We start from the raw sequence: 57,671 nt of genomic DNA on the forward strand, positions 1-57,671 counted from the left end.
CCGCCATGATTTCGGCCCTTCCGCCCAGGAGCAGGCGGACTTGCGCGAGCACGCCGCTTTTACCGCCACACAAGACCCGGTAGCGCTGTCGGCGGCCACCTGGTTCAGCCGGCGCCATGACCTCGATGCGCAAAGCCAGGCCGAATTTGCCGCCTGGCTGGCGGCCGATGCGCTGCACACGCACACGTATGCTCAGTTGCAAGACAGCTATCGCGCGGCGCGCCGGATTCCCGTACAGGTCGCCGCCCGCTGGACAGTGCCAGCGCCATCCCCCCGCCGCCCGCTTCTGCGCTCCCTGCGCGTGCTGCCGTATGCGGCCGCCGCCATGCTGTTGCTCGGCGTGGGGGCGGGCGGCTACCAGTGGTGGCAGCAGCAAGCCGTGTTCAGCCAGTCGTACGCCACCTTGCGCGGCCAGCGCCTGGCCGTCACCCTGCCCGATGGCAGCACGCTGCAGCTTGATACGGCCACGCAATTGCACGTCACCCTGTATCGCCAGCGGCGCGAAGTGCGCCTGGCGCACGGCGAAGCGCTGTTCCGGGTGCAAGCGAAGCAAGGACAAGCTTTCGACGTGCTCAGCGGTCCTGTGACGGTGAAGGTAGTGGGCACGCAGTTTGCCGTGCGCAACACTCTGCTCCAGGACGGCCAGCTGCGCGTGGCGGTGCAGCATGGCCATGTGCGCGTGGCGGGCGCGCGGCAAGACAGCGTCGAGCTGACGGCCGGCCAGGGCGTGACGGCCGACGCCGGCGGCCGCCTGTCGGTCGTCGCCAGCCTGGCCCCCGGCAGCGTGGCGCCGTGGCGCGACGGCAGGATCACCTTCGACAACGTGCCGCTGGGCGCGGCGCTGGCCGAGTTCGAGCGCTATGGCGACACGGGCCTGCTCGTGCGCGATGCCGCCGTGGCGCGGCTGCGCATCGGCGGCAGCTTCAGCCTGGCCCAGCTCGACCGCTTCGCTGCCGCCCTGCCCCAGCTGCTACCCGTGCAGCTCGTGCGCACGGGCGCCGCCAGCGAGATCCGCATGGCGGCAAACATGCCTGCGCAGGCGCCCGCCATGCACGTGCCTATAAAATAAATAAAAATCAGTCGCATTCGCAGGTGAGGATTTTCTCTGCTGCCGCGTCTACCAGGTTAATCGATAACAAGTAACCTGGAGAATGCTGCATGTGGTCCCCCCGTCTCAATCTGCAACCCGCCCCCTTCGCCTTGGCCGCCATGCTGGCTTTGGGCAACGTTCCCCTGGCACAGGCGCAAACCTTGTCACCCTTCAAATTGGCCATCACCGCCCAGCCGCTGGGCCAGGCCCTGAATGAACTGGCGCGGCAAGCCAATTTGCAACTGCTGTTCGCGCCGGAACTGGTAGCGGGCAAGACGACGCCCGCCGTCAGCGGCATCCTCAGCGTGCGCGATGGCCTTGATCGCCTGCTGGCGGGCAGCGGCTTGCAGGCGGCTATCGACGGCAATGCCGTCATCATCAAGGCGGCGCCCAAGGCCGCGCATGAGACGGCAACCCTGTCGGAAATCACCGTCAGTGCCAGCGGCGAGCGCACGGCCACCAGCGAAGGCACGGGCGCCTATACGACACGCGCCGTGACCCTGGCGGGCGCGGAACGCGCGCTGCGCGAGACGCCGCAATCGGTGTCCGTCGTCACGCGCCAGCAGATGGACGACAAAAATCTGTTCACTTTGGACCAGGTGCTGGAGCAAAGCACGGGCCTGACGCGCATGAACCGCAGCTTCGGCTCGCATGAATTCCTGTCGCGCGGCAATGCCCTGTCTTACCTGATCGATGGCATGCCCGGCATTTCCGACAATGCCACGGGCTGGCTGATCCCCGACATGGCCGTGTATGACCGCGTCGAAATCCTGCGCGGTTCGGCCGGCCTGATCGTCGGCGCCGGCACGCCGGGCGGCGTGGCCAACCTGGTGCGCAAGCGCCCGCGCGCCGAAGCGCACGCGGATGTGACGGCCACCGTGGGCAGCTGGAAGCAGCGCCGCATCGAACTCGATGCGGGCGCGCCCCTGAACGCGGCCGGCACGCTGCGCGGCCGCGCGCTGGTGGCCTATGAAGAGCGCGATTACTTCTATGACGCGGCGCACAGCCGCATGCCCCTGTTCTACGGCATCGTCGAGGCGGACCTGGACGCCGCCGCCACCGTGCGCGTCGGCGCGCGTCGCCAGCACACGGTGACGGACGGCTACTGGCTGTTCGGCCTGCCCCGCTACAGCGATGGCGCCACCTTGCCGATCCGCCGCTCGACCTCGCTGGCGCAGGACTGGAATCGCCATGACGCCACCATCGGCGAACTGTTCGCCGACCTCGAACACCGTTTTGGCGGCGACTGGAAGGCCAAGCTTGCCCTCAACCGCACGTATGGGGCCTTCGACCAGCAGGCGGCCATCGTGCGCGGCAGCATCAATCCCGCCACGCAGCGAGGGGCGCGCCTGTACACGGTCAATTACCGCAAGCAGGATATCGTCACCACGGGCCTGGACGCCAACGTCGGCGGCAGCTTCCAGGCCTGGGGCGGCAGGCATGAGGTACTGCTGGGCATGAACGCCTCGCGCGCCCTCACCGACGATCATGCGGCCTCGACCTCGCCGGGCCTGCCCTTCGACGTCTTCCATCCGAACAATACGCTGCTTGCCCGTCCCCCGCATCCGGCCTGGGACTCGCTGCCGCACCTGAACGAGCAGCACTACGGCGCCTACGCCAGCACGCGCTGGGAACTGCGCCCGGACCTGCATCTGCTGCTGGGCGGCCGCCTGAGCTGGTTCGACAAGCAGACCACGGGCAAGCTGGAGACCGACCGCGTCAGCCGCTACAAGGAAAGCCGCGAATTTACGCCCTACGCGGGCCTGGTGCTCGACCTCGACAAGCGCTGGTCCGTGTACGGCAGCTATGCCAGCATCTTCCAGCCGCAAAGCCTGTACTACACCCTCGGCGGACAGCCTTTGAAACCCGTCGTCGGCGATACCTATGAGGCTGGCGTGAAGGGAGAGCTGTACGACGGCCGCCTGAACGTGGCGCTGGCCGCCTTCCGCATCGACAAGCGCGATACGGCCGTGTACGACGAGGCCAGCAATGACGATTGCCTGAAGTGGGACGTGACGGGCAGCTGCTACCGCAATGGCCGCCCCATCCGCAGCACGGGCATCGACGCGGACGCCAGCGGCGAAGTGCTGCCGGGCTGGCAGCTGTCGTCCGGCTACACCTACAATATCGCGCGCGGCGAAGGCGACGAAACGCCGCCCACCGTCACGCCCAAGCACATGCTGCGCGTGTCGACCAGCTACCGCCTGCCCGGCGCTTGGAATCACTGGACGGTGGGCGGCGGCGTCTCGGCACAAAGCGGTTATGTCTACCGGGCCGATGACAATCCCGACGTGCGTTTCCGCAACGGCGGGCGCACGGTCTGGGATGCGCGCGCCGCGTATATTTTCAACCGCCACTGGAGCGCCAGCCTCAGCATCGCCAATGTAACGGACAAGACCTACTGGGCCGCCACAGGCGAATTGCGCCGTGGTAATTACTTCGGCGAGCCGCGCAACATCATCCTCACCGTGCGCTACACGCCGGCGCTGTAAGCCCCCGCGCAGCCAGCATCGCGCGCCACGGCCGCCCCAGTACAGGGGCGGCCGTGCGCGTTTACAACATCTCACTCTTGCATGTCTCACAACCCCGCACTATAATAAGAATAGTTCTCATTCACATTTAGACTCGCCAGAGTCTGCACGCAGTCGCCTGACTGCCGTACGGCTGGATGACACGCTGCGCCAGCCAGGCTACACCGCCAAGCAAGCCTCCCATACCAAAAACGCCCACCGTCCGACGGCAGGCACACGAGAAGAAGGATGTTTCATGGCGCGAGCAGTTTCGCTGGCCGGCATGGTGGCCAGCCCGTTTTCCCCAACCGTTGGCAATACCGTCCTGCGTCCGCTGGCCGCCGCCGCACAGGCGGCATTGCTAGCGGCGACGCTGGGCGCAGGCACGGCGCTGGCCGCCGATACGAGCGCCAAGCCGGAGGAAGCCACCCTGAGCGAAATCAAGGTGCTGGGCCAGCAAGACAAGGCGTCGACCGAGAACACCGGTTCCTACACCACCAGACAGATGGCCACGGCCACGCGCATGGGCCTGTCGATCCGCGAAACGCCGCAATCGATTTCCGTGGTGACGCGCCAGCGCATGGACGACATGGGGCTGAACAGCCTGGCCGAGGTGCTGGTGCAATCGACGGGTGTGACGGTGCAGGAAAACGACAGCGAACGCACGAGTTTTTCAGCGCGCGGCTTTTCCATCGGCAACTATCAGATCGACGGCGTGGCCGTCAATTCGGGTAGCAATGCGCTGTTCGACACGGCCATCTATGACCGCATCGAAATCGTGCGCGGCGCCACGGGCCTGGTCAGCGGCAATGGCGACCCGTCGGCCACCATCAACATGCTGCACAAGCGTCCTGGCAAGGAATTTTCCGCCTCGGCCGGCCTGACCGTCGGTTCCTGGCGCAAGGTGCGGCTCGAAGGCGACATCAGCGCACCGTTGAATGCGGACGGCAGCATCCGCGGAAGAGTCGTCGTGGCCGGCCAGAACCGCCATTCCTACATGGACCTGTACCGGGAACGCAAGCTGGCGGGCGCCGTCATCGTCGAGGCGGACCTGACGCCGGACACTCTGCTGACGGCCGGCATCGATTACCAGAAAAATACGCCGAAGGGCACCAGCTGGGGCACCACGCCCCTGTTCTTCTCGGACGGCACGCCGGCCAACATGCCCCGCTCGTTCAACATGGCGGCCAAGTGGAGCAGCTGGGAGCGCGCATTCGAAAACAAATACGTCTACCTCGAGCACCGCTTCGCCAACGACTGGAAGGTCAAGGCTGCGTATGGCCGCCTGGACAGCTCCTCGAACGGCAAGCTGTTCTACGGCGGCAGCGGCTATCCGAAACGCGACGGCAGCGGCCTGGAAGTCTGGAGCGGCGCCTTCCCCTACGATGAAAAGCAGGACAACTACGACCTGTCGGCCAATGGCACCTTCCCCCTGTTCGGCCGCCCGCACGACCTGGTGCTGGGCGTGAACGGCTGGAAGCGCACCGGCACGACGAATGAAACACTGCTGCCCGATCCGCTGCCTTACGCCACCACCATCCCCGACTTCCGCCACTGGACCGGCGACGTGCCTGAGCCGGTACTCACGCACACAGGCGCGCGCGACGTCGCCACCACCAAGCAGTCGGGCGCCTTCATCGCCACGCGCATCAATGTCACGGACAGTTTCAAGGTACTGGCCGGCGCGCGCGTCTCCCGCTGGGAAACGTATAACGACCGCATCGATGCCCAGGGCCGTTTCGTGAAACGCAGTTCCGCCTACAAGACGGACGATGTCGTCACGCCCTATGCGGGCATGGTGCTCGACGTCAGCAAGAGCACCTCGCTGTACGCCAGTTACACGGACCTGTTCAAGCCGCAAAACCTGAAGGACAAGAACAACGCCTTCCTCGACCCGATCACGGGCAGCAACGTGGAAGCGGGCGTGAAGAGCGAATTCTTCGACGGCGCCGTGAATGCCTCGTTCGCCGTGTATGAAGCCAAGCAGGACAACCTGGGCGAGGAAGACAGATCGGTGCCGCTGACCTTCGTGCTGCCGGACGGTAGCCTCCCCTATGTCTCTTCGGGCAAGGGCACCAAAAGCCGCGGCTACGAGACGGAAGTGTCGGGCAGCCCCTTGAACGGCTGGCAGCTGTTCGCCGGCTACACGCACAACAAATCGAAGACGGGCAAGGGCGTGGTGACCAACACCATCCAGCCGACCAATATGCTGCGTGTCTCGACCACCTACCGCCTGCCGGGCGAGCTGCAAAACTTCACCGTCGGCGGCGGCTTGAACTGGCAGAACGAGATCTACACGACGGCCACGCTGCCGAACAAAAACAAGGTCCGGGTCAGCCAGGGCAGCTATGTGCTGGCCAACCTGATGGCGCGCTACCAGATCAGCCCGAAAGTGTCGGCCAGCCTGAATGTCAACAACCTGTTCGACAAGACGTATTTCCGCCGCGTGGGTTTCTATAACGGCGGCTATTACGGCGAGCCGCGCAACGTGGCGCTGAACCTGCGCTACCAGTACTGACACAAGACGCGGCCGATTTTCCATTCACATAACAAGATAAGGGATACACCATGCACATCACTTCCATCGCGCGCCTCGGCGCCCTCGCCACCACCCTGCTGGGCGCGGCCCTCGTTTCCGGCAGCGCCAGCGCTCACCAGATCTGGCTGCAGCAGGACGGCAAGGCGGCCAGCGTGTATTTCGGCGAATTCGGCGACAACCTGCGCGAAGCGTCGCCCGGCCTGCTGGACAAGTTCAGCATCAAGAGCGTGACGTGGATTTCACCGTCCGGCAACAAGCCGCTGCAAGCGAGCAAGCAGGCCGGCGCCTTCATCTTGAATGGCAAGGTGGGCGCCGGCGAGAGCATCATCGTCGAGGAAAACAACTACCCGTCGTGGGAAGAGAAAAAGGATGGCAAGGCCGCGCGCACCGTGTGGATCCCGGCCGCGCGCCTGATCGCCGACGGAAAGGCGCAAGCGCCCGCGCTGACCCTGGACCTGGTGCCAACGGGACAACCGGGCCAGTTCCAGGTCAGCTACCAGGGCAAGCCGCTGGCGCAGGCCAAGGTTAACGCCGTGGTGCAATCGGGCTGGGGCAAGGAAGCGTGGAGCGATGCGCAAGGCCTGGTCAGCTTCGCGCTGCCATGGAAAGGCACCTATGTGCTGGAAGTGCAGCACACGGACAAGACAGCCGGCCAGCGCGGCGCGCAATCCTATGACAAGGCCATGTTCGTGACCACCCTGAGCCTGGTGCAGCCGCAAGGCGTGACGCCGCTGCCGGCCGGTCCGGCCGTCCCCCCCGGCAAGGATCACGACTGATCATGCAAGCGCCAGCCTTCACTAAAATGCCGCGCCTGCGGCTGTCCGCCGGCGCCGTGTACCGGCTCGGCGTCGCGTCGCGCAGCGTGGCGGCCATCGTTGGCGGCTACGTGCTGGCCGCGCTGGTTACCATGCTGCTGTCGGTGAGCCTGCCCATGGCCCGTTCCGAAGCCGTCATGACAGCCACCCTGCTGTCGTTTTCCATCTACACCTGCGCCGTGATGTGGGTCTTCGCCACGCGCAGCGCCCTGCGCGCCTGGCTGGGCCTTCTGATTCCGGCCGCCGTCATCGCCGCCATCCTGCAGTGGATGGACGCACTATCCTGGAGTCTCGCATGAAAGAAGGTTTCCGCCAGTCGATGGCATGGCTGCACACCTGGTCCGGCCTGCTCGTCTGTTGGATTTTATTGCTGGTGTTTTGCGCCGGCACGGCCAGCTACTACCGCAACGAAATCACCTTGTGGATGCAGCCCGAACTGCATGGCGCCGCCGCCAGCGAGGTAAGCACCGAGGAAGCGGCCAAGGTCGCGCAGAAGGCGATGGAAGAGCGGGCCGAAGGCGCCACGCGCTGGTTCATCAGCCTGCCCGGCGAGCGCAGCGCCGCCACCCAGCTGGGCTGGAGCAAGCCGTCGAAGCCCGGTGAAAAGAAACGCGGACGGCGCGGCAATTTTCATAGCGAAAAAGCCGACCCGGCCACGGGCGAGGTGCTGTCCAGGCCGCGCGAGACGCGGGGCGGCGAATTCCTCTACCGCCTGCACTTCGACCTGCACTACATGCCGGCCATCTGGGCCCGCTGGATCGTGGGTTTCTGCGCCATGTTCATGTTCGTCTCCATCATCAGCGGCATCGTCACGCACAAGCGCATCTTCAAGGACCTGTTTACCTTCCGGCCGAAAAAGGGCCAGCGCTCGTGGCTCGATGCGCACAACGTGACGGCCGTGCTGGCCCTGCCCTACCACATCATGATCACCTATACGGGCCTGGTCACGTTGATGTTTCTGTACATGCCATCGGGCGCCACGGCCGCCTACAAGGGCGACCAGGACGCCTTCTTCGCCGAAGCGTTTCCCGGCCGCTCGGGCGACAGCAAGCCGGCCGGCGTGGCCGCGCCGCTGACTCCGATCGCGCCCCTCGTGCGCCAGGCGGAACAACACTGGGCCGGCGGCAAGGTCGAGCGCATTTCCGTCAGCCACCCGGGCGACGCCAACGCCACCATTTCACTGACGCGCGCCGGCGGACGCGACATGTCGTCGAAGCAGCCCTCGATGGAGTTCGATGGCGTGTCCGGCAAGCTGTTGTCGACCGACGGCGACGCACAGCCCGGCGCGGCCGCCACGCAAGGCGTGATGGTGGGACTGCACGTCGCGCATTTCGGCGGACCGCTGCTGCGCGCCCTGTTCTTCCTGTCCGGCCTGGCCGGCTGCGCCATGGTCGCCACGGGCGCCCTGCTGTGGGCCGTCAAGACGCGCCAGAAGCAGGCCAAGGCGCTGGCCGCCGGCACGCGGGCCAGCTTCGGCCTGCGCCTCGTCGAGGCGCTCAACATCGGCGCCATCGCCGGCATCCCGATCGCCTTTGGCGCCTACTTCTGGGCCAACCGCCTGCTACCGATTGCGATGGAAGACCGGCCGCAAGAGGAAATCGCCTGCTTCTTCGGCGCCTGGGCTCTGGCCGCCATCATCGCCCAGCTGCGCCCGTCGCGCGCCATGTGGCGCATGCAGCTGGCCGCCGGCGCCTTCCTGCTGGCGTCGCTGCCCGTGCTGAACGTCTTCACCACCGATTCGCATCTGGGCGTGACCCTGTTCCTGGGCCGCGGCCCCGTAGCGGTGGCCGCCTTCGACCTGGTGGTGCTGGTGCTGGGCCTGGGCCTCGCGTATGCGGCGTTCAGACTGAAACCGCTGCCCGTGAAAGCGGCCAAGGCGGCGCCGGTAAAACCGGCGCAAACGATGGAGGCCGCGTGATGGAACTGCTGTCGAACTTCCTCGTCTTCGCCTTGTGCTATGCGGGCCTGTCTTCGCTGTGCCTGGCGATGGACCGCCACTATGCCGACCTGCACGGACGCGGCGCGGAACCGCCCGCGCCGCTGCGCCGCCGCCTGCAGTGGGCCGGCTGGCTGGCGCTGGCGGCCGGCCTGGCCTGGGCCATGCACATCGCGGGCGGCGGCTATGGCCTCGTCTACTGGGTCGGCAGCCTGACGGGCTGCGGCTTGCTGCTCATCTGGCTGCTGCCCTATGCGCCCCACCAGGCCATGCGCCTGGCGCGCATGATCGGCGTGGCGGCCTTGCTGGCCGCCGTCGCGCTGGCAGTGCTGTAACGATCATGTCCATGCAACCCCTGCTGCCCACGCAGCTGGAAAGCCATTACCGCGCACACCACGGCTGGCTGGCGCACTGGCTGCAGCGGCGTCTGGGCAATGCTGCCGAGGCGGCCGACCTGATGCATGATACCTTTGCCCGCCTGTTGGCCGGCGCGCCCATGCAGCCGCACACGCCGGCCATGCGCGCGCCCAAGGCTTACCTGGCGACCGTCGCCAAACACCTGCTGATCAACCACTTGCGCCGCCAGTCGCTGGAACGCGCGTGGCTGGCCGCGCTGGCAGCCCTGCCCGAACAGCATGCGCCATCGACCGAGCAGGGCGCGGAAATCCTGCAGGCGCTGCAAGCGGTCGACGCCATGCTCGACGGCCTGAAACCGAAGGTGCGCGCCGTCTTCATCATGGCGCAGATCAAAGGCCATGCCTATGCGGACATCGCCGCGCAGCTGGGCATCGGCGAGCGCTCCGTGAAACGCTACATGGCCGAGGCGCTGACCGAATGCGTGCTGCTGGCGCAGGACCTGCCGGCATGAGCGCGGCCGCTACGCCATATCCACCGTTGTCGCGCAAGGTGGCGTGCCAGGCCGTCGAATGGTATTTGCTGGAGCAGTCGGGCCAGGCCACGCCGGACGACCTGGCCGCCAGCGCCCGGTGGCGCGAGGGCGACCCGGAACACGCGCGCGCCTGGAACAGAGTGCAGCAGGTGAGCCAGACGGCCGGCCTGCTGCCGCCGGAGCTGGCCGTGCCCGTGCTGCGCCGGCCGCAGCGCCGCGTGGCCGTGCAAGTGCTGCTGGCGCTGATGGCGGCGCCCGCCGCCTGGGTGCTGGTGCGCCACGAAATGCTGGCCGATTACCGCAGCGGCGTGGGCGAACGGCGCGAAGTATCGCTGCCCGATGGCGGCACCCTCGTGCTCAACACGGACAGCGCCGTCGATGTGGCGTATGGCACCGGCGAACGCCGGCTGACCCTGCGCCGCGGCGAAGTGCTGGTGCAGACGCGCCCCGACCATGCGGGCAGCCGCCCTTTCATCGTCGCCACCTGCCATGGCCGCATCCGCGCGCTGGGCACGCGCTTCACCGTGCGCGTCGACGACGACGGCAGCCGCGTGACGGTGCTCGAACACGCGGTGGAAATCACGCCGCGCGCGCCATCGGCCACCGTGCGCACAGTGACAGAGGGCCAGCAAAGCCGTTTCGACGCCAGCCACGCCAGCCTGCCCGCGCCAGCACCGCCGCAGTCCGACGCATGGACGCGCGGCATGCTGGCGGCGCAGGACATGCGCCTCGACGCCTTCGCCCTTGAGCTGTCACGCTACCGCCCCGGCCTGCTGCGCGTGGAGCCGCAAGTGGCGGGCTTGCGCCTGTCGGGCGCCTTCCGGCTCGACGACACGGACGCCGTGCTGGACAGCCTGGCGCGCATGCTGCCCGTCGACGTGCTGTACCGCACCCCGTACTGGGTCACCATCGCGGCCCGCAAAAAATAATTGTTAAAAATCGGCCCTTTTTTCCGCCGTGACCTGTCCTGAGGGTATTACAACGATACCTTACAACGACACTTACCGGAAAGGCCAGACCATGCACCCACCCCGTTTGACTCCCCTCGCGCGCGCCATCGGCAGCGCCGTGATCCTGCTGTCGCTGGCGCAGGCGCCGGCCATGGCGGCCGATGCCAGCGCGCCAGCCGCCGCGCAAACGACCTTCCACGTGCCGGCCGGCGAGCTGTCCGCCGCCATCGCCAGCTTTGCCATCGAAGCAAAAGTGAGCGTGGGCGCGGCGGCCGAACTGCTGCAAGGCGTGCGCACGCCGGGCCTGAGCGGCAGCTACACGGTGCCGCAGGCACTGGCGCGCCTGCTGGCCGGCACGGGCCTCGATGCACTGCCCAGCGGGGAACGCAGCTACGTGCTGCGCAAGGCCGGTACCGCATCGACCGGCGCGCCGATTGCCGCCACCCTGGACGAAGTGGCCGTCAGTTCCAGCGCCCTGCGCGACGGCACCACGGAAGGCAGGCGCGGCTACGCGGGCCTGACCAGCGCCACGCGCCTGAACCTGTCGCTGCGCGAAACGCCGCAGGCCGTCAGCGTCATCACGCGCCAGCAGATCGACGACCAGGGCTTGCGCACCTTGCAGGACGTACTGGTGCAGGCGCCCGGCATCACGGTCGACCATTCGTCGAGCACGCGCGAATACGACCAGGTATTTTCACGCGGCTTCGAAGTGACGTCGTACATGTTCGACGGCATCCCGACCAGCAAGAACCTGGAAGCGCGCACCTACGACATGGCCATCTACGATCGCGTCGAAATCATCCGCGGCGCCACTGGCCTGATCAGCGGTACGGGCAGCCCATCGGCCGCCGTCAACCTGGTGCGCAAGCGCCCGGGCCGAAGCTTTGCCGCCACGGCCGGTGCGCAACTGGGATCATGGGACCGCTATCGCATCGAAGGCGACGTCTCGACGCCCTTGACGGCGGACGGCAAGGTACGCGCGCGCCTCGTCGCCGCGCATGAAGACCAGCGCTCGTTCATCGACCGCTACCGGCAGAAAAAGGACGTGCTGTACGCCATCGTCGAAGCGGACCTGACGCCGTCGACGGTGCTCAGCGCCGGCATCAACTACCAGCAGGAAAAGCTCAGGGGCGCGGGCCGCGAATTCCCCATCTTCTACAGCGACGGCTCGCAGACGCGCTTTCCCCGCTCGATGAACGGCACAACCGCGTGGAGCACGTATGACCGCGAACAGAGCATGCTGTTCGCCACCCTCGACCATTATTTCGACAACGACTGGATCGCCAAGCTGGCCGTCAGCCGCAGCAGCAACCAGTACGATGCCTTGCAGGGTTTTTCCGGCAATGGCTACCCGGACCGCGTGACGGGCGGCGGCATGCGGCTGTGGCTGGCCAACTGGCACAGCAAGCCACAACAGACCTCGCTCGACGCGTACGTCAGCGGACCGTTCCAGGCCTTCGGCCGCCAGCACGAACTGGTGCTGGGCGTGAGCGCCTCGGAACTCGAGACGAATAGCCCCATCTATCCGGGCTGGCGCCTGGCCGGCTATGACCATGCGGTGCCGAATATCCACGCCTGGAACGGCGCCATGCCGGTGCCCGACTACAGCGGCACACGCCTGGGCAGCGCGTACGACAAGGAGCGCGAAAGCGGCTTGTACTCGACCCTGCGCCTGCGCCCGACGGACGCGCTGTCGGTGATTCTGGGCGCGCGCCTGTCATACTGGAAGCGCGACATCCGCAGCGATTACGATACCGACACGGACCTGTACGACGCGATGCGCGAAAACGGCAAGATCACGCCGTATGCGGGCCTCGTCTACGACCTGGGCCGAAACTGGTCGGCCTATGCCAGCTACACCAGCATCTTCACGCCGCAAAGCCAGCGCGACGTCAACAGCCGCTTCCTGGCGCCGCTGGAAGGCAAGAACTACGAAGTGGGCGCCAAGGGCGAATTCTTCGGCGGCAAGCTCACCACGAGCGCCGCCGTCTTCCAGCTGAAGCAGGAAAACCTGGCCGAAGCCGATCCGGGCAATGTCTGGATCATCGGCACGGGCGGCGGTTCGTACGCCTATCACACGGTCAAGGGCGCCACCACGCGTGGCTTCGAGGCGGAAGTATCGGGCCAGTTGCGCCCCGACTGGCAGCTGACGGCCAGTTATGCGCATAGCCGCATCCGCAATGCCGCCGGCGCACGCATCCAGACCAACCAGCCGCAAAACATGATCAAGCTGTGGACCACCTGGCGCCTGGCGCAAGGCATGCCTGGCCTGGTGCTGGGCGGCGGCGTGAACTGGCAGAGCGATATCTACATGGATGACCGCGGGCCGAATGGCGAACGCTTCACGCAAAAGGCGTATGCGGTGGCGGGACTGATGGCGCAGTACCAGGTCAGCAAGCAGCTGGTGGCGACACTGAACGTCAACAACATCTTCGACAAGACGTACTATTCGACGGGCATGGGCGGCTACTACGGCGATCCGCGCAACGCTATGCTGTCGCTGCGCTATCAGTTCTGAATGGCTTCGCTACTTTTGAGCCGCGCCTCGATGTCCTCGGGCGCCACGGCGCGGCCGAGAAAATAGCCAAACGCTTCATCGCAGCCCATCTCGGCCAGCAGTTCCAGCTGCTCGCCGCTTTCCACGCCGCCGGCGATGGTGCGCAGTCCGAGCGTGCGCGCCATCGCCACGATGGCGCGCACCATGGCGCTGTCGCCGCCCGGCTTGCCCAGGTCGTCGACGAAGCACTTTTCGATCTTGACGGCATCCGTGGGAAAGCGTTTCAGGTAAGTAAGCGAGGCGTCGCCCGTGCCGAAATCGCTGATGGCGATCGCCATGCCCAGCTGGCGGAACTGGCGCAGTATCAGCTCGCAATTCTGGCTGCTGTCGATCAGGATGCCGGCGGCGATTTCCAGTTCGATGCAATGGCCAGGCACGCCGGCCGCCTCCAGCGCGGCGGCGAAATTGCGCGCGATATCGCGCTGGTAGAACTGGCGCGCCGACAGGCTGACGGACACGGTCAGCATCTGCCCCTGCGCGATCCAGCTGCGCGCCTGCTCCACGGCAGTGGCCAGCACCCAGGCGCCCACGGGCAGGATCAAGGCGCTTTCCTCCAGCACCGGCAAAAAGTCGAGCGGCATCATCAGGCCCAGTTCCGGGTGCTTCCAGCGCAGCAGCGCCTTCACGCCCGTGATCCTGCGCGTCTTCAAGTCCATGCGCGGCTGGTAGTACAGCACGAATTCATTGCGTTCGAGCGCGTGGCGCAGGGCCGTCTCGAGGATGGTGCGCGAATACGACTGCGTCTGCATGCGCGGCGCATAGCGCTGGCAAGTACCGGGCGCGTGGCGCTTGGCCGCATACATGGCCAGGTCGGCCTTTTCGATCAGCGCATTGACGTCGTCGTCGTCGTCCGGGTACAGGGCCACGCCCACGCTGGCCGCCACCGACAGGCTGTATTCGCCGATGACGAAAGGCGCGGCGATGGCGCGGACGATTTTCTCCGCCACCCGCTCGGCATCGTGCGCCGTGCGCAATTCCGTCAGCAGGATGATGAATTCGTCACCGCCCTGGCGCGCCACCGTGTCGACCTTGCGCACGCACTGCTGCACCCGGCGCGCAAACTCCGTCAGCACCTGGTCGCCAACGTCGTGTCCAAGGCTGTCGTTGATGGATTTGAAGCGGTCGATGTCGACGAACAGCACGGCGAGCAAACCCTGGTGGCGGCGCGCGTAGGCAATGCCATGCTCGAAGCGGATCTGGAAATGCAAACGGTTCGGCAGCCCCGTCAAGCCGTCGTGGTGGGCGATGAATTCCAGCTGCTGCTCGGCGCGCCGGCGCGCCGACACGTCGTGCAGCAGCAGCACCGCGCCGCCCTGCGCCAGTGGCGCACAGCTGTACTGCACGTCGATGCGCTTGCCGTCGAGATGGCGCAGCAGCACGGCGCCGCGCGCCACTTCCAGCACTTCCTGCCGCGCCACGCAGTCGCGCACCTGGCGCGCCGCATCGATGGGCGTGCCGTCCTGGAACAGCGGCAGCAGCTGCGTCACGGCCTGGCCCGGGCCATCGCCGCCCATCAGCCCGCCCATGGCGCTGGCGCGGGGATTCAGGTACCGCACCACGCCATCGCGGTCGGTGCCGATAACGGCCGCCGGAAGCGCATGCAGCAACGCCAGCGCATCGGCCATGCGCTGCGCCTGGGCCGCCTGCAGCACCACGCCCGTCGCATGGCGCATGCGCCACGTGCGCACCGCCCGCCACTGGCAGGCCAGCAGCACGGCGAGCGCCATGGCCAAGGCCAGGCACAACGCCAACAGCAGCGCCGTCATGCGTCACCCGGCAGGCGGAAAGTACGGAACATGGTTTTCCTTTGCAACGTGCGCCATGCGGCCGGGCGCAGATACATGCTGAAAGGAAATAATATAAGAATTTGGGCGCGATATTTGCCTGATCGGGCGCCGCTTGACTGGCATCAAGCGGCGCGTGGCGCGCCCGCTTCAGGCCAGCGACAGCGTCCTGGCCGGGGCGATGCCCGCCGGTACGGCCACGCCGGGCGTGCCGTGCAGCTTGAAGATGCTGACGGCGTCGGCCAGGCTGGCCGCCTGCTGCAGCGCGTCCGCGGCGGCGGCGGCCTGCTCCACCAGGGCCGCGTTCTGCTGCGTCACGCCATCCATCTGGCTGATGGCGATGCTGATCTGCTCGATGCCATCGCGCTGCTCCACGCTGGCCACGGCGATCTCGCCGATGATGGCGTTCACGCGCTGCACGCTGCTCACCACGTCATCCATCGTGCGCCCCGCCTGGCAGGCCAGCACGCTGCCCTCTTCCACCGTGCGTCATGCGGCGCGCCCCGTGAAAAACCAAGCAGCGCTTTCGCTAGAGAAACACTTTCAACACAGAAACAACAAATTATAAAGGAAAGTTGACTATCCAGCCACGCCGTCGGCCGCAGCGCCGGCAAACTCCGCGCACAGCAGCGGATACAAACGCCTGTAGCGCGCCAGCCGTTCGTCCAGCACGGCGGACGCTTGCGGCGCGACCGTTTCCTGCACGGGCGGGCGCGTGCACACCTGCGCGGGCGGCAAGCCCGTCACGGCCATCTGCGCCAGGCGCGCCGCGCCCATGGTGCCGCCAGCCGCGCCGTGGTCGTGGCGCAGCACGTTCAAGCCCGAGGCATTCGCGCACAGCTGCGCCCAGAAGCGGCTGCGCGAACCGCCGCCGACGAACGACGCTTCTTCCAGATGCGTGCCGGCGCTGCGCAAGGCCGCATTGCCGTCGGCCATGGCAAATGCCACGCCTTCCATCACGCTGTAGGCCAGCTCGGCGCGCCCGTGTTCCGTCGACAAACCGAAAAACACGCCGCGCGCGGAAGCGTCGTTGTGCGGCGTGCGCTCGCCGCTCAGGTAAGGCAAAAAGACGGGCGCCGTGCGCGCCTCGGCGTTTTCCGCCAGTGTCACCAGTTCGCCGATGTCGCTCGACTGCGTCAGCCGCGCCACCCAACTGAGGCTGGAGGCGGCGCTGAGGATCACGCTCATCTGGTGCCAGCGCTCGGGCAGGCAATGGCAGAACGCGTGCACGCCTTGGCCCGGATTCGGTGCAAAGCCGTCGCTGCCCGCGAACAGCACGCCGGACGTCCCCAGCGACAGCAGGCCGGCGCCCGGCTCCACCACGCCCAGGCCGACAGCCGCCGCCGCATTGTCGCCCGCGCCGCCGGCCAGCAGCACCGGGTGCGCGATGCCCCATTCCTGGCACAGCGAGGGCCGCACCTGCGCGGCGGCGGCGCTGCCCTCGACCAGGCGAGGCATGTGCTCGCGCGTCAAACCGGTGGCGGCCAGCATGCGCTCGGACCAGTCGCGTCTGGCCACGTCCAGCCACAGGGTGCCGGAAGCGTCGGACATGTCGGACACATACTCGCCCGTCAGGCGCAAGGCCACGTAATCCTTGGGCAGCAAGACCTTGGCCGTGGCGCGGAACAGCGATGGCTCGTATTTTTGCAGCCACAGCAGCTTGGGCGCCGTGAAACCGGGCATGGCCTGGTTGCCCGTGATGGCGCGCGACTCGGGCACCAGCGCCTCGAGTTCCACGCACTCGGCAAACGCGCGCGTGTCGTTCCACAGAATGGCCGCGCGCAGCACGTGCTGCTGCTTGTCGAGCAGGGTCGCGCCATGCATCTGGCCCGACAGGGCGATGCCGCGCAAGCCGGAAAACGCCACCGGCTGGGCCGCGCGGATGGCGGCGATGACGTCCAGGGCGGCGTGCCACCAGTCTTCGGGATTCTGTTCCGACCAGCCGGGATGGGGGCTGGACACGCGCAGGGTCACGCCGGCGCTGGCGAGGATGGTTTGGGCGTCATCGGTGAGGATGGCCTTGACTTCGGAAGTGCCGATATCGATACCGAGATAAGTCATTTGATTCCAGAATAAAGTTAAGAATGGCCGTCGCCGGACGGATCGGGCATGTTCATCAGCAGGCAGGAGCGGAATTTCGACGGCGACATCTGCTTGTGCGCCAAAAACTGGCGGTTGAAATTGGAAAGGTTGTTGAAGCCCGTGCGGTAGCAGATATCGGTGACCTTCATGTCTGTGTTCATCAGCAGTTCGCAGGCCAGCGCGATGCGCTCCTGGTTCACGTATTGAATGAACGAGGTGCCCGTATGCTTGCGGAAGAAACGCGTGAATTTCAAGGTATTCATTTCCGCCACGTCAGCCACGTCCTGCTCGCAAAAATCGAGCGTGATGTTCTGCTTGATATACGCCAGCACCAGGTTGATGGTCGACGACATGTAGCGGCCCGCCTGCGCCAGATAAGTGACGCTGGCCAGGGGCCGCCGTTCGCGGCAGTCGCACAGCTCGCCGAACAGGCGCGTAAACAGTTCGACCCGGCGCAAGCCCTGCGCCGTCGTCAATTCCTTCATCAGCGGCACCAGGCGCAGGCCCAGCGCATCGGGAAATTGCAAGCCCCTGCCAGCCTCGCCCAGCAGGGCTTTCAGGGGCGCCATTTCCGGGAACAGCAGCGCGCACCGTTCGATGAAGTCGCTGGAAAACTGCAGCACCAGGTCGCGCTCGGGCAAGACCACGCCTTCCGGCAGTTCGCTGACCCAGTTGTGCGGCAGATTCGGCCCCGTCAGGATCAGATTACCCGCCCCGTAACTGCCGATATGGTCGCCGATAAAAAATTTGCCGTTTGACGTGATGATGAAGTGCAGTTCGTACTCGGGATGAAAATGCCACTTCGCCACCGTGTGCGGAAAGCCGTGCGCCCACGCGCGAAACGATTCGTGGATCGGTTTGTGGATCAGTTCCAGGTCAGGCGTCACGGCAGTTCCTTGCGCGGTCTCGTTGCCAGCTATTCTAACCACTTACCTGGGCACTGAGCGCCAAAGCCAGACCGCTGTCGGCGTCGAACAGGTGCATGTGCTCTTCATCGAAGGCCAGCGCCAGGGTCTGCCCCACCTGCGCCGCGCTGCTGGCCGCATTCGCCGGCAGCAGGGCCGACAGGCTCAGGGCCCCGCACTGGAAGCTGATCAGCGCTTCGGCGCCCAGCAGCTCGACCAGGTCGATCACGCACGCCAGGCCATGCGTGCCTGGCTGCTCCTGCGGCAGCGCCACGCGCAAATGATTTGGCCGCAGGCCGAACACCACGCGCGCCCCCGCCCGCAGCGCCGCGAAGCGGGAGGAAATCAATGGCCAGCGGTAGCCGGCGCACACGAGCACCGTTTTCCCGCCGTCTTTTTCGACGACGCCATCGATGAAATTCATGGCAGGCGTGCCGATGAACCCCGCCGCGAACAGGGTGCGCGGATGGTTGTACAGCTGCGCCGGCGTGCCGATCTGCTCGATATGTCCGCCCTTCATCAGCACCACCCGGTCGGCCAGGGTCATGGCTTCGAGCTGGTCGTGCGTGACGTACAGTGTGGTGGTACGCAGGCGGCGGTGCAGGCGCTTGATGTCGGCGCGCAGCTGCGCGCGCAGCTTGGCGTCCAGGTTCGACAGCGGTTCGTCGAACAGGAACACCTGTGGCGTCTTGATCATGGCGCGCGCAATGGCCGTGCGCTGCTGCTGGCCGCCCGACATGGCACGCGGCTTGCGTTCCAGCAGGCTGTCCAGGCTGAGGATGGCCGCCACCTCGCGCACGCGGCGCTCGATCTCGTCGTTCGGCACCTTCAGGCGGCGCAGGCCGAAGGCGATATTGTCGTACACCGTCATGTGCGGATACAGCGCGTAGTTCTGGAACACCATCGCCACGTTGCGCGCGCGGGGCGGCAAATCGTTGACGATGGCGCCGCCGATGTGCAGCTCGCCGCCGCTGATGTCTTCCAGGCCCGCGATCATGCGCAGCAGAGTCGACTTGCCGCAGCCCGATGGCCCCAGCAGGACGATGAATTCGCCGTCATCGATTTCCAGGTCGAACGGCTGCAGCACGGCCGTCTTCTGGTCATAAGTCTTGTGCAGCTGCCTGCAAGCGATGTTTGCCATGATCAGTCTCCTGCCAGTTCGATCTGGATCTTGACGTCGCGCGGATGGCCCTTGGCCGCTTCCTCGAACGCCTGCACGCCGTCGGCAAAGCCGAAGGTACGCGAAATGAAGGGCTTCACGTCGATCTTGCCCGAGGCCAGCAAGGCGATGGCGCGCGGGAAGATGTTCGCGTAGCGGAAGACGGATTCGATGCGTACTTCCTTTGCCTGGATGGCGACGATATCGAAAGGGACGTGCTCGGGCGGCATGCCGACCAGCACCAGGCAGCCGTTCGGGCACAGCAGGTCGACGATATTGTCGTAGGCGCGCATGCTGCCGCTGGCCTCGAAAACGATGTCGGCGCCCCAGCCTTCCGTCAGCGTGCGCACCGTGTCAGCCAGGCTGGCCTGGCGCACGTCTACCGTGGTCACGGCGGGATTGTCCGCGAACAGGGCCAGCTTTTCCGGCACCAGGTCGGCCAGGATCACGCGCGAGCAGCCGCCCGCCAGCGCGGCCAGCGCATTCATGGCGCCGATGGTGCCGGCGCCGATCACCACGGCCACGTCGCCCGGCTTGATGGCCGCCTTCTTGGCCGCCTGCAGGCCGATGGCCAGCGGTTCGACGATGGCGCCTTCGCCAAAACTGACGTTGTCGGGCAGCCTGAAGGTAAAGGCGGCCGGATGCACGACGTACGGCGTGAGGCAGCCGTGGATGGGCGGCGTGGCCCAGAAGCGCACGGCGGGGTCCAGGTTGTACAGGCCGCGCATGGTGGCCGGCGAATCGAACTGCGGCACGCCAGGCTCCATGCAGACCCGGTCGCCCACCTTCAGGTGCGTGACTTCCGCGCCCACTTCCGCCACCACGCCGGAAGCCTCGTGACCGAGCACCATCGGCGCTTCGACGGCGAAGGGGCCGATCTTGCCATGTTTGAAGTAATGCACGTCACTGCCGCAGATACCCACGGTATGAATCTTGATTTTCACGTCGCGCGGGCCGACAACGAGCGGCACGTCGATGTCGCGCAGGGTGATGGAATGCGCTTGTTCCAGTACGAGTGCTTGCATGATGGGATTCCTTATTTATGTTTGAGCATGGAGTTGAGCAACCGTCCCAGGATGCCGACGAACAGCAGCGGCGGCAGCGCCAGCAGCACGGTGGAAGCGTTCACCACGCCCCACGGCACTTCCTGGCCCATCGAGGTAAAGGCCGATGCCACCACGGGCAGGGTCATGCTCTTCGACGAGGTGAGCGCCAGCGCGATCATCAGTTCATTCCAGACCAGCACGAAGCTGAAGACGATGCCGCCCATCAGGGTTTTGGAGGCCACCGGCAGGGCCACGTACCAGAACACCTGGTAAGGGCCGTAGCCATCGAGCGCGGCCGCTTCCTCGATCTCCTTCGGAATGCGGGCAAACGCGGGAATCGACAGCCAGATGATGGTCGACAGGGTCACCAGCAGATACGTCACCACCATCGACAGGCGCGAGTCGTACAGGCCCAAGTCGATCCAGATCGAGATCAGCGGAATGGCCACGGCGACGGGTGGCAAAAAGCGCAGCGACAGCAGGAAGAACTGGATATCCTTCTTGGCCGGAATCGGATAGCGGGCGATCGCATACGCGGCCGGCACGCCCAGCACGGCGCCCAGCAGCACGGCCACGCCGACGATGGCCACGCTGTTGCCCAGTCCCGTCAGCACTTCGGGACTGGCCAGCACCTGCTGGTAATTGGCCAGTGTCGGGTTGAAGAAAAAGCGCGGCACGGGCGTGACGATGTCCATCAGCTCCTTGAAGGAATTGAGCACGGCCCACAGGATGGGGAACAGCGCCACCAGGATAATCACGGTGGTGATGGCAGTGGTGGCGGCATGGTCCACGCCGCGCCGGATAGTCAGTTTTCCCATTTGGCGACTCGCTTCCAGAGCAGGGTGAATATTACTGTCGTGGCCAGCATCATCAGCACGGCCATGCTGGACGCGTACGACACCTTGCCCATCAGGCCGATGCCCTGCGCATAGGCGTACATGTCCAGGGTTTCGGTGGAGATGCCGGGGCCGCCCTTGGTCATCACGTAGATCAGGTCGAACGAGCGCAATGACTCGACCATCTTGATGAACACGAGGCTCATGATGGGCACCTTCAGCATGGGCAGCGCGATATACGCATACACCTGGAGCGTGCTGGCGTAATCGAGGCGCGCCGCTTCCAGCGGTTCGCCGGGCAGGGTTTCCAGCAGCTTCAGGATCACGGCGCCGAAGAACAGGCCCCACTGCCAGATGTCGACCAGCGCCACCGCGTACAGGGCCGTGGCGGGATCGGACAGCAGCGCCGTGCCGCCCAGTCCCACGCATTCGAGCATCCAGTTGAGGATGCCCATCAGCGGCGAGTACATGAACTTCCAGATGAAGGCGGCCGACACGCGCGGCAGCAGCACGGGCACGATCAAGAGCAGCGCGATGACGTCACGCGCGCGTCCCTTGACTTTCTCGAACAGGAACACGGCCAGCAGCACGCCGACGAGCAGCGAGCCAGCCACGGTGACGACTTCCCAGACGGCCGACACCTGCACGGCATTGACGAAGCGGCGGTCGCCGAACAGGCGCAGAAAATTGGCAAAGCCGACGTAATCGCTGTCGCTGTAGCGCAGCACGCGGTTTTGCAGGGCCAGGTTGATGGCGGCGATGCTGGGCACCAGGCCCAGGATCAGCAGGACCAGCAGCGGCAGGGTCAGGAAGACGGCCGGCAGCCAGGTGTGGCGTTTTTTACGGATGGTATGTGGCATGGGGGAGACTCTCGCAACGGACTGTCAGGCACAGGGAAGCTGGCCGCCGCCTTGACGGGCGACGGCTACACGGCAGGCGGCTTACTGCGGCTTACTTTCTTTTGCTGGCCCGCTGCATCACTTCCGTCGCGTACTCATTCGCCTCATCGAGCGCGCTTTGCACGTCGCCGCGCGTGCCCGTAAACACTTCCTCCAGCACGACGCCCAGGTTGTCGCCGATGTCCGGCCATTCGGGGCTAGGCCAGATGGTCACGCGCGAGACGGGCGTGGTATCCGTCAGGCCCGCCTGGATCTGCGGCTTGACGTGCTTGCGGAAGTAGTCGCTGTTGATGGTGCTGGTGCGGTTGTAGTCGCTGAAGACGTTATCCTTCAGGCGTGCCTGTTCCTGCTCCTTGCCGGTGGCAAAGGCGATGAACTTGCCGGCCGCCTGGCGCGTGCATTCGTCCTTGGCGCCCGAAGTGGAAATGGCCAGGCCGTGGCCATACGCGGCCGATGCCAGCGGCGCGGGCGGGCGCACATAGCCCACCTTGTCGACCACCGAGGATTTTTTCGGGTCTTCCATCCAGTCGGCGAACGGCGTCGACTCGATCATGAAAGCCACCTTGCCCGACCTGAATGCTTCGAGCGCGTTGCTCCAGTCGTAGGTGACGCCGCCCGGCGGCGAATACTTGAACAGCTCGCGGTACAGGGTGGTGGCCTTGACGGCTTGCGGTGAATTAAAGGCGGGCACGCCGTTGTTTTCCCACTTGCCGCCGGCGGCCAGCATGAACGGCGCCCAGCGCCACACATTCATGCCCGAGCCGCGCTGGCCCCGCGCCGCCCAACCATACACGTTCGGCGGATTATTCATTTTCTTGACGGCGGCGACCAGTTCGTCGAGCGTCTTCGGCACGGCGATGCCAGCCTTTTCCAGCAGGTCGCGGCGGTAGAACAGGAAATCGCTGCCGCCGATCAGGGGCGCGAAATACGCCACGCCCTTGTACGAGGCGACGGCGCGGCGGCCCGGCAGGAAGTCGTCGTAGTCGGCGTCCTTGGGCAGGTATTTGAGCAGGGGGACGACCCAGCCGGCCGTGGCGAATTCGGCCACGTTGGCTTCGTCGATGTAATAGATCTGGTAGGAGCCGGCCTTGGTGGAAGCGTCGAGGCGGGCTTTCGAGCGGCGGTCGTTTTCGCCGAAATAGCTGATTTGTACCTTGGTGCCGCTTTTCTTTTCATACTCGGCGAGGGTCTTTTCCATCACCGTCAGGCCCAGGCTTTTTTGCGCCAGCACCTTGATCACGGGCACCGAGCAGCTTTGCGCCGAGGCGTCTGCAAACCCGGCGGACATGAGGGCGCCCCATGCAACAGCAGTCATGATTTTCATAACACGTCTCCATTTTTATAGTCCGGCGGTTTTCCACCGGTATGCCAACTATAAAAACAAAGCCCATCTGCCACCACTGCAAAAGCGGCGAGTTTTCAAATACTATTTTTCAGCAAAAAGACATCCATGCCGGCCGCGACGGGCTGGTATTTTTTACCACACACAATATATAAAGCCGCTTGATTTATTAATTAGCCGAGCGTATATTTGGCTCGGGCACCGCATTGACGGCCGCCCCCAGGCCGAGGCAATCGCCTCCCGGTAAAAAATAAATAGATTCTGGAGACAACACAATGAACGTCAAACAATGCATCGCACTGGCTATCCTGACGGCAGCCGGCGGCGCCGCCATGGCTGAGGAACCGATCGTCGGCCTGATCACCAAGACCGATACCAACCCCTTCTTCGTGAAGATGAAAGAAGGCGCGCAGCAACGCGCAAAACTGAAGGGCGCCAAGCTGTTGACGGCGGCCGGACGCGCCGACGGCGACAACGCCGGCCAGGTCACGGCGATCGAGAACATGGTGGCCGCCGGCGCCAAGGCGATCATGATCACACCGAGCGATTCGAAAGCCATCGTGCCGGCCATCAAGAAGGCGCGCGCCGCCGGCGTGCTGGTGATCGCCCTCGACAGCCCGACCGAGCCGCAGGACGCCACCGACGCGCTGTTCGCCACCGACAACTACAAGGCCGGCTTGCTGATCGGCCAATACGCCAAGGCCGCCTTCGCCGGCAAGCCCGTCAAGATCGCCATGCTGGACTTGTTCCCCGGCCATCCTGTGGGGATAGCCCGCCACAACGGTTTCCTGGCCGGCTACGGCGCGCCGGGCATCAGCGCCAAGACCGTCGGACCGGCGAAAACCGCCGACGTGGTGTGCATGGCGGACAGCTTCGGCGACCAGGGCAAGGGCCAGACGGCGATGGAAAACTGCCTGCAGAAAAATCCCGACATCAATCTCGTGTACACCATCAACGAGCCGGCCGCCGCCGGCGCCTACAAGGCGCTCAAGGCCGTGGGCAAGGAAAAGAACGTGATGATCGTCTCCGTCGACGGCGGCTGCGCCGGCGTGCGCGACGTCAAGGCCGGCGTCATCGCCGCGACCTCGCAGCAGTATCCGCTGAACATGGCAGGCCTGGGCGTCGAAGCCGGCGTCGAGTACGCCAAGAACGGGAAGAAGGCCAGCGGCTACGTCGACACCGGCGTCACCCTGATCAGCGACAAGCAGCAAGCGGGCGTCGAGAGCCGCGACACGGCGTTCGGCCTGAACTCCTGCTGGGGTAAATAAATCCACGCAGGCGGCCGCGTTCGGCAAGGCTGCGTGCCTTGCCGGCGCGCGGCCGCCTGCGCGCCTCCTTTTTCCCCTCTTGAATATGGATAACAGATGCGTTCCACCGTCCCGACATTTATGCCGCCGCTCTCGAAACTGGGCCCGGTCATTGCCCTGCTCGCCGCCTGCGTGTTCTTTGCGTCGCAGAGCGACCGCTTCCTCAGCAGCCAGAATTTTTCCCTGATCTTGCAGCAAGTCATGGTCGTCGGCATCATCGCCATCGGCCAGACCCTGATCATCCTGACCGCCGGCATCGACCTGTCCTGCGGCATGGCCATGGCGCTGGGCTCGGTCATCATGACCAAATTCGCCGTCGACCTCGGCATGAACCCCTATCTCGCGATAGGGTGCGGCATCGCCGTCACCGTGCTGATCGGCTTCATCAACGGCGCGCTGGTCACTTCGATCAAGCTGCCGGCGTTTATCGTCACGCTGGGCACGATGAACATTGCCTTCGCCGTCACGCAGCTGTACTCGCAGGCCCAAACCGTCACCGGCCTGCCGGAAGCGATGGGATTTTTCGGCAACACCTTCCAGCTCGGCCAGGCCACCTTTACCTACGGCACCGTGCTGATGCTGGGCATGTACGTGTTGACCTGGCTGTACCTGCGCGAAACCGCGCCCGGCCGCCACCTGTACGCCGTCGGCAACAATCCGGAAGCGGCCCGCCTGACCGGCATCGCCACGAATAAAGTTTTGCTGGGCGTCTACATGATCGCCGGGATGTGCTACGGCATCGCCGCGCTGATGTCCGTGGCGCGCATGGGCGTGGGCGACCCGCAAGGCGGCCAGACCGACAACCTCGACAGCATTACCGCCGTCGTGCTGGGAGGCACCAGCCTGTTCGGCGGGCGCGGCTCGATCATGGGCACCCTCGTCGGCGTGCTGATCGTCGGCGTGTTCCGCAACGGCCTGACCTTGATGGGCGTGTCCTCGGTGTACCAGATCCTGGTGACGGGCATCCTGGTCATCCTGGCCGTGACCACCGATCAACTGACACACAAGAAAGGTTGATAAGCATGACAACGCATGTGCAACCCGTATTCCAGGCCCGCGGCCTGGTCAAGCGCTACGGCAGCGTGACCGCCCTCGACGGCACCGATTTTGATTTGTTGCCGGGCGAAATACTCGCCGTGATCGGCGACAACGGCGCCGGCAAGTCCTCGCTGATCAAGGCCCTGTCGGGCGCGCTCGTCCCCGACGAAGGCGAGATGCTGCTCGACGGCAAGCCGATCCATCTCAAGTCCCCGATCGACGCGCGCCGCTACGGCATCGAAACCGTGTACCAGGACCTGGCAGTGGCGCCGGCCATGACGATCGCCGAGAACCTGTTCCTCGGCCGCGAACTGCTGCGCAAGGGCATGTTGTCGCGCTTCCTGCGCTGCATCGACAAGAAGCAGATGCTGGCCGAGGCGGAAGCCCATATGCGCGATTTGAAGATCGGCATCCGCTCGATGAAGCAAGCCGTCGGCACCTTGTCTGGCGGGCAGCGCCAGGGCGTGGCCGTGGCGCGCAGCACGGCGTTTGCCAGGCACGTCGTGATTCTCGATGAACCAACCGCCGCACTCGGCGTAAAGGAGGGCAATATGGTACTGGAACTGATACGCAATGTACGCGACCGCGGCCTGCCGGTGATTTTGATCAGCCACAACATGCCGCACGTGTTCGAGATCGCCGACCGCATCCACGTGCAACGCCTGGGCAAGCGCGTCGCCGTGCTGAACCCGAAGCACATCAGCATGTCCGACACGGTGGCAGTGATGACGGGCGCGAAGAGCGCCGAAGAATTTCCGGAGGAAGCCCATGCTTAAGGGAATCGATCCGCTGCTCAGCCCGGAATTGCTGAAGATCCTGTGCGAAATGGGCCATGGCGAGGAAATCGTGCTGGTCGACGCCAACTTCACCAGCCAGACCCTGGGCCAGGGCAAGCCGCTGGTGCGCCTGCCCGGCATCGACCTGCAGCGCGCCAGCGCGGCGCTGCTGTCGGTGTTTCCGCTCGACGCCATGGTGGACCAGCCGGTCGCCTTCATGAAGGTATGCAACACCGCCGACGGCTACCTGTCGTCACTGCAGCGCACCATGCTCGAGCAGATCGCCGCCACCGGCGCCGCCACGCCCGGGCAATGCGAGGCGGTCGAGCGCTTCGCCTTCTACGAACGCGTCAAGGGCGCCTACGCCATCGTGCAGACCGGCGAAATGCAGCCGTACGCCAATTTCCTGTTCAAGAAAGGTGTGATCAGCGAGCCGCTGGCGGACTGAGAAACGTGCAGCCGGAATAAAACATACCTATAAAGGAGACAGCATGTCAAACCACTTCCCTCTTCTCGCCTCCTGCCTTGCCACCCTGCTGGTGGGCTGCAGCAGCGGCAACGACAGCGACAGCGGACCGCCGCAGTCCAGCTACCTGGAAACCTACCGCCCCCAGCTCTCGTACACCGCCGCCAAAAACTGGCTGAACGATCCCAACGGACTGGTCTACCACGACGGCGAATACCACCTGTTCTACCAGTACAACCCGAACGGCAATACCTGGGGCGACATGTCCTGGGGCCACGCCGTCAGCACCGACCTGCTGCACTGGAACGAGCTGCCCGTCGCCCTGACGGCCGAAAAAGACGCAGGCGGCAAGCTCACGCAAATGTTCTTCTCCGGCAGCGTGGTGGTTGACACCAACAATACCAGCGGCCTTGGCAGCGCCGGCAATCCTGCCATGGTGGCCGTCTACACCAGCGTGTACCCGCAAGGAAAAACGCTGGCCAACGGCCAGGTGCTTGCCCCCAACACCCAGTCCCAGTCCATCGCCTACAGCCTGGACCGGGGACGCACGTGGACGCAGTACGCCGCCAACCCGGTGATTGCCGCGCCACCGGCCCCGTTTGAAACCGAAGGGCAAAATTTCCGCGACCCAAAAGTCTTCTGGTATGCACCGGAGCAAAAATGGGTCATGGTTGCCGTGGCCTCGGAAAAGCACCAGGCGTTGCTGTTCTCGTCCAAAAACCTGCGCGACTGGACCTACATGAGCGCCTTTGGCCCGGCCAACGCGGTCGGTGGCATCTGGGAATGTCCCGACCTGTTCGAGCTGCCCGTCGATGGCGACACCAGCAAACGCAAATGGGTGATGAACATCAACATCAATCCCGGCTCGGTGGCCGGTGGCTCCGGGGCGCATTATTTTGTGGGGAAATTCGACGGCACGCGCTTTGTGGCCGACGCCAGCAGCGTGATCGACAAGAAGCCCCCCACGGGTACCGTCTACCAGGACTTTGAAGCGGCCAGCTTCGATGCCACCGGCTGGACATCGACGGGCGACTTTGCGGCCAAGACGCCCGTGGCCCCCTCGCATGGCGTGGCCGACAAACAGGGCAGCCAGTTGCTCGACACCTACCGGCTGGGCAAAGATGACGGCGCCACGGGCACGCTCACTTCGCCCGCCTTTACCGTCACCAGCAAGTACATCAATCTGATGGTCGGCGGCGGGCGCCATCCGCGCTTGCCCGGTGCGGGCGACGGCACGGTGCCTGCGGGAACCCTGCTGTTCCCGGGCGCCGGTTTTGAAGGCCCGGCCAATGCCACTTACGCCGACCTGGGCTGGACGGCCTCCGGCGACGTGGTGGGGCAAAAAGTTGCCGCAGGAAGCGACGCCGACCGGCAAGCGGCAGCCGGCAAGCTGGGCGCGGGTGTGTTCAATTCCCTCATCGGGGCCGGTGACGTAGCCAAGGGCAGCCTGACGTCGCCCACCTTTACCATTTCCAAGGCCTATATCAACTTCCTTATCGGCGGCGGCAACCATCCCTACAGCAGCCCCAATCCCACGGCGGTGGTGCTCAAGATCAACGGCAAGGTCGTGCGCAGCGCCACCGGGGCGGATTCCGAACTGAACTGGACAAACTGGGACGTGCGCGAGTTCGCCGGACAGCAGGCCCAGATTGTCATCATCGACGACAACGACGGCGCCTGGGGACACATCGTTGCCGACGTGTTCGAGGCATCGGACCAGCCGGCCAAGCCCGTCAGCGATGAAACGACGGTGAACCTGCTGGTCAACGGCCAGGTGGTCAAAAGCGCAACCGGCGCCAATGCCGAAACCCTGAACTGGCGCAGCTGGAACGTGGACGCCTACCGGGGCAAGAGCGCGCAGATCCAGGTGGTGGACAAAAACACGGGCGGCTGGGGCCATATCCTGGTCGACCATATCGTCTTTTCAGACAGCGCCAAGGAAGAAGCCAACTGGCTCGACTACGGGGCCGATTTCTATGCCGCCGTGACCTGGAACGGCATACCCGATGGCAAGCGCATCGGCCTGGGCTGGATGAGCAACTGGGACTACGCTGGCAACACGCCCACCACCCCATGGCGCAGCGCCCAGACCTTCGCCCGGGAATTCACGCTGCGCACCATAGCCGGCCAGGCGCGGCTGGTGCAGCAGCCGGTGGACAACTTCAGCACACTGCGCAGCAAAGCGCTCTACAGCGCCCAGGACCGTTCCGTGGCCACCGGCGTGCAAGCACTCGATATCGCCCCCGCCCCGGGCCAGGCCCTGGACATCGTGGCCAAATTCCAGCCGGGCAGTGCCACCGGTTTTGGCCTGAAGGTGCGCACCGGCGCGAATGGCGAAGAAACCGTCATCGGCTATGACGCGGTGGCCGGCGAGGTCTACATCGACCGCAGCAAATCAGGCGACGCCAGCTTCAACGCCAGCTTTGCCGCCCGCCATACCGCCCCGCTGCCCCTGCGCACCGGCACGGTGGACCTGCGCATCGTGGTCGACACCTCATCGGTAATGGTATTTGCGGGCAACGAGGTGGTGTTGACCGACCAGATCTTTCCGCAACCGTCCAGCAACGGTATCGCGCTGTTCGCCGTGGGCGGCGCGGCAACGCTGAAAGATCTGACCATCTGGCCTTTGAAGTCGATCTGGGCCAAGCGCTAAAGCTGCACGGGAGCTCCAGCATCTGGAGCTCCACTGGCGGGGCGTCGGATATGTAATAAAATGTCCTTCTTTTACGCCTGTAGAAACCGGACTCGCCCCGCCATGTCAGACAGCTTTACCGAAGAGGCGTGCGCGCCGCAAGCAGCCATCGACGATGCTCCATGGCTGCAGCCGCGCGGCTCGAACCAGATGGGCATGAGCCAGTTCAACGAACGGGTGGTGCTGCAGGCCGTGCGCTTGCACGGCAGCATGCCGAAGGCCGACCTGGCCCGGCTGACCAACCTGAGCACGCAAACGATTTCCCTGATCATCAATCGCCTGCTGGAAGACGGCCTGGTCAGCAAGCGCGCGCCCGTGCGCGGCAAGGTCGGCCAGCCGTCGGTGCCCATCATGCTCAATCCGGACGGCGCCTTCTCGATCGGCATCAAGATCGGCCGGCGCAGCCTCGACGTGTTGTTGGTCGATTTCGTCGGCAAGACGCGCGAGCGCTTGTCGTTTCCCTATTCCTTTCCCGTCCCCGACACCGTGTTCGGCCAGATCGAGTCGGCGCTCAAAAGCATGGCCGTGCTGCTGGGACCGAAGTTGCTGCCGCGCCTGTGCGGCGTCGGCATCGCCGCGCCGCTGGGCTTGGGCGGCTGGCAGAATCTGCTTGAGATGGCGCCGGAACAGGCCAACGCGTGGGACAGCATCGACATCGGCCAGCGCGTGCAAACGATGACGGCGTTGCCGGTCGAGTTCGCCAAGGACACGGCTGCCGCCTGCGTCGCCGAACTGGTGCTGGGGCGCGGGCGCAGCATCAAGAACTTCCTGTACGTCTTCGTCGACATCTTCATCGGTGGCGGCCTGGTCATCAACAGCCATTTGCACAGCGGCCTGCACGGCAACGCCGGCGCGGTCGGCTCCTTGCCGCTCGGCATGGCCACGGCCGGCGCCAGGAACCCGCCGGGCCAGCTGCTGGGTGACGCTTCCCTGTTCAACCTCGAGCAGTTGTACAGCCTGGCCGGGCTGGACCCGGCCGCCGCCCACGACGGGCGGGCGCTGCAGGAACCCTTCGTCACGCACACCGTGGCCTGGCTCGACGACGCGGCGCGGGCCATTGCGCTCAGCATCACCAGCGCCACCTGCCTGCTCGACCTGGAGGGGGTGATTATCGACGGCTCCTTCGATCGCGGCCTGCTCGAACAGTTGCTGGCCCAGGTCGAGCGCGCGCTGGAATGCTATAGCTGGGAGGGCATCGCCCGACCGCAGGTGCTCGGCGGCACCGTCGGCTCCGACGCGCGCGCCGTTGGCGGCGCCTTCCTGCCCCTGTACGCGCATTTCGCGCCGGACCGCGACCTGTTCCTCAAGTAAAGCTTCTGTCGCGTTGTTTTCTATAGAGATTAAGAAAAACTCTTGCGATAGATATTGATGTCCTTGCCAACGATAGGCTGGCGCGAAAAGCGTTCGAAGCGCAAACCGAGCTTGTTGATCAAATTGATCGAAGGCTGGTTCTGCGGCGATACGAGGCCATACACAGCCGGCAGGCGCAGCACGTCTCGCGCATGGCGCAGCACACTCGATGCCGCCTCCCAGGCCAGACCCTGGCCGCAATACGCGGGCAGCAGCGCGTAGCCGATGTCGGGACCCGGCATGGTGGCGCGCTTGATCAGGCCGCACATGCCGATCGCCACGCCATCGCCGCGGTGCTCGACGATATAGAAAGAGTAGCCGAGTTCCTGCTGCTGCGCGATAGGGCCCGTTTCCAGCGCCGCGCGCGCCGCGTCCACGGTGTGAATGTTGCGGTCGCCGATGGTCGCCAGCCAGGTCGGCTCGTTCACCAGCCCGAGGAAAAACGCCCCATCATCGACGCTGGCGGTACGCAGGCGCAGGCGCGGCGTTTCAATCACAGTGGCGGCGCCGCTCATGCCGGCCACTGCATCGGATCGGTCAGCAGCTGGTACATCACGTAGGCGTCGACATAACCGAGCTGCGCGTGGCGGTAGGCCAGCGGCAGGGTGGCGACGACCGTGAAGCCCAGTTTTTTCCACAAGGTGACGGCGGCCAGGTTGGTGCTGACGACGAAGTTGAACTGCATCGCCAGGTAGCCCGCGCGGCGCGCTTCTTCCATGCAGTGCACGCCCAGCAGGCGGCCCACGCCGACGCCCTGCGCGGCCGGGTCGACCATGAACGAGGCATTGGCCACGTGCGATCCATGGCCAGGCTGGTTCGGCACCAGCTTGTACATGCCCAGCAGGCGCTCATTGCCCATGGTGGCGACAAAGCTTTGCACGCCGGGGCCGAACCAGTAGGCGTGGCATGCTTCGCGCGTCGTATCGGCGGGGAAGGAATACGTGTCGCCGCTGGCCACCAGGGTCTGGAAGATCGGCCACATGGCGTCGAAGTCGGCTTCGCTGGCCGGGCGGATGTCAATTTCTTTCAAGGCGGTGCTCCCGATAACAAGTGATGGCTGATTGTATCAGCGGCCCAGGCGGAAATTGACCGTTTCGGGCCGCCCCGGCAGGTGCAGGCGCGATTGCGCGCGCGGCGCTTCGCTGACGACTTTCCCGCGCCGCAGCACCAGGCGCCGCGCCGCGCGCAATCGCAGCGCTTCCACGGTACTGCCGCAATCGAGGATCAGCAAATCCGCATGGCAGCCGGGCGCGATGCCGTAGCCGTCGAGGCCCAGGATGCGCGCCGGCGTTTCCGTCACTGCCAGGAAACAGTCGTGCATCGCTTGCTGGCCCGTCATCTGCGCCACGTGCAAACCCATGTGCGCCACTTCCAGCATATCGCCCGAACCGAGGCTGTACCACGGGTCCATCACGCAGTCGTGGCCAAAGGCGACGGGGATGCCGGCGGCCAGCATCTCGGGCACGCGCGTCATGCCGCGCCGCTTCGGATACGTATCGTGGCGCGCCTGCAGGGTGATGTTGATGAGGGGATTGGCAATGGCCGCCACGCCCGCCTCGCGGATCAGGGGCAGCAGTTTGCTCACATAATAATTGTCCATCGAATGCATCGACGTCAGATGCGAGCCCGTCACCCTGCCCTGCATGCCAAGGCGCTGGCTGTGGAAGGCCAGGGTTTCGATGTGGCGCGACAGCGGGTCGTCCGACTCGTCGCAATGCATGTCGACCATCAGTCCCCGTTCGCAGGCGAATTCGCACAGCAGGCGCACGGATTCCGCGCCGTCCGCCATGGTGCGCTCGAAATGCGGGATGCCGCCCACCACGTCGACGCCCATGGCGATCGCGCGCTTCAGATTGTCGAAAGCGCCGGGGCTGCGCAGGATGCCGTCCTGCGGGAACGCCACCAGCTGCAAGTCGAGATACGGCGCCACTTGCCGCTTGACGTCGAGCAGCGCTTCGACGGCCAGCAGGCGCGGGTCGCAGATATCGACGTGCGAGCGGATGGCCAGCAAGCCGCGCGCCACGGCCCAGTCGCAATACTGCAGGGCGCGGTCCACCAGCGCCTGCTGCGTCAACTGCGGTTTCAGCTCGCCCCACAGCGCGATGCCTTCGAGCAGGGTGCCGGACGCGTTCACGCGCGGCAAGCCGTAGCTGAGCGTGGCGTCCATGTGGAAGTGGGCGTCGACGAACGGCGGCGTGACGAGGTCGCCGGCGGCGTCGATCTCTTGCGCGCCCGTCACGGGCAAGGCGGGGCCGACGGCGGCGATGCGGCCGCCCTCGATGGCGATATCGATGGCGCGGCGCCCGTCGGGCAGGCTGGCATTGCGGATGACAAGGTCCATGCGGACACTCCTTCGGTTGACTACGGTACTTGGCGCTTCCAGTGCATTGTCATCGTATCTCTCAAGAATGCTGCAGTGCGAGAATATAGTCACTGGCAAAAGCGTAGCCATAGATTTCATGACAACGCTTTGCGCGGGCGCAAACTTCCGGCAAATGCCGCCAGGCGCATGAATGAAGCCAGCACGCGGCACACGCCCTTGAGAAAATAGCTTTCAACTAACTCGAATCACCGCTAGAATATTCATATTGCGTTGCATCATAAAAAGTCTATGATCAGCTGTTTAGCACGCTACCTACTTTACAAAACGCGGCCAACTCTGGTTTTCGGGATTTTGCAGAGCGTTTTGCCAGCATTTTAATCCGTACAAAGGAGTAAATATGTTTCCGCTTCCTGAACAATTTTCCAGCGCCGCCAAGTCGCAACTGGAAAGCCAGCTGCAAATCTTCAGCACCCTCACCAGCAAAGTCTTTGAAAGCGCCGAGAAAATCATCGCGCTGAACCTGAACGCCGGCAAGGCCGCCATCTCGCAAACGGCGGAGACGGCGCAGCAGCTACTGGTAACGCAGGACCCGCGCGACTTCTTCAGCTACAGCACCAGCCAGGCGCAGCCGAACATCGAGAGCGTACTGGCCTACAGCCGCCAGTTGTTCGGCATCGCATCGAGCACCCAGGCGGAATTGCTGGCCTCGGCCAAGGCCCGCCTCGACGAAGCCGCGCCTGTCGCCGCAACTGCTCCTGCTCCTGCCGCAGCCAAGCCAGCGCTGGCCGCTGTACCTGCTGCGCCTGCGCCGACGCCAGCAGCGGCACCTGCCCCCGTTGCCGCCAAGCCTGCCGAAGTGGCCAAGCCTGCAGCCAAGGCAGCGCCCGTCCCTACTCCCGTTGCCGCGCCGGCAGCCAAACCAGAAGCCGCGCCTGCCAAGGTTGCCGAGAAGGCCGCCGACAAGCCAGCCGTGAAAGCGGTGGAAGCCAAACCGGCAGCCAAGCCGGAAGCGGCCAAACCCGCACCTGCCGCCGCACCGGCACCTGCACCAGCGAAAGCCGCCGCGCCAGCACCGGCCAAGCCAGCCGCAAAGCCATTCCCTTCGAGCAAACCGGGCGCCAAGCCAGCCAGCGCCGCCGGCAAGACCGTGGCCAAGGCCGCCGTAAAGCATACCCCTGCGCCAGCCGCCAAGCCGGCAGCCAAGGCAGCGCCCAAGGGCACGCCATCGAAACAGCTCGACATGCTGGGTGGCGCTAAAGGCAGCGGCCGCAAGTAAGCCTCGCGCAAGCCACTGACGCAGAAAAACAACGGGCTACGGCCCGTTTTTTGCGTGCCCGTCCACAGCGCGCTTTTCCGCCTTGTTGTATCCTACGCGTACTTTCCGTCCGCGTGCCCGCCCTTCCGCCCCGCGACACCCCATTACTACAAAACAAAAGGTAACCATGAGTTTATCGAGGCTCATCGCCGGCTTCGTGCGTCAGCATTGGCCGGCGTATGCCGCCGCTGCCGTCATGCTGACCGGCGTGGCAACACTGACCGTCTGGATCCCGCGCCGCGTGGGCGCCATCATCGACGCGCTGGCCGCGCACCGCATGACGGCGGCCGAACTGTGGCTTGAGCTGCTGACCCTGCTCGCCGTCGGCGTCGTCATCTACTTCCTACGCGTAGGCTGGCGCATCACCCTGTTCAAGGCCGCCTACCAGTTGGGCGTGATGCTGCGCACGCGCTTCTATACGCGCATGTCGCAGCAGGGCGCGTCGTTTTACCAGAACCAGCGCACGGGCGACCTGATGGCGCTGGCGACGAACGACATCGACGCCATCGAAATGGCCGCCGGCGAAGCCATGCTGGCCGGCTTCGACGGCACCTTGACCCTGCTGATGGTGCTGGGCATCATGCTGCTGGGCGTGGACTGGCGCCTGGCCTGCATCGCCCTCCTGCCTTTCCCGCTGATGGGACTGGCCTTCTGGCGCATCTCCAGCCATATCCACACGGCGTCGACGGATTCCTTAAAGCGCTTTTCGGCGCTGAACGATCATGTGCAGGAATCGCTGTCGGGCGTGCGCACCTTGCGCGCACTGGGCCTGGAAGAGCGCAGCAGCAAGCAGTTTTCCACCCTGGCCGGCCATGCGGCCAACGCCAGCCTGACGGCGCAGCGCTGGGAAGCGGCGTACGAACCGGCCGTCGGCCTGACCCTGACGGCCGCCACGGCGCTGACCCTGGGCCTGGGCGGCTACCTCGTGTGGCAAGACCAGCTGACCATCGGCGCGCTGACGAGCTTTTCCATGTACCTGGGCCAGCTGATCTGGCCCATGTTCGCCGCCGGCTGGGTGCTCTCGCTGATCGAACGTGGCCGCGCCGCCTGGCAGCGGCTGCAACCGATGCTGGACGCCCCGCTGGCCATCGACGACCACGGCACGATTGATACGCTGACGCCCGGCCCCCTGCAATTGCAGGACGTCGGCTTCGCCTATGCGGGTCAGACGGCGCCGGCCCTGTCCGGTATTTCGCTGCGTTTGCTGCCGGGCCAGACCCTCGGCCTCGTTGGTCCGACGGGCAGCGGCAAGTCGACCCTGCTGCGCGTTCTGCTGCGCCAGGTGACGCCGCAATCGGGCACGGCCACGTGGAATGGCCAGCCGCTCGACGCCTACACCTTGCACGCGCTGCGCGCTGCCATCAGCTGGGTGCCGCAGGAGTCGTTTTTGTTCTCCGCCACCATCGCCGACAATATCGCCCTGGCCCGACCCGGCGCCACGCGCGAGGAAGTGGAGCGGGCGGCGCAGCTGGCCGATATCCATGCCGATATTTTGCAGTTCCCCGAGGGCTATCAGACCCACGTGGGCGAGAAAGGCATCACCCTGTCCGGCGGCCAGCGCCAGCGCGTGGCGATTGCCCGGGCTCTCCTGGCCGACAACGGCTTGCTGCTCTTGGATGATGCGCTGTCCGCCGTCGATACGGGCACGGAAACGCGCATCCTGCAGCACCTGGAAGAACTGCGCGCGCGCCGCCCCGAGCGCAGCGCCATCATCGCCAGCCACCGCCTGAGCGCCGTCGTCAACGCGGACCTGATCCTGGTGCTGCGCGACGGCCATGTCACGGAAACGGGCAACCACGACGCGCTGATGCAGCGCGACGGCTGGTATGCCAGCCAGTGGCGCTATCAACAACTGGAAGCCAGCCTCGATGTCATCTAAGACCGACCAAGCCACCACCGCCACGCAATCCGTGCGCCGCCAGGCCGCGCAAGCGATCGGCCTGCTGCGCCGCGCCGCCGCGCCCGACCTGCGCCATTTATATTGGGCCACGTTCTGGCTGATCCTCGCCGCCGCCCTCGAAGTGACGGGCCCGATCCTGGGCAAGGCCCTGATCGACCAGCATCTGCTGCCGCGCCACCTCGACTGGACGCGCATGTCCTTGCTGCTGGGCGGCTGCCTGCTGACGGGCTGGGTCGCGTCCGGCCTGCGCTATCTGCAGCTGGTGCGTCTGTCCGGCCTGGCCATGCGTTCCGTCCAGCGCCTGCGCGAAACCGTCTACCAGCACGTGCTGCGCCTGCCGATGGCCTTCTTCGACCGCGCCATCACGGGCCAGCTGGTCAGCCGCGTCACCAACGATACGGAAGCGGTCAAGTCCCTGTACGTGCAGGTGCTGTTCGTCATCCTCGACAGCTCCATCGTCCTGGTCGGCACCATGGCCGCCATGGCTTTTCTCGACTGGCGCTTGATGCTGATCGTGCTGGCCCTGCTGCCGGCCGTGCTGGTCATCGTCTTCCTGTACCAGCGCTGGAGCGCGCCAGCCGTCACGCGCGCGCGCGCCCTGCGCAGCGAGATCAACGGGCAGATCGCCGAATCGATCGGCGGCATGAGCGTGCTGCAGGCAAATAACGCGGAAAAACGCTTCGGCGCGCGCTTCACGGGCATCAACCAGGACCACTACACGGCGCGCATGCAGGAATTGCGCGCCAACGCCTGGCTGCTGCGCCCCGCGCTCGACATGCTCAATATCGTGCTGCTGGCCGTCGTCATCTTCAGCTTTGGCCGGCGCGAGATGGGCGCCGTGGAAGTGGGCGTGCTGTATGCGTTCATCAGCTACATTGCGCGCGTGATCGAGCCGCTGATCCAGATCACCATGCAGTTCAGCCAGCTGCAGCAGTCGGTGGTGGCGACGGCGCGCGTCTCGGCCCTGCTCGACGAAGCACAGGCGCTCGAGCACGCGCAGGGACGGGAAACTCCGGCCCTGCGGCATGCGCAAACGGGCAGCGAGCTGCCCGCCGTCGACATCAGGAAGCTGACCTTTGCCTACGTGGAAAACCAGCCCGTGCTGCACGACCTGTCGCTGACGATACCGCAAGGCGCGTTCTTCGGCATCGTCGGCCACACGGGCAGCGGCAAGTCGACCCTGCTGTCCCTGCTGCTGCGCTTTTACCCCGTCACGCAAGGCAGCATCGCCATCAATGGCGTGCCCCTCGACAGCATCGACAACGAGCACTTCCGCGCCGACGTGGGCCTGGTGCCGCAAGACCCCTTCCTGCTGGCCGCCTCGGCGCGCGAAAACATCGACATGGGCCGCGGCTACACGCAGCAGCAGATCGAGACGGCCGCGCGCGCCGCCCATGCGCACGACTTCATCGCCGCGCTGGAACATGGCTACGACACGCCGCTGGGCGAAGGCGGCTCGCGCCTGTCGTCGGGGCAGAAGCAGCTGATCGCGATTGCCCGCGCGCTGGCAGGCCAGCCGCGCATCTTGCTGCTCGACGAAGCGACGTCGCGCATCGATAGCCAGACGGAGCAGATCGTGCAACTGGCCCTCAACGAGTTGCGCGGCAAGGTGACCATCATCGCCATCGCCCACCGCCTCTCGACCATCCGCGAGGCCGACCGTATCATCGTGCTCAATCACGGCCGCATCACGGAAGCGGGGCCGCACGACGCCCTGATGCAGATCGAAGGCGGCCTGTACCAGCGCCTGTACCTGCTGCAACAGCTGGCGCAGTAATGGCGCCTTGTCAACTCCCGCCGTGTGCACTTTCGCAAATTTCTGCGGTGCGCATGATATTTCTTGATTGCAACAGAATATAATCTGTTACAGACAGGTGGTCATTGCGGGAGCGGGACGTTGGCAGGCAGACAGAGACGGGCATCATGGCGAAAGGCGCATTGGCTGCTGGTATTGGCCTGCATGCTGCCGCCTGCCGCGCACGCCCAGGCCGGCAACCTGGAGCAGTATCTTGCCGCCGTGCGCGACGATGGCCGCTTCGTGCCCGCGCGCGCCCTGCAGCGCCTGCAAGAGGTGGAAACGCAGGCGCGCAGCGCCCCCTTGCCCGTGCGCGCGGAATTCCTTACCCAACTGAGCAACGCCCGCATGCGCCTGGGGCAGAACGATATCGCCATGCAGCTGGCCGAAGAGCTGATCGCCTACGCCCGCATGAACAAGAGCGACGTGGCGCTGGCGAAGGGCATGCTCAACAAGGCCTACATCACGTTTGCCCGGAACGAACGCCGCGCCTCGCACCTGCTGGCCTTTGAAGCGGAACGCATCGCCAATGGCACGGACGACTTGCCCGTGCGCGTGCAGGCCACCATCAGCGCGGGCCAGTCGTGGGCAGAGGAAGGCAATTTCCCGTTTGCGCTGGCCAAGCTGCAGGCGGCCGTCGACCTGGCGCGCCAGAGCAAATCCCCGTCCAGCCTGGCCGCCGCCCTGAATGCCCTCACCCTGCTGTACACGCAGATGCGCGAATACGACAAGGGTTTCGAAGTGCTCGACGAATTGCTGGCCGTGTCCAGCACCCTGGCGTCGCCGGGCCGCATGGCGCAGGCGAAGAATACGGAATACGGCTTGGCGCTCGACGCGCAGCAGCCGCAGCGGGGCCAGCGCGCCCTGCTGGCGGCCCTGGCGCTGGAACGCCAGCTGGGGGCGCGCGGCATGGTCGCCGTCACCCTCGTCAATCTGTCGGACAGCTACCTGAAGGAGGGCGACTACGCGCGCGCCCTGCGCTACGCGAATGAAGCGATCACGGCGGCGCGCCTCGTCAACGATGAACAGGTGGAGGCGACGGCGCGGCTCAATATCGGCCAGGCGCTGATCGGCCAGGGCCGGTTGCAGGAAGGCAAGCAAAGCGTGGCCACGGGCCTGGCCTATTACGAACGCACGGCTAACCAGCCGGAAATGCAGGCCGTGCTGCTGGAATACGGCATGGCGCTGGAAAAGGCGGGCGACCTGCGCGGCGCCGTCACGGCATACCACCGCGAGCGGGGCATTTCCAACCAGCTGTTCGAAAAGCAGCGGCAAAAGGCCGTGTATGAACTGCAAGAAAAGTATGAGGCGGAAAAGAAACAGCGCCAGATCGAGCTGCTGAGCCGCGAAAACCAGCTGAAGAGCACGGAAATCGACAACCGCCGTCTGCAGCAGCGCGTGTGGTGGCTGCTGGCGCTGGTGCTGGCCATGGCGTCCGCCATCGTTGGCTTGCTGTACCGCAAGGTGCGCCATGCGAACGTGCAGCTGAAGGTGAAAAACCAGGAGCTCAAGCGCCAGAGCTCGCGCGACCCGCTGACGGCCCTGTACAACCGCCGCCATTTCCAGGAATTCATGCGCAGCCACGCGGGCAAGCCGCAGCATTCCCATGGCGGCGCCGATGTCGTGGGCGCGCTATTCCTGCTCGACGTCGACCATTTCAAGCACATCAACGACGCTTACGGCCATGCGGCGGGCGACCTGGTGCTGACGACGATCGCCGAAACCTTGCACGACGTGTTGCGCGAAACGGACATGATCGTGCGCTGGGGCGGCGAGGAATTCCTCGCCTTCCTGCCGGCCGTCGCGCGTGACGGGCTCGACGATATCGCGCGGCGCATCCTCAACGGCATGGCGGCGCAAGTCATCCATTACCAGGGGCAGACCATCCAGGTGCACGTGTCCGTGGGCTTTGCGCCGTATCCGCTGGCGCCGCTGGGACGGCCCCTCACGTGGGAACGCAGCGTCAACCTGATCGACATGGCGCTGTACCTGGCCAAGGCGCACGGACGCAACCGGGCGTATGGCTTGCGCGGTTTTCAGAACGTGGAAAAAACGACCCTGGAAGCGGTGGAGCAAGACCTGGAACGCGCGTGGCGCGACGGCTTTGTCGATTTGAGCGTGGTGCTGGGGGGAACGGACGGGGTGGATGCTGCGAGCGCAGGGACGGCGGCGCAGGACAGCCAGGCTGGCGCCAGCGAAGGCGTCGCCGCAGCCGCCATCACCTGACGGCAGCTGCGGGGCGCGCTGATGGCGTGCTTACTTGTGCGCGGCGTCCTGCATCTTTTCGCCGGCTTTTTCCACTTTCTTGCCCACGGCATCGGCCGCTTCGCTCATTTTCTTGTCGGCGTCAGCGGCGACCTGGTCCATCTTGGCGCCCGTATCGGCAGCGGCCTGGCTCACGGCGGCGTCGGCCTTGGTAGCGGCGGCCTTGATGTCGGCTTCAGCCTTGGCAGCGGCCGCATCGATTTTCTGGCCAGCCTGTTCCGCAGGACCGGCAGCGGCGACATCGTCCTTCTTCTGGCAGGCAGCCAGTGCCACAACCATCATGCCGGCGGCGCACACGGTCATCCAATTTTTGCTTGCTTTCATGGTATTCCCTTTCATTGTTATCAAAAGACACAGATCAGTTCGCAATATACACCTGCCTAAAAGTTTCTAGCGTGCGCTAACGCACATAAAAACAGGCTTTTGTGGCGTAGTTGTAAGCAATGGTATCTTGATATCTTTTAGCTATGTTTTCCCTGTGCCGGAGGGGGAGCCTGATAGCCATCCGTCAGGGTGTGCAGGAAGGCGATCACGTCGGCGATCTCCGCGTCGTTCAGGGCCGGCGCCTGGCCCGGCTGGCGGTCGAACGGCGCTTCCACGTTCACGTTCGCCACCAGGCCGGGCGGCAGGTCGTCGTATTTTCGCACCTTGCCGTTCTTATCCGTCGGATACCATTTTTGCGGCGCCGTATCGCGCTGCACGTAAAAGCGCAGCACCTGCTCCAGGGTGTCAAAGCTGCCGTTGTGGAAAAACACCTTGCGCAGGGCGATGTTGCGCAGGGACGGCGTCTTGAAGCTGCCGCAGTACTCTTTATGTTCCGTCAAGTCGGTGCGGTCCGGGCCGCACAAGCCCATGTCGAAGAACGCCGGATCCGCGTTGACGGGCAGCTTGCCATTGCGCGGCACGCCGATATTGATCAAGCCGTAATCGGTAAATTGAGGGAAGGCGCCGCCGGAAGCGACCTGGCTGATGTGGCAGGACGCGCAATTGCCCTTGCGTTCATCATTGAACAGGGCCAGGCCGCGCGCTTCCTGCGGGCTCAAGACGGCCTGCTTGCGCAGCACGGCGTCGTACTTGCTCGTGTATGGATAGAAGTCCAACGGGCTTTCCTGGAACACTTCCAGCGACATCAGCGCCCAGCGCAAGGCCTGGCCCGGCTGCTCGAAGATATCCGCGCCATACGTATGGCGGAACTGCGCCGCCAGGGGGCCGGCCTTCAATTTGGCGATGACGGCGGCCGCATCGCGGTTGCCCATCTCGCGTTTGGAGAGCAAGGGCGCCAGCGCCTGCTCATGGCCCGACTGGGCGCGGCCATCCCAGTTGCGCCCGCCCGTGGGACCGGCGTCGACGCTGTCGTCGCCATCGTCGTCGTGATAATGCTCGGTGAAGGCGGGCGCCGTCTGCAGGTAACGCAGCGAGGGCGCGGCGCGCGTGCCCGCATCCTTCAATTCCGGGCCGCCCAGCTGCACCGCCAGCCCATTCGGCGGGCCGTATGCGTGCTCGGGACTGTGGCAGCTGGCGCACGACATTTTTCCTGAGACAGACAGGCTGGGCTCGAAAAACATGGCGCGGCCCATGGCCGTCATCTGGGCCACGGAAGGCTGGCGTTGCAGGGTGGGCGCGTAGGCGCCCGACAGATAGGCGGGCTTGGCGACGGCTTCTTTTTGCGCCGCAGGATGGCAGGCGGCCAGCAGACAGGCGGCTACAAAGGCAAGCAGCAAGGTGGAGTTCGTTTTCATCATGGGCTGGCAGCGTAGCAACGGCATGTGACAGCTGCGTGACAAAACCCTGCAAAACCTAATGTATCAAGTCCGTACATTACGTCATGTAACAGGCGCTGACATGTCATGGAGCTGACATATTGCCTGCCTAGCATGCGACGTTTCCACCCAAAAGGCATGAACATGAAACCGCAATCCCGCCCTGTCTTACGTCCCCTGCCTATCCTGCTGTCGCTGGGCCTGGCCGCCTGCGGCAGCAACTATGCGATCACGCCCCGCACCACGGGCCAGGTGATCGGCAGCTATTATGAAAACGCCCAGGTGTGCCTGGAAAGCGCCACGGCCAAGCTGACGTGCGACAGCGCTTCCGCCGCCGTGCGCACTTCGGCCGACGGCAGCTACACCTTGGACGGCAAGGGCGCCGTGCTGGTGACCGTCGGCACGGACGCCATCCGCCACGAAGCCATCGGCGACACGGGCAGCAAAGTGACGCAAAAGCTGCTGCTGCGCGCCCCCGCAGGGCACAGCGCCTTCGTCAGCGCCCTGTCGACGGAACTGGCGCAAGTCATGGATGGCAATGGCGGCGACTTCGCGTCCGCCAGCGGCAAGCTGGCCGCGCGCCTGGGCGTGTCCGAAGCGAGCCTGGCATCGGACTTCAACAAGGCCAGCGGCGACGAGCAGGCGAAACTGAAGGCGGAAAACGCCAGCGTGACGGCCTTGATCGCCAGCGCCAGCGCGCAGGCGGCGCCGGCCGATGCGCTGGCCGCCCTGAACGGCGCGCTGGCGCTGAACAATATCCAGACCATCGTCGTCATCTACGCGGAAAACCGCGGCTTCGACAATCTGTACGGCCTGTTCCCGGGCGCCAACGGCGTACCGGGCGTCAATCCCACGTCGACGTCCTCGTATCTGCCGCAGAAGGACATCGACGGCAGCACCCTGCCCGTGCTGCCGCCCACCTGGGGCGGCATGACGGCGGCGGGCCAGAGCACCGTCATCACGCAGGCGCAATCGGCCAACCTGCCCAACAAGCCGTTCCAGATCGACGACGCCGGCAGCCCCCTGTACCTGCCGCAATCGGTGGTCACGCGCGACCTGGTGCACCGCTTCTACAACAACCAGATGCAGATCAACGGCGGCGCCAACGACAAGTTCGCCGCGTATTCCGATGCGGGGGGCCTGTCGATGGGCTATTACGACGGCAGCAAGATGCAGCTGTGGGACATCGCGAAACAATATGCGCTGGCCGACAACCTGTTCATCGGCGCCTTCGGCGGCTCCTTCCTCACGCACCAGTACCTGATCTGCGCCTGTGCGCCCACCTACCCGAACGCCGACACGTCGGTGGCGAAAGGCTCGATCGCGAAGATCGACGTCGACGCCAACGGTAACTTCCTGCGCCTGACGCCATCCGCCACGGCGCCGACCACGGTCTTGAACGGCGCGCCCGCCTATGCCAACGACGGCGCGCTGACGCCGGCCGACAGCACGGGCATGTTCTACGCCGTCAATACCATGCAGCCGCCGTTCCAGCCCAGCAGCAACGCGCCCGCCTCGGGCGACAGCAGCAAGCTGTTTGCGGACACGGGCAAGGCCAACACCCTGCCGCCGCAAACGCAGACGAATATCGGCGACCTGCTCTCTGGCAAGAACATCGACTGGGCCTGGTATGCGGGCGCCTGGAAGGACACGACGGCCCTGGCTACGGCCAGCGCGCGCGCCGGCAGCTTTCCGAATCCGCCCAACTTCCAGTTCCACCACCAGCCGTTCAATTACTTTGCCAACATGGACCCCGTGAAGGCGCCCGCCTACCGCGCCGCCCACCTGCGCGACTTCGACAGCCAATTTCTTAGCGACGCGAGCGCCGGCAAACTGCCGCCCGTGACCTTCTACAAGCCGCAGGGCAATTTGAACCAGCATGCGGGCTATGCCAGCGTGGCCGATGGCGACGCCCACATCGCCAGCGTCATCGCCCAGCTGAAGAAAAGTCCGCAGTGGAAGAACATGCTGGTCATCGTCACCTACGATGAAAACGGCGGCTTTTATGACCACGCGGCGCCGCCGAAGGGCGACCGCTGGGGTCCGGGCACGCGCGTGCCGGCCATCCTCGTCTCGCCGTACGTGAAAAAGGGTCTCGTTGACCACACGCAATACGATTCGGCCTCCATCCTGCGCGCCATCACGCACCGCTTCTCGCTGCCCGTACTCGATGGCTTGAGCACGCGCGACAAGGCCTTGGTGGCCAATGGCGGCAAACCGATGGGCGACTTCAGCGCCGCGCTGGCCTTGGTACCGCAAGAGTAAGGCTGAGTAAGGCTGAGTAAGGCTGAAAAAATTCGCCCGCCCGGCTTGGCTGCGGCGGGCGTTTTACATGTTGTTGGCGCTACTGGCCCGGGGACGCATCGAGCAGCGAACGTTCGAGCAATTGCGACAAGGCCGTACGCAGCGCCTGCGTGCGCGCCGCCAGTTCCGGCCGCTTGTAGCGCTCGGCGGCGATCAGGCTGTTTTCCAGGCAAACCCGGTCCAAACGCGCCAGGCAGGCGTCGGCCGCATCGAGCTGGGCGCTCGCTTGCGCCACTTTGACCTTGGCGTCGAGTTCCAGGGTGTCGGGATCGTCACCCCAGCGCTTTACGTAAATGGCCAGGCGCGTGGCGGCCAGATCCGGCTTGCCCGCGTCGAGCGCCTGGTTGACGCTGTCTTGCAGCGCCGTCCACGCATGCGCCCGCTGCTGTTGCTTGTCGCACGCGGCGGCAGACTTGGTGATGCTCGCCTGCAAGCGCTTGATCTGTGCGGCGGGCGCCTTGGCGCTTTTCAGCACGGCCAGCGCGCTGCGCGCCCCATCCAGGTCGCACTGCGCCGCCAGCGCAGTGGCGGCCTCGACCTGTTCCGCCACGCTGGCCGGCTTGTCGGCGGGCTTGTTATAAAACCAGATACCGGTCAGCACCACTGCCGCCGCGATCCACGTGCGCAAGCGCACGGGCGGACGTGGTGGCGGCACCGAGCCTTTGCCGGCAGGCTTGGCGGGCGGCGCCTTGGCCGGCGCGGGAGCCGATGTTGCAGGCGCTGGCGGGACGGGCTTGGGAGCAGGCTGAGACACGGGCTGCGGCGCAGGAGTGGGCGACGCCACGGGCACGAGCGGCGGCACGCGCGGGGGTGCCGGGGGCGGCACCACTGCTTTCTCCAGAACAGGCGCTTGCGCCACCTGCCGCGCGCCGCAAAACGGGCAATGCGCCACGCGCAGCGGCAAGGTCCGGCCGCAAGCGGCGTTGATGCAAATGTCATTCACTGTTTCAAGCACATTCCAACCTTTTCTTGGAGTCATTCCACTGCGTTCTGCCGCAATATTACCTTACGCAAGCATCACAACGGCGCACCCGCAGCGTGTTCCACGGCCTTGATACGGATCAAAAAGCATCCGCCGCCGCGGCCTAAGCTGGAAGTACCGGCCAAGGACAAGGAGAACGCCATGTCAGCCCACCTGATCATCGAAGACGGCCAGCCCTGGTGGGACAGCGCCGATATCTGGGTCGTGCCGGGCAATGATCCGAATGGCCCGCCCGGCGCGCCCATTGCCGGCACCAGCAATTACCTGTGGGGCCGCGTGCACAACACGGGCGACAGCGCCTCGAACGGCGTGCGCGTGGATTTTTACTGGGCCGACCCTTCCGGCCAGATCGCCGTCGGTGCCGCCACGCAGATCGGCTCGGCCTTTGCCGACTTGCCGCCGGGGGCCACGCAGGAAGTGCTGTGCCTGGTGCCCTGGGTCCCCGTCATCGTCAATGGCGGTCACGAATGCCTGCTGGCCGTGGCCCACGGCCCCGGCGACATCAACCCGCTGCCCGATCCCCTGCCCAACGGCTTCCCTTTCCAGCCCAGGCAGCACGAGCAGATTGCCCAGCGCAATGTCACCGTGGTGGTGGCGGCACGGCGCGCGCAACTGCTGACCATCGCGGTGGCGGCCCTGCCCCGCGAAACAAAAAAAGTGGAACTGCAGATCGAGCAGGGCGGCGAGCTGCCGGAGCCCCTGCTGGCCACCCTGGGACTTGAGCGCTGGCAGCCGGCCAAGGACGCCCGCGTGATAGCGGGTCTGGCGCGCACGCCCCATTGCAATGGCGATACGCCCGGCGAGCAAAAGCTGGCGCTGGACGTGCCGCGCGGCCAGGCCCAGGCCGTGTACCTGAGCGTGCGCGCCGAAGCCTTGCCGCCACGCCAGTATGCACTGCTGCGCGTGCTGGAAAGCCAGGACGGCAAGCTCATGGGCGGCGTCACGTACATCGTCACCGATCTGGAGAAAGAGCAAGTTCAAGAGCAGGCGCAAGAACAGCACCACCCCGAGGAGCAAGCATCATGAGCGATACCCCCCTGCAGGTGCTGACGCGGCCGTTCGCGATCGAGCCCGTCACCAATATCATGCTGCCCGATGGCATCTTCGACAATGCCATCTATGGCTTGCGCATCGCCGCCCACGTTACCAACACGTCGGGCAGCGCGCTGACGAATGTCACCGTGTATCTGGAAAGCGTGGGCGACCCCGGCATCGTGCCCGTGGCCCGCACCTTTTTCTTTGCCAGCATTCCCGCCGGCGCGGCCATGCTCGTCATGTGGGATGCCGACTTCCAGCATGCGGCGCCCGGCAAGCGCCTCGTCAGCTTCGTCGCCAAGGCCGACGGCCATACGCCGCACCGCTCGATCCAGCAGATTTTTGTGTCGCAGACGCGCTTCGACAGCGCCACCAATACCTACACGTGCACGGTCGAGGAAGGCACCCTGGAACTGTCCAAGCCGCAAGGCCACCTGCCGGGCAAGCGCTGGGGCAGCACGGGCACGGATGGCAAAGAGTGCCGCTGCCCGCCCGGCCTGGGGCCCATCGTGCCGACCGGCGTGACCCTCGTCTGGACGCCGAATCCCGCCTATGCGGGCACGCATGGCGAGCTGCCGTTTTCCGACCCATGGTGGAAGGTCCTCGCCATCATCATCGCCATCATCGCCGCGCTGGTCGCCATCATTGCCGCCGCGCTCGGTTCAGGCAAGGCCAGCTTCAGCGTGGGCGGCACGTTCGAGGAAACCGATCCCAGCGTCGATTGCTGCTCGCTCGAAGGGGCCGGCTCGGGCCAGCCCGAATTCACGGTGGCGGGCGTGGCCTCGGCCATCGCCTCGGGCGCCATCGCCGTCGCCTGCTCCGATATCGCGGACCCGTTCTGGCGTGGCCAGGAAGCAACACCACCAGCCGCCGGCGAACTGACCCTGGCCGAGCGCGTGGTGGCGAAATGGGTGCTGCCGGAAGCGCCGAACGCGGGCCTGCCCTACACGGCCGACATCAGCTGGGAGTATCAGCGTTTCACCACGGGCGCCACCTACCAGCATGCCGTCACCGAAACGCAAGTCAACATCCACGTGGCGGGGCCCGTGGAAACGGATACGCCCGCCGTCGTGCAAGCCTATGAACCGCTGTGGATACGCGCCAGCTTCCAGCGCGACAATGGCAATGTCTTCCGCGGCACGGAACTGTACGCCTTCGTGCTGTTCCAGGCACCGCAAGGCCTGTATTTCGTGGAATCGCTGACCGACGACGGCCTGGGCTTCGACCCGGGCGCCAATGACGGCGTGTACGCAGGCAGCCTGGACTTGAAGCGGGCTTACCGCACCTTGCTGCAATATGATCAAAAGGTCTACGGCACGTGGCGAGTCTTCGTCTTCGCCCAGGACGTCAACCTGACCAAGCCCGGCACGCCACCCGAAATCGCCGCCCAGCACATCGGCGGCATGTTCGTCGCCAGCGCCATCGAAATCACCTTCGACGACACCCTGCCCTGCCCGCTCAAGGCGCAGGCGAATATCGTCGTGGTGTAGTGATAAGCGAGAAGCGAGGCCAAACGTAGGTCGGATTAGCGCGGCAAAGCCGCGCTAATCCGACAACATTGTTGGCTCCCGTACGCACACCACGAGCGACTGAGAAAATGCTCAAGGCTAGGCGCGGCCCCGAAGACAGTACTTCAGTACAGCAAAGAAAAACGGGGCAGGCAACAACGCCCAGGGCTTTGTATCAGCCGCCCTTAAACTTTGACGCTTTCAGCCTTGGCAATCACCGTGCGCGGAATAATCTCCGTCGCCGGGCAAGTATCCATCGCCTCCGAATACGCAAGCCAGCGCTGCAGGCTTTCCATGCGGCGGATGGTGATGCCCTTGCCATTGATATAGCCGATCTGCTCGAAATTGGCGGGGCTGGTGGTCAGTTTCGACACGGTGGGCGCATTGTCGACCAGGCGGTCATACGCCTTGCGCGCCTTGTGTTCCCACTTGGCCAGCCCGGGGTCGTCAAAGCGGTTGCTTTCAAAATACACGGTGATGGTGCGGTCGTGGTTGGCAAAGCCGACGATGGCAGCGCCCTTGCGTATGGTCAACAGGACATCTTCCTTGACGCCCGTGACGGGAACGAAGACGGCGGCGCGCCCATCCGTATCCGGCCGCTCCATGGGAATATCTTGTCCAATTATGCTCATCGCATCACGCTCTTAATCCTGGCTTGTCAGCCTGTTGTATTGATATGGCTCTGTGGCAACACGCCTGGCGTAGGCGGGCTCTACCGCTGCTCTCCGCACTGTCCAAGCTTGCCGTCAAGCTGTTTATCAATAATACATTGCCGTGTGGCACTACACAAGATCACCGCGCCACAGGCAGCTGTCCTGCGCCCGATGGCGAAAGGCGGCGCCTGCGGCAATCGCCTTATAATGTCGTGTTTACTTCACGTCCCCCACCTTCGCACCATGACGCTTCCCGAAAATGACACCAGCCGGCTCGACGCCATCAGCGCCGCCGCCACCGAAGTGGCCGCGCAAAACGTGGCCGACCTGCTGGCCATGGCCATCTGCCACCGCCCGGACGAACCGTCCCTGATCGTCTGCGACAAGCGCAGCTGGCTCAACGTCGTGCTGACGGAAGCGTATCGCCAGGCCTTGCCGGACGCCACCTTCATCGATTTCGACGAAGTCACGCCCGAGGCCGTGCTGGCCGCGTTTGCCGAATTGCCGGCCGGCAGCCTCGTCGTGCTGATCCAGTCGACCAGCTTCCGCCTGGAAGCGTTCCGCATCCGCATCGAGCTGTTCAAGCGGGGCCTGAAGGTCATCGAACACGTACACCTGTCGCGCATGCCCGGCGTGCAGGGGCTGCACTACATCGCCTCGCTGGCCTACGACCCAGCCTACTACCGCGGCGTCGGCCATGCGCTGAAAGCGCGCATCGACAAGGCCCGCCACGGCATGGTCGACAGCGGCGGCGAACAGCTGGTGTTCGCTTCGCCATTCGAGGGCGCCAAGCTCAATATCGGCGACTACAGCGGCATGAACAATATCGGCGGCCAATTCCCCCTGGGCGAAGTATTCACGGAAGCGCAGGACCTGGAAGCGGTAAATGGCCGCGTGCGCATCTTTGTTTTTGGCGACACGCACTTCATGGTCAACCGCCCCGACACGCCGATCACGCTGATCATCGACAAGGGCCGGGTGACGGGCACGGAAAACGCAACGCCGGAATTCTTGGCCATGCTGGAGATCATCCGCGCGCATGAAGGCGAAGTGTGGGTGCGCGAACTGGGCTTCGGCATGAACCGCGCCTTTTCGCGCGAGCAGCTGGTCAACGACATCGGCACGTATGAACGCATGTGCGGCATCCATCTGTCGCTGGGCGCCAAGCACGGCGTCTACACCAAGCCCCAATTCAAGCGCAAGGATGCGCGCTACCACGTCGACATCTTCGCCGTCACCGAAGCCGTCTACCTCGACGACGAGCGCGTGTACGCCGATGGCGCGTGGACGGTGGAACCGGTCGCCTTCAGCTGAAAAAACCCGCCGCTTCCAGCTCGCGGTCCCATGGCGGCACGGGCTGGTATTCGGCCACGAGGAAATCGATCAGCGCGCGCACCTTGGGCGAGGGCTGGCGGCTGGCCGGATACAGGGCGCTCAGGTGATTCAAGGGCAGTTCCCAGTCCGTCAGCACGGGCACCAGGCTGCCATCGAGCAGATTGCGCCAGGCGAGGAAGGTGGTGCTGTAGACGATGCCGAGCCCCCGCTGCGCCGCCTGGTGCAGCACCAGCCCATTATTCGCCGTGAAACCCGCCTGCACGCGCACGCTCACTTCCTCGCGCTGCTCACCTTCTACACGCTGGAAATGCCAGTTCGTGCCATCGGTCAGGTGGCTGAAATGCAGGCACTGATGCTGCAGCAAATCCTGCGGCGTCTGCGGCACGCCCCATTGCGCCAGATAGGCGGGGCTGGCGCATAGCACGGCGCGGCACGGCGCCAGCGGGCGCATGGCCAGCGCGCTGCTGTCCGGGATGCCGCCCACGCGGATGGTCAAATCGAAGCCGTGGCGTATCGGGTCAAGCAAGGCGTCGTCGACAAACAACTCGGCTTGCACCTGCGGGTGCAGCAAACTGAAACGGGCGACGGCATCGGCCAGCCACGCGCTGCCGAAACTCGACGGCGCCTGGATGCGCAGCGGCCCGGCCAGCTCCGCCCCCGCTCCCGCCTGCGCCACGTGCGCCACCATGCGCGCCGCTTCCTGCGCCTGGCTGACGGTGGCCATGCACGGCGCCAGATAGGCGCGGCCCGCGTCCGTCAAACTCACTTCGCGCGTGGAGCGGTGCAGCAGGCGCGCATGCAGACGTTCCTCCAGCTGCATGATGGTCTTGCTGACCATGGCGCGCGTCAGGCCCAGGCGTTGCCCCGCCACCGTAAAGCTGCGCTGGCGCGCCACTTCGACAAAGATTTCCATCGCTTTTAATTGATCCATGTCAAAGATTGTCTGCGTTTTGACGACAATCTGTCAACCGCTGGGCGATTGTTTGCCGCCCTCGCCCATCCTACAATGGCGCTTTCCACTGACCTCAGGAGCCGCCGCCATGCTAACGATCGAACAACAAGAACAGTATCAACGCGACGGTTACCTCATCCTGCCCGATTTCAAGGGTGCGGAGGAAATCGCCGCCCTGCGCGCGCGCGCCGAGCACATTGTCAACGAATTCGATCCCAGCCTGAGTCAATCCATCTTCACCACGCGCGACCAGGCAAAGAACACCAACGATTATTTTCTCGCTTCCGACAACACCATCCGCTGCTTCTTCGAGGAAGAAGCGTTCGGCCCGGACGGTCAATTGAAACAGGCGAAATCGCTGTCGATCAACAAGATCGGCCACGCCATGCATGACCTGGACCCCGTCTTCCGCAGCTTTTCGGCCGACCCGAAACTGGCCGAAGTGGCGCGCGACCTGGGCCTGGCGGACGCGCAGGTGTGGCAATCGATGTATATCTTCAAGCAGCCCGGCATCGGCGGCGAAGTGCGCTGGCACCAGGACGCCACGTATTTCGAGACCACGCCGATCAGCGTGACCACCTTCTGGTTCGCGCTGGAAGACGCCACCCTGGAAAACGGCTGCCTGTGGGCGGAACCGGGCGGCCACCGCGGCCCTTTGCGCGAACGCTTCATCCGCAACGGCGACCAGGTAAGAGTGGAAAAACTCGACGCCACGCCGTGGCCCGACGACAGCACGGCCATGCCGCTGGAAGTGAAGGCGGGCGCCCTCGTCTGCTTCCACGGTTTGCTGCCCCACTACAGCGCGCCGAACCGCTCGCCCGTCTCGCGCCACGCCTACACCTTGCACGCCACCGACGGCCAGACGCAATACGCGGCCCACAACTGGATCCAGCGCGATGACTCCTTCCCCGTGCGGGGCTTCGTCTGATGCGCATCGAGGTTTTCGCCGCCCACTGGGGCAATAACGACCTGCCACCCGGCGTCTTCATCGACAGGGTAGCGGCGGCCGGCTTCGACGGCATCGAAATGTCGCTGCCGCTGGACTCTGCCCTGCGCGAGGAATGGACGGAGCGCATCGCCAAGGCGGGATTGCAACTGATCGCCGCGCAGTGGGAAACCGTGTTCCACAGCGATTTCGAGCAGCACCGCACCGCCCTGGCCGAGCTGCTGGAAAACGCCTGCCTGGCGCGCCCCGCGCTGGTCAACACGCACACGGGCAAGGATTTTTATACGCAGGCACAAAATGCAGAACTGCTCGACCTGGCCGCCGCCATCTCGGCCAGGCACGGCGTGCCCATCGTGCATGAGATCCACCGCAGCCGCTTTTCCGGCCACCCGATGCTGCTGCTGCCGTATCTGGCGCAGTATCCCGATCTGCCATTGACGGCCGACCTGTCGCACTGGTGCTGCGCCTGCGAATCGCTGCTGGAAGACCAGCCGCAGACATTGGCACAAGTGCTGCCGCTGGTGCGCCACGTGCATGCGCGCGTGGGCCATGCGCAAGGCCCGCAGGTGGCCGACTTCCGCGCGCCGGAAGCGAAGCCGGCGCTCGACGCTCACCTAGCCTGGTGGGACGCCATCGTCGCCCTGCGCCGCGCGGCCGGCGCCGAGCGCATGACGTTCACGCCGGAATTCGGCCCTGCGCCCTACACGCAAACCTTGCCATGGACGCAGCAGCCTGTGAGCGACGCGTGGGAACAGAACGTGGCCATGCTGCAGCTGCTGCGCGCGCGCTACCCGGCGGAGTAAGGAAACTACGGAAGCTGCGCAAAATTGGCCTGCACGAAATCGATGAAGGTGCGCAGCGGCGCTGGCAAATGGCGCCGGCCCGCATAGTATAAAAACGGGCCGGGAAAGGGCATCGCCCAGTCTTCCAGCACGGGCTGCAGCTGGCCCGCATCGATATACGGCTGCAGCCACTCTTCAAACAGATACACGAGGCCATGGCCGGCGACGGCCATGCTGACCGCGAAATCGGCCGCCGTCGGCGTGACGATCACGGGGCCGTCCGGCTCAACGCTCACTTTTTGCCCGTCCCGCTCGAACTCCCACGGTGGAACCGCGCCACTGAGGAATTTCCCCAGCAGGCAGGCGTGCCGCAGCAGGTCGCGCGGATGCACAGGCACGCCGCGCTGCGCCAGGTAGGATGGCGCGCCCGCCACCGCGAAGCGCTGCGTGCGCGGGCCGATGGGGATGGCGATCATGTCCTGCTCCAGCCGTTCGCCATAGCGGATGCCGGCGTCGCAACCGCTGGCGACGACGTCGACAAAATTATTATCGACCACCAGCTCGACCCTGATCTGTGGATAGGCGCGCAGGAACTGGTCGACCATGGGCTGCAAAAAGAAGCGCGCCGCGTTGACCGGCACGTTCAGGCGCAAGGTGCCGCGCGGGCTGTCGCGCAAGTCGTTCAGCACGTCGAGCGCGCTGCTCACTTCATCGAGCGCCGGGCGCAAGCGCGTCAGCAGCAGCGCCCCGGCCGCCGTCGGCGTCACGCTGCGCGTCGTGCGTTCCAGCAGGCGGATGCCCAGTTGCTGCTCCAGCCGGCGCAGCGCTTCGCTCATGGCGGACGCGGACTGCCCGCTGGCGCGCGCGGCCTGGCGAAAACCCCGGTGCCGGGCAACCAAAGCAAAGGCGGCCAGGTCGGCCATGGAAGGGCTGTCTGCATGCATGGGAAGAGCTTTCATTGTGCGTAAATGAGTACAGCCTGTGCCGGATTGACCCGATTATCATACAGCGCAATCGCCCTTACGATAGTGGCTCTCGAACTCGACCACCACACAGGAGCTGCCATGCACACGCCTTCCCCCGCCCGCGACCAATTCACGCCCGCCCATTGCGACATCGGATTCAACCGCCTCGGCTACGGCGCCATGCAACTGGCCGGCCCGCACGTCTGGGGACCGCCGAAAGACCGCGCCGCCGCCGTCGCCGTGCTGCGCGAAGCCATCGAACTGGGCGTCAACCATATCGACACGTCGGACTTTTACGGCCCCCACGTCACCAACCAGATCATCCGCGAAGCGCTGCATCCCTACCGCGACGGTTTGACCATCGTCACCAAGATCGGCTTCATGCGCGGCGCCGACCAGTCCTGGCTGCCGGCCGCATCGCCGCAGCAACTGCGCGACGCCGTGCACGACAACCTGCGCAACCTGGGCCTGGACGTGCTCGACGTGGTCAACCTGCGCGCCCCGGGCATGGCCGGCCCGGACGGCTCGTCGCTTGCCGAACCGCTGGCCGCATTGGTGCAGCTGCAGCGCGAAGGCCTGCTGCGCCATATCGGCCTGTCCAATGTCGATGCGGGCCAGGTGGCCGAGGCGCAGGCGATCAGCCCCATCGTCTGCGTGCAGAACCACTACAACCTGGCGCACCGCGCGGACGATGCGCTGATCGACACCCTGGCCGCGCAAGGCATCGCCTATGTGCCGTTCTTCCCCTTGGGTGGCTTTTCGCCGCTGCAGTCCGATACCCTGAACCAGGTGGCGGCCGCCATGCAGGCCACGCCGATGCAGGTGGCGCTGGCCTGGCTGTTGCAGCGCGCGCCGAATGTGCTGGTCATTCCCGGCACTTCGTCGGTGGCGCATCTGCGCGAAAACGTCGCGGCCGGCGCGCTCACGCTCGACGCGCAGGCGCTGGCGGCTTTGAGGTCGCTTGCAACTAAGTAGCGCACTATATATACTGTACCCATGGATACCACCACCGCCCCCAACCCCTTGCACCAGGTGCCGCGCCTGGACGGCCAGCTGTGCTTTGCGCTGTACTCGACCTCGCTTGCCATGAACAAGCTGTACCGCAAGCTCTTGCGCAAGCTGGGCCTGACGTATTCGCAATATCTGGTGATGATGGTGCTGTGGGAGCACGACGGCTTGACGGTGTCGGAAGTGGGCGAGCGCCTGTTCCTCGATTCGGCCACCCTGACACCCTTGCTCAAGCGCATGGAACAATCGGGCTTGCTGACGCGTACACGCGCCGCCAGCGACGAGCGCCAGGTCATCATTTCCCTCACGCAGCAGGGCGACCAGTTGCGCCACGAAGCGGCCCTGTTGCCCGAAGCCATACTGACGGCCAGTCAATGCAGCGTGGAGCAGGTTGTGGACATGAAACAACAGCTGAACCAGTTGCGCGATAGCCTGATGAAAAGTGAGTAAAAGCGCCGCTTTTCCAAGCAAAATAAGGCAAAACATCCCCCTGACGGCGCCAGGCAAAAGCTGGCGCAAAATCCGCCTTTCTTTATTACAAATCGATACATGGATGGCCTCACCCTGCGTATAGAATAGTTGCCACTATTTCCTTACAACAACATCAGGGTGATCATGCGCATACCTTTCGGCTCCGCCGCTTCGCTGGCTTTGTGCTTTACCGTATCGGCCTTCGCCGCCGAGCCATTCGACGACAAGTTCCGACAGCTCGAAGAAGTGCTGCCCACCCCGAATACCTACCGCACCGCCTCCGGCGCGCCGGGCCACGCCTACTGGCAGCAGCGCGCCGACTACACCATCCGCGCCACACTCGATGAAGCCAAGCGCGAGATCGCCGGCAGCGGCACCATCACCTACCATAACCAGTCGCCCGACACCCTCGGCTACCTGTGGGTGCAGCTGGACCAGAATATCTACAAGCCCGATTCCGACGCACGCCGCATGGCCACGGCGCCATCGCGACAGGCGTGGGCCAAGACGGCGGGCGAAGACACGATGAAGTTCGAAGGCTTGCGCAGCATCCTCGCGCGCGGCGACTTCCAGGGCGGCTTCAATATCCGCGCCTTGAAAGGTGCCGATGGCCAGCCTTTGAAGTATGTTATCAATCGCACCATGATGCGCATCGACCTGCCGCAGCCCTTGAAACCGGGCCAGGATTTCGTCTTCCAGATCGACTGGGATTACCGCATCAACGAACAGAAGGTGCTGGGCGGACGCGCCGGCTATGAAGTCTTCGACGACAAGAACGCCCTGTTCGAAGTGGCGCAGTGGTTCCCGCGCATGGCGGCCTATTACGACGCGGCCGGCTGGCAGCACAAGCAGTTCCTCGGCTCGGGCGAATTCACCCTGGAGTTCGGCGACTACGACGTGCAGCTGACGGTGCCCGCCGACCATATCGTCGCCTCCACGGGCCAGCTGCAAAACCCGCAGGACGTGCTGTCTGCCACGCAGCGCGAGCGCCTGGACAAGGCCCGCGGCAGCGACAAGCCCGTCGTCATCGTCACGCAAAAGGAAGCGGAAGCGGCGGAAAAATCCGTCAGCCGCGCGCAAAAGACGTGGCACTTCAAGGCGTCCAACGTGCGCGACTTCGCCTGGGCCTCGAGCCGCAAGTTCATCTGGGATGCGCAGGGCTACAAGAAGGGCGGCAGCGATGTAATGGCCATGTCCTACTATCCGAAGGAGGGCAATCCGCTGTGGGAAAAATACAGCACGCAAGCCATCGTGCACACGATCGAGCAGTACAACAAGTACAGCATCGACTACCCGTACCCGACGGCCATTTCCGTCAACGGTCCCGTGGGCGGCATGGAGTATCCGATGATCTCGTTCAACGGCCCCCGTCCGGTGAAAGACAAGAAGACGGGCGAGCTGACCTACTCAAAGCGCACCAAGTATGGCCTGATCGGCGTGATCATTCACGAGGTGGGCCACAACTACTATCCGATGATCATCAACTCGGACGAGCGCCAGTGGACGTGGATGGACGAGGGCCTCAACACCTTCGTGCAATACCTGGCGCAGCAGGCGTGGGAAGAAAACTACCCGGCCTCTCGCGGCGAACCGCGCGAGATCGTCGACTACATGCGTAGCCGCGACCAGGTACCGATCATGACCAATTCCGAATCCCTGCTGCAGTTCGGCAACAACGCCTACGCCAAGCCGGCGGCGGGCCTGAACATCCTGCGCGAAACCATCCTCGGGCGCGAACTGTTCGACTACGCGTTCAAGGAATATGCGCAGCGCTGGAAGTTCAAGCGTCCCACGCCCGCCGACTTTTTCCGCACCATGGAAGACGCCTCCGGCACGGACCTGGACTGGTTCTGGCGCGGCTGGTTCTATACGACCGACCCGGTCGACATCAGCATCGACGGCATCAGCGAATATGGCGTGAGCTCGAAAGATCCGGCCACGGAAAAAGCGTGGAAAAAAGCGCAAAAGGACGCCCAGCCGGAATCCGTCACGAGCCGCGCCAACAAGGGCATGCCGCGCCGGGTCGATGCGCATCCGGATCTGAAGGATTTCTACAACCAGCACGACGATTTCACGGTGACCAACAAGGACCGCAACGCCTACGCCGAGGCACTGGCCGCGCTGGAGCCGTGGGAAAAGGACTTGCTGAAACAGGGCAAGCACCTGTACCTGGTCGACCTGTCGAACGTGGGCGGCATGGTCATGCCCCTGATACTGGAAATTGAACTGAAAAGCGGCAAGAAGTACATCGAGCGCGTGCCGGCCGAAGTGTGGCGCTATTCGCCGAAGAAAATCACCAAGGTCGTCATCACGGACGAGCCGATGGTGGGCCTGGTACAGGACCCGTACTGGGAAACGGCCGACATCGACACGAGCAACAATAGCTGGCCGCGCAAGATCACGC

The 57,671-nt window shown here is 65.0% G+C and carries 46 protein-coding genes and 1 pseudogene (1 of these 47 running past the window's edge); 29 read left to right on the forward strand and 18 right to left on the reverse strand.

Annotated elements, in window-relative coordinates; translation table 11 throughout:
• The 10 genes from GYK42_RS22615 to GYK42_RS22660 all read left to right on the forward strand — a co-directional run.
• Positions 1-1,069, forward strand: a 1,069-nt coding sequence (locus tag GYK42_RS22615) for a FecR family protein (protein WP_166449301.1), incomplete at its 5' end; no start/stop codon positions are given.
• Between the two features lie 89 nt (positions 1,070-1,158).
• The gene (locus GYK42_RS22620) at positions 1,159-3,582 is read left to right on the forward strand and encodes a TonB-dependent siderophore receptor (protein ID WP_166449302.1); all 2,424 of its coding nucleotides are present in this window, start codon (positions 1,159-1,161) and stop codon (positions 3,580-3,582) included.
• A 274-nt stretch (positions 3,583-3,856) separates the two neighbouring features.
• Entirely contained in the window at positions 3,857-6,118 is a 2,262-nt protein-coding gene (locus GYK42_RS22625) for a TonB-dependent siderophore receptor (protein ID WP_166449303.1), read from the forward strand.
• A gap of 50 nt (positions 6,119-6,168) precedes the next feature.
• The gene (locus tag GYK42_RS22630) at positions 6,169-6,915 is read left to right on the forward strand and encodes a DUF4198 domain-containing protein (RefSeq protein ID WP_166449304.1); all 747 of its coding nucleotides are present in this window, start codon (positions 6,169-6,171) and stop codon (positions 6,913-6,915) included.
• A gap of 2 nt (positions 6,916-6,917) precedes the next feature.
• Positions 6,918-7,253 carry a DUF3649 domain-containing protein gene (locus GYK42_RS22635; RefSeq protein ID WP_166449305.1) on the forward strand — a complete coding sequence of 112 codons (336 nt, stop codon included), beginning with the start codon at positions 6,918-6,920 and terminating at the stop codon, positions 7,251-7,253.
• Positions 7,250-8,872, forward strand: coding sequence for a PepSY-associated TM helix domain-containing protein (locus tag GYK42_RS22640; protein WP_166449306.1), 1,623 nt, complete (start codon positions 7,250-7,252; stop codon positions 8,870-8,872). Before GYK42_RS22635 ends, GYK42_RS22640 begins: the two co-directional genes overlap by 4 nt.
• Positions 8,872-9,225, forward strand: coding sequence for a DUF3325 domain-containing protein (locus GYK42_RS22645; RefSeq protein ID WP_166449399.1), 354 nt, complete (start codon positions 8,872-8,874; stop codon positions 9,223-9,225). Before GYK42_RS22640 ends, GYK42_RS22645 begins: the two co-directional genes overlap by 1 nt.
• Before the next feature lie 5 nt (positions 9,226-9,230).
• A complete protein-coding gene (locus tag GYK42_RS22650; RefSeq protein WP_166449307.1) occupies positions 9,231-9,758 on the forward strand; it encodes a sigma-70 family RNA polymerase sigma factor in 528 nt (175 codons plus the stop codon).
• On the forward strand, positions 9,755-10,708 hold the full coding sequence (locus GYK42_RS22655) for a FecR domain-containing protein (protein WP_166449308.1): 954 nt from the start codon (positions 9,755-9,757) through the stop codon (positions 10,706-10,708). The genes GYK42_RS22650 and GYK42_RS22655 overlap by 4 nt, the downstream gene beginning before the upstream one ends.
• Before the next feature lie 91 nt (positions 10,709-10,799).
• Positions 10,800-13,247, forward strand: a complete 2,448-nt coding sequence (locus GYK42_RS22660; RefSeq protein ID WP_166449309.1) for a TonB-dependent siderophore receptor — start codon at positions 10,800-10,802, stop codon at positions 13,245-13,247.
• On the opposite strand, the gene GYK42_RS22665 is transcribed toward GYK42_RS22660, so the two are convergent.
• From GYK42_RS22665 to GYK42_RS22705, 9 genes and pseudogenes are all read right to left on the reverse strand, one after another.
• Positions 13,238-15,052, reverse strand: coding sequence for a putative bifunctional diguanylate cyclase/phosphodiesterase (locus GYK42_RS22665; RefSeq protein WP_166449310.1), 1,815 nt, complete (start codon positions 15,050-15,052; stop codon positions 13,238-13,240). The two genes, GYK42_RS22660 and GYK42_RS22665, sit on opposite strands and share 10 nt — an antisense overlap.
• A 168-nt stretch (positions 15,053-15,220) precedes the next feature.
• A pseudogene (locus GYK42_RS22670) lies at positions 15,221-15,553 on the reverse strand (methyl-accepting chemotaxis protein); the annotation flags it as partial.
• Positions 15,554-15,649: 96 nt separating this feature from the next.
• Positions 15,650-17,131, reverse strand: a complete 1,482-nt coding sequence (xylB, locus tag GYK42_RS22675; RefSeq protein WP_166449311.1) for a xylulokinase — start codon at positions 17,129-17,131, stop codon at positions 15,650-15,652.
• Between the two features lie 17 nt (positions 17,132-17,148).
• A complete protein-coding gene (locus GYK42_RS22680) occupies positions 17,149-18,039 on the reverse strand; it encodes a helix-turn-helix domain-containing protein (RefSeq protein WP_166449312.1) in 891 nt (296 codons plus the stop codon).
• Positions 18,040-18,073: 34 nt separating this feature from the next.
• A complete protein-coding gene (locus GYK42_RS22685; protein ID WP_166449313.1) occupies positions 18,074-19,198 on the reverse strand; it encodes an ABC transporter ATP-binding protein in 1,125 nt (374 codons plus the stop codon).
• 2 nt (positions 19,199-19,200) lie between these two features.
• On the reverse strand, positions 19,201-20,241 hold the full coding sequence (locus GYK42_RS22690) for an NAD(P)-dependent alcohol dehydrogenase (RefSeq protein ID WP_166449314.1): 1,041 nt from the start codon (positions 20,239-20,241) through the stop codon (positions 19,201-19,203).
• A gap of 11 nt (positions 20,242-20,252) precedes the next feature.
• Positions 20,253-21,080 carry a carbohydrate ABC transporter permease gene (locus GYK42_RS22695; protein ID WP_166449315.1) on the reverse strand — a complete coding sequence of 276 codons (828 nt, stop codon included), beginning with the start codon at positions 21,078-21,080 and terminating at the stop codon, positions 20,253-20,255.
• On the reverse strand, positions 21,068-21,958 hold the full coding sequence (locus tag GYK42_RS22700) for a carbohydrate ABC transporter permease (RefSeq protein ID WP_166449316.1): 891 nt from the start codon (positions 21,956-21,958) through the stop codon (positions 21,068-21,070). Before GYK42_RS22700 ends, GYK42_RS22695 begins: the two co-directional genes overlap by 13 nt.
• A 91-nt stretch (positions 21,959-22,049) precedes the next feature.
• On the reverse strand, positions 22,050-23,321 hold the full coding sequence (locus GYK42_RS22705) for an ABC transporter substrate-binding protein (protein WP_166449317.1): 1,272 nt from the start codon (positions 23,319-23,321) through the stop codon (positions 22,050-22,052).
• Positions 23,322-23,614: 293 nt separating this feature from the next.
• Here GYK42_RS22705 and GYK42_RS22710 point away from each other — a divergent pair, with 293 nt between their 5' ends.
• The 6 genes from GYK42_RS22710 to GYK42_RS22735 all read left to right on the forward strand — a co-directional run bounded on the left by GYK42_RS22710 (position 23,615) and on the right by GYK42_RS22735 (position 30,929).
• Positions 23,615-24,607 carry a sugar ABC transporter substrate-binding protein gene (locus GYK42_RS22710; protein WP_166449318.1) on the forward strand — a complete coding sequence of 331 codons (993 nt, stop codon included), beginning with the start codon at positions 23,615-23,617 and terminating at the stop codon, positions 24,605-24,607.
• A gap of 96 nt (positions 24,608-24,703) precedes the next feature.
• Positions 24,704-25,663 carry an ABC transporter permease gene (locus GYK42_RS22715; RefSeq protein ID WP_166449319.1) on the forward strand — a complete coding sequence of 320 codons (960 nt, stop codon included), beginning with the start codon at positions 24,704-24,706 and terminating at the stop codon, positions 25,661-25,663.
• A 5-nt stretch (positions 25,664-25,668) separates the two neighbouring features.
• Positions 25,669-26,460 (forward strand): ATP-binding cassette domain-containing protein, encoded by a 792-nt coding sequence (locus GYK42_RS22720; protein ID WP_166449320.1) that lies wholly within the window; start codon positions 25,669-25,671, stop codon positions 26,458-26,460.
• A complete protein-coding gene (locus GYK42_RS22725) occupies positions 26,453-26,908 on the forward strand; it encodes an RbsD/FucU family protein (protein WP_166449321.1) in 456 nt (151 codons plus the stop codon). Before GYK42_RS22720 ends, GYK42_RS22725 begins: the two co-directional genes overlap by 8 nt.
• Positions 26,909-26,951: 43 nt before the next feature.
• Positions 26,952-29,579: a glycoside hydrolase family 32 protein gene (locus GYK42_RS22730; protein WP_166449322.1), complete on the forward strand. Its 2,628-nt coding sequence runs from the start codon at positions 26,952-26,954 to the stop codon at positions 29,577-29,579.
• Positions 29,580-29,681: 102 nt separating this feature from the next.
• Entirely contained in the window at positions 29,682-30,929 is a 1,248-nt protein-coding gene (locus GYK42_RS22735) for an ROK family transcriptional regulator (RefSeq protein ID WP_166449323.1), read from the forward strand.
• Positions 30,930-30,958: 29 nt separating this feature from the next.
• Here GYK42_RS22735 and GYK42_RS22740 read toward each other — a convergent pair whose 3' ends face one another.
• Genes GYK42_RS22740 through GYK42_RS22750 form a run of 3 tightly spaced genes read right to left on the reverse strand, consistent with a single transcriptional unit; the run spans position 30,959 to position 33,309 of the window.
• Complete coding sequence (locus GYK42_RS22740) at positions 30,959-31,483, reverse strand: GNAT family N-acetyltransferase (protein WP_166449324.1); 525 nt, start codon at positions 31,481-31,483, stop codon at positions 30,959-30,961.
• On the reverse strand, positions 31,480-31,998 hold the full coding sequence (locus GYK42_RS22745) for a GNAT family N-acetyltransferase (RefSeq protein WP_166449325.1): 519 nt from the start codon (positions 31,996-31,998) through the stop codon (positions 31,480-31,482). Before GYK42_RS22745 ends, GYK42_RS22740 begins: the two co-directional genes overlap by 4 nt.
• Before the next feature lie 36 nt (positions 31,999-32,034).
• Complete coding sequence (locus GYK42_RS22750) at positions 32,035-33,309, reverse strand: amidohydrolase family protein (RefSeq protein ID WP_046686053.1); 1,275 nt, start codon at positions 33,307-33,309, stop codon at positions 32,035-32,037.
• Positions 33,310-33,688: 379 nt separating this feature from the next.
• Here GYK42_RS22750 and phaP point away from each other — a divergent pair, with 379 nt between their 5' ends.
• From phaP to GYK42_RS22770, 4 genes are all read left to right on the forward strand, one after another.
• Entirely contained in the window at positions 33,689-34,567 is an 879-nt protein-coding gene (gene phaP, locus GYK42_RS22755) for a phasin family protein (protein WP_166449326.1), read from the forward strand.
• 166 nt (positions 34,568-34,733) lie between these two features.
• A complete protein-coding gene (locus GYK42_RS22760) occupies positions 34,734-36,485 on the forward strand; it encodes an ABC transporter ATP-binding protein (protein WP_166449327.1) in 1,752 nt (583 codons plus the stop codon).
• A complete protein-coding gene (locus GYK42_RS22765; RefSeq protein ID WP_166449328.1) occupies positions 36,475-38,283 on the forward strand; it encodes an ABC transporter ATP-binding protein in 1,809 nt (602 codons plus the stop codon). Before GYK42_RS22760 ends, GYK42_RS22765 begins: the two co-directional genes overlap by 11 nt.
• 183 nt (positions 38,284-38,466) lie before the next feature.
• Positions 38,467-40,527, forward strand: coding sequence for a sensor domain-containing diguanylate cyclase (locus tag GYK42_RS22770; RefSeq protein ID WP_240943724.1), 2,061 nt, complete (start codon positions 38,467-38,469; stop codon positions 40,525-40,527).
• Positions 40,528-40,557: 30 nt separating this feature from the next.
• Here GYK42_RS22770 and GYK42_RS22775 read toward each other — a convergent pair whose 3' ends face one another.
• Positions 40,558-40,890 (reverse strand): hypothetical protein, encoded by a 333-nt coding sequence (locus GYK42_RS22775; protein ID WP_058050535.1) that lies wholly within the window; start codon positions 40,888-40,890, stop codon positions 40,558-40,560.
• Positions 40,891-41,027: 137 nt separating this feature from the next.
• Positions 41,028-42,308 carry a cytochrome-c peroxidase gene (locus GYK42_RS22780; protein ID WP_166449329.1) on the reverse strand — a complete coding sequence of 427 codons (1,281 nt, stop codon included), beginning with the start codon at positions 42,306-42,308 and terminating at the stop codon, positions 41,028-41,030.
• Positions 42,309-42,470: 162 nt separating this feature from the next.
• Here GYK42_RS22780 and acpA point away from each other — a divergent pair, with 162 nt between their 5' ends.
• A complete protein-coding gene (gene acpA / locus GYK42_RS22785; RefSeq protein WP_166449330.1) occupies positions 42,471-44,591 on the forward strand; it encodes an acid phosphatase in 2,121 nt (706 codons plus the stop codon).
• A gap of 79 nt (positions 44,592-44,670) precedes the next feature.
• On the opposite strand, the gene GYK42_RS22790 is transcribed toward acpA, so the two are convergent.
• Entirely contained in the window at positions 44,671-45,573 is a 903-nt protein-coding gene (locus tag GYK42_RS22790) for a hypothetical protein (protein ID WP_166449331.1), read from the reverse strand.
• 180 nt (positions 45,574-45,753) lie between these two features.
• Between GYK42_RS22790 and GYK42_RS22795 the strand changes: the two genes are divergently transcribed.
• Both GYK42_RS22795 and GYK42_RS22800 read left to right on the forward strand, forming a co-directional pair.
• On the forward strand, positions 45,754-46,638 hold the full coding sequence (locus GYK42_RS22795) for a hypothetical protein (protein ID WP_166449332.1): 885 nt from the start codon (positions 45,754-45,756) through the stop codon (positions 46,636-46,638).
• Complete coding sequence (locus GYK42_RS22800; RefSeq protein WP_166449333.1) at positions 46,635-48,137, forward strand: hypothetical protein; 1,503 nt, start codon at positions 46,635-46,637, stop codon at positions 48,135-48,137. Before GYK42_RS22795 ends, GYK42_RS22800 begins: the two co-directional genes overlap by 4 nt.
• A gap of 203 nt (positions 48,138-48,340) precedes the next feature.
• Here GYK42_RS22800 and GYK42_RS22805 read toward each other — a convergent pair whose 3' ends face one another.
• Entirely contained in the window at positions 48,341-48,760 is a 420-nt protein-coding gene (locus GYK42_RS22805; protein ID WP_166449334.1) for a hypothetical protein, read from the reverse strand.
• A gap of 291 nt (positions 48,761-49,051) precedes the next feature.
• Between GYK42_RS22805 and GYK42_RS22810 the strand changes: the two genes are divergently transcribed.
• Entirely contained in the window at positions 49,052-50,122 is a 1,071-nt protein-coding gene (locus GYK42_RS22810) for a hypothetical protein (protein ID WP_166449335.1), read from the forward strand.
• Here the strand turns inward: GYK42_RS22810 and GYK42_RS22815 are convergent.
• Positions 50,115-51,074 (reverse strand): LysR family transcriptional regulator, encoded by a 960-nt coding sequence (locus GYK42_RS22815; RefSeq protein ID WP_240943726.1) that lies wholly within the window; start codon positions 51,072-51,074, stop codon positions 50,115-50,117. The genes GYK42_RS22810 and GYK42_RS22815 overlap by 8 nt on opposite strands.
• Before the next feature lie 109 nt (positions 51,075-51,183).
• On the opposite strand from GYK42_RS22815, the gene GYK42_RS22820 reads away from it, so the two are divergent.
• Together GYK42_RS22820 and GYK42_RS22825 are read left to right on the forward strand one after the other, a co-directional pair.
• On the forward strand, positions 51,184-52,023 hold the full coding sequence (locus GYK42_RS22820; protein ID WP_166449336.1) for a phytanoyl-CoA dioxygenase family protein: 840 nt from the start codon (positions 51,184-51,186) through the stop codon (positions 52,021-52,023).
• On the forward strand, positions 52,023-52,844 hold the full coding sequence (locus GYK42_RS22825; protein ID WP_166449337.1) for a sugar phosphate isomerase/epimerase family protein: 822 nt from the start codon (positions 52,023-52,025) through the stop codon (positions 52,842-52,844). The genes GYK42_RS22820 and GYK42_RS22825 overlap by 1 nt, the downstream gene beginning before the upstream one ends.
• A 5-nt stretch (positions 52,845-52,849) precedes the next feature.
• Here GYK42_RS22825 and GYK42_RS22830 read toward each other — a convergent pair whose 3' ends face one another.
• Positions 52,850-53,767, reverse strand: a complete 918-nt coding sequence (locus GYK42_RS22830; protein WP_205711514.1) for a LysR family transcriptional regulator — start codon at positions 53,765-53,767, stop codon at positions 52,850-52,852.
• A 120-nt stretch (positions 53,768-53,887) separates the two neighbouring features.
• Between GYK42_RS22830 and GYK42_RS22835 the strand changes: the two genes are divergently transcribed.
• The 3 genes from GYK42_RS22835 to GYK42_RS22845 form a co-directional block, all read left to right on the forward strand.
• Positions 53,888-54,763 (forward strand): aldo/keto reductase family oxidoreductase, encoded by an 876-nt coding sequence (locus tag GYK42_RS22835; protein WP_166449338.1) that lies wholly within the window; start codon positions 53,888-53,890, stop codon positions 54,761-54,763.
• 21 nt (positions 54,764-54,784) lie between these two features.
• Complete coding sequence (locus tag GYK42_RS22840; RefSeq protein WP_166449339.1) at positions 54,785-55,246, forward strand: MarR family winged helix-turn-helix transcriptional regulator; 462 nt, start codon at positions 54,785-54,787, stop codon at positions 55,244-55,246.
• Between the two features lie 165 nt (positions 55,247-55,411).
• On the forward strand, positions 55,412-57,671 hold the 5' portion of the coding sequence (locus tag GYK42_RS22845; protein ID WP_166449340.1) for a M1 family metallopeptidase. It continues 116 nt past the right edge of the window; only the first 2,260 of its 2,376 coding nucleotides appear in the window; its start codon is at positions 55,412-55,414; its stop codon lies beyond the right edge, outside the window.

Source organism: Janthinobacterium lividum, from assembly GCF_011601275.1.
Classification (GTDB): Bacteria; Pseudomonadota; Gammaproteobacteria; order Burkholderiales; family Burkholderiaceae_D; genus Janthinobacterium; species Janthinobacterium lividum_E.

Coding starts and splice junctions, on each gene's coding strand:
- GYK42_RS22740 (WP_166449324.1), bottom strand. CDS start 31,483: ATGAGCGGCGCCGCCACTGTGATTGAAACGCCGCGCCTGCGCCTGCGT.
- GYK42_RS22625 (WP_166449303.1), top strand. CDS start 3,857: ATGGCGCGAGCAGTTTCGCTGGCCGGCATGGTGGCCAGCCCGTTTTCC.
- GYK42_RS22695 (WP_166449315.1), bottom strand. CDS start 21,080: ATGGGAAAACTGACTATCCGGCGCGGCGTGGACCATGCCGCCACCACT.
- GYK42_RS22635 (WP_166449305.1), top strand. CDS start 6,918: ATGCAAGCGCCAGCCTTCACTAAAATGCCGCGCCTGCGGCTGTCCGCC.
- GYK42_RS22700 (WP_166449316.1), bottom strand. CDS start 21,958: ATGCCACATACCATCCGTAAAAAACGCCACACCTGGCTGCCGGCCGTC.
- GYK42_RS22620 (WP_166449302.1), top strand. CDS start 1,159: ATGTGGTCCCCCCGTCTCAATCTGCAACCCGCCCCCTTCGCCTTGGCC.
- GYK42_RS22720 (WP_166449320.1), top strand. CDS start 25,669: ATGACAACGCATGTGCAACCCGTATTCCAGGCCCGCGGCCTGGTCAAG.
- GYK42_RS22650 (WP_166449307.1), top strand. CDS start 9,231: ATGTCCATGCAACCCCTGCTGCCCACGCAGCTGGAAAGCCATTACCGC.
- GYK42_RS22825 (WP_166449337.1), top strand. CDS start 52,023: ATGCGCATCGAGGTTTTCGCCGCCCACTGGGGCAATAACGACCTGCCA.
- acpA (WP_166449330.1), top strand. CDS start 42,471: ATGAAACCGCAATCCCGCCCTGTCTTACGTCCCCTGCCTATCCTGCTG.
- GYK42_RS22750 (WP_046686053.1), bottom strand. CDS start 33,309: ATGGACCTTGTCATCCGCAATGCCAGCCTGCCCGACGGGCGCCGCGCC.
- GYK42_RS22640 (WP_166449306.1), top strand. CDS start 7,250: ATGAAAGAAGGTTTCCGCCAGTCGATGGCATGGCTGCACACCTGGTCC.
- GYK42_RS22715 (WP_166449319.1), top strand. CDS start 24,704: ATGCGTTCCACCGTCCCGACATTTATGCCGCCGCTCTCGAAACTGGGC.
- GYK42_RS22730 (WP_166449322.1), top strand. CDS start 26,952: ATGTCAAACCACTTCCCTCTTCTCGCCTCCTGCCTTGCCACCCTGCTG.
- GYK42_RS22710 (WP_166449318.1), top strand. CDS start 23,615: ATGAACGTCAAACAATGCATCGCACTGGCTATCCTGACGGCAGCCGGC.
- GYK42_RS22770 (WP_240943724.1), top strand. CDS start 38,467: ATGCTGCCGCCTGCCGCGCACGCCCAGGCCGGCAACCTGGAGCAGTAT.
- GYK42_RS22665 (WP_166449310.1), bottom strand. CDS start 15,052: ATGACGGCGCTGCTGTTGGCGTTGTGCCTGGCCTTGGCCATGGCGCTC.
- GYK42_RS22835 (WP_166449338.1), top strand. CDS start 53,888: ATGCACACGCCTTCCCCCGCCCGCGACCAATTCACGCCCGCCCATTGC.
- GYK42_RS22705 (WP_166449317.1), bottom strand. CDS start 23,321: ATGAAAATCATGACTGCTGTTGCATGGGGCGCCCTCATGTCCGCCGGG.
- GYK42_RS22830 (WP_205711514.1), bottom strand. CDS start 53,767: ATGCATGCAGACAGCCCTTCCATGGCCGACCTGGCCGCCTTTGCTTTG.
- GYK42_RS22690 (WP_166449314.1), bottom strand. CDS start 20,241: ATGCAAGCACTCGTACTGGAACAAGCGCATTCCATCACCCTGCGCGAC.
- GYK42_RS22685 (WP_166449313.1), bottom strand. CDS start 19,198: ATGGCAAACATCGCTTGCAGGCAGCTGCACAAGACTTATGACCAGAAG.
- GYK42_RS22735 (WP_166449323.1), top strand. CDS start 29,682: ATGTCAGACAGCTTTACCGAAGAGGCGTGCGCGCCGCAAGCAGCCATC.
- GYK42_RS22725 (WP_166449321.1), top strand. CDS start 26,453: ATGCTTAAGGGAATCGATCCGCTGCTCAGCCCGGAATTGCTGAAGATC.
- GYK42_RS22820 (WP_166449336.1), top strand. CDS start 51,184: ATGCTAACGATCGAACAACAAGAACAGTATCAACGCGACGGTTACCTC.
- GYK42_RS22655 (WP_166449308.1), top strand. CDS start 9,755: ATGAGCGCGGCCGCTACGCCATATCCACCGTTGTCGCGCAAGGTGGCG.
- GYK42_RS22645 (WP_166449399.1), top strand. CDS start 8,872: ATGGAACTGCTGTCGAACTTCCTCGTCTTCGCCTTGTGCTATGCGGGC.
- GYK42_RS22815 (WP_240943726.1), bottom strand. CDS start 51,074: ATGGATCAATTAAAAGCGATGGAAATCTTTGTCGAAGTGGCGCGCCAG.
- GYK42_RS22780 (WP_166449329.1), bottom strand. CDS start 42,308: ATGATGAAAACGAACTCCACCTTGCTGCTTGCCTTTGTAGCCGCCTGT.
- GYK42_RS22630 (WP_166449304.1), top strand. CDS start 6,169: ATGCACATCACTTCCATCGCGCGCCTCGGCGCCCTCGCCACCACCCTG.
- GYK42_RS22760 (WP_166449327.1), top strand. CDS start 34,734: ATGAGTTTATCGAGGCTCATCGCCGGCTTCGTGCGTCAGCATTGGCCG.
- GYK42_RS22775 (WP_058050535.1), bottom strand. CDS start 40,890: ATGAAAGCAAGCAAAAATTGGATGACCGTGTGCGCCGCCGGCATGATG.
- xylB (WP_166449311.1), bottom strand. CDS start 17,131: ATGACTTATCTCGGTATCGATATCGGCACTTCCGAAGTCAAGGCCATC.
- GYK42_RS22840 (WP_166449339.1), top strand. CDS start 54,785: ATGGATACCACCACCGCCCCCAACCCCTTGCACCAGGTGCCGCGCCTG.
- GYK42_RS22800 (WP_166449333.1), top strand. CDS start 46,635: ATGAGCGATACCCCCCTGCAGGTGCTGACGCGGCCGTTCGCGATCGAG.
- GYK42_RS22795 (WP_166449332.1), top strand. CDS start 45,754: ATGTCAGCCCACCTGATCATCGAAGACGGCCAGCCCTGGTGGGACAGC.
- GYK42_RS22805 (WP_166449334.1), bottom strand. CDS start 48,760: ATGGAGCGGCCGGATACGGATGGGCGCGCCGCCGTCTTCGTTCCCGTC.
- GYK42_RS22660 (WP_166449309.1), top strand. CDS start 10,800: ATGCACCCACCCCGTTTGACTCCCCTCGCGCGCGCCATCGGCAGCGCC.
- GYK42_RS22765 (WP_166449328.1), top strand. CDS start 36,475: ATGTCATCTAAGACCGACCAAGCCACCACCGCCACGCAATCCGTGCGC.
- phaP (WP_166449326.1), top strand. CDS start 33,689: ATGTTTCCGCTTCCTGAACAATTTTCCAGCGCCGCCAAGTCGCAACTG.
- GYK42_RS22810 (WP_166449335.1), top strand. CDS start 49,052: ATGACGCTTCCCGAAAATGACACCAGCCGGCTCGACGCCATCAGCGCC.